Genomic DNA, 55,734 nt, shown 5'->3' with positions numbered 1-55,734 from the left:
CGGTGAGCGTGACGGTGTCGTAGAGGGAGTTCCAGTTCCCCGCCGCGCCGTCGGTCGGGTCCCACGCGGGGAAGCAGTCCGCGGAGTCCTCGACGGTCAGGTTCCGGATGATCACGTTATCGACCCGGTCGACCAGCAGGTTGCCGCCGATGATGCGGGCGTTGCGCAGGCCCACGATCGTCGTGTTGGCGCCGACCTTGAGCTGCACGCGCGCGCTCTGGTTGCGGGCCGAACGCACCCGCGCCTCCTCCAGCGGGCCGGACGGGCGCGTCGCGCGGCCCCACACCGCCGGGTCGTAGGCGGCCAGGTACGCGTCGAGGCTGTACTCCGGATCCGCGTAGTCGGCGCAGGTCAGCGGCTTGTTGGCGGCGTCGACGTTGGCGTTGACGGTGCCGGCGACGAACACGATGCGCGGCACGGTCGAGGTGGCGTCGAGGGCGGCGACGAGTTCGTCGCGGGTGCGCACGACCGAGATCCGGTCGGGTGTGGCGGCGGCGCCACCGGTGGTGCCCGTTCCGGACGAGGCCCAGCCGTCGTTGGCGGGCAGCGTCTGGCGGGCGAGCGCCAGGGCGGCGGCGCTCGGGGTGTCGGCGGCGGCCGAGGCCGGCAGGGCAGGTAAGAGAGCGGCGGCCAATGCGATGGCGAGGGGGATGCGCAGGCGCATGGAAACTCCTGGGCTTAGGAGGGGGTGGAGATGCCGGCCGCGGCCAGCAGGGCGTCGGCCGGCGGGGCGGCGCCGACGTCGCCCGTGGTGCGCAGCGCGACCCCGGCGAGGGCGTGCCCCAGCCGCAGCCGCGCCTCCTGCGGGACGTTCCGCAGGGTGCCGAAGAGATACCCGGCCGCGAACGCGTCGCCGGCGCCGACCGGTTCGACCACGTCGACGGCGTTCGCCGGGACGAACGTGGGGCCCCCGGCGTCGAAGGCCGTCGCGCCGACCGCCCCGTCCTTGACCACCAGGGTCGGCGGCTCGGGCAGCAGTGCGCGCACGTCCTCGGCCGTCGCACAGCCCCACAGCGCCTGCGCCTCGTCCAGGCCCACGAGCACCAGATCGGCGCGGGAGGCCAGGTCGCGCAGCACCGGGGCGGCGGTGTCCGGGGACCAGAGCGCGGGGCGGTAGTTCACGTCGAAGGAGACCGCCGCACCCGGCACCGCACGCCGGTGCAGGGCCGTCTCGACGAGGCTGCGGCACGAGTCCGACAGGGCGGGCGTGATGCCGGTCAGGTGCACCCAGCGGGGTGTGCCCGCGCTGATGACGTTCCACAGTGGAGGGCCGAGGCGGGAGGCGGCCGAACCCCTGCGGTAGTAGTGGACACCGCGGCCGGGGTCCTTGAAGTAGATGCCGGTCGGGGCCTCCGGATCCGTGACCACCCAACGGCAGTCCACACCGGAGGCGGCGATGCTCTCGTGCACGAACGCCCCGAACGGGTCCGCGCCGACCCGGCCCGCCCACGCCACGCGCACGCCGAGCGGGGCGAGGTAACCGGCCACATTGGACTCCGCGCCGCCGAGCCCGCGCCGCAACGTCTCGGCGCCGCGCAGCGAACCGAGCGGCTCGGGCGTCAGCACCACCATGCTCTCGCCCACGCACACCACATCGAGGCCCGGCACGTCAGCCCGCACGAGATTCGCTCCCTACTATCGGCCGCCACCGGTCCAGCACGACCCGGTGCGGAGCGGCCGCCCAGGAGACGTTCAGCTCGCTCGGCAAACGGTGTCGCGTGACAACCTTCCGGACCAGCCGGTCGATCCCCTCGACCGCCGAACCGCCGCCGTCCGGATGCGGCCGCAGGTGCCGCGCCGGGATGCGGGCCGGCTCCGGCGCGGAGACGATCGCCTCCAGCAGCGTGGTGAACACGGCCGTGCGGCTCAGCGGCGCGATCAGCGCCACCGCCGGGTCGGCGCGGTGGTCGAGCAGGTTCTCCAGGAGACCGTCGCGGCCGGGGACGTGCACGGGTTCGTCGTCGCCGGGCAGTTGCAGGCGATCCGTCGGGTACTCCAGCACGGCCGTGCGGCGGTGGCCCGTCACGACGATCTCGCCCGGCAGGAAGACGCTGGAGTCGAGCGTGACCGCGACGACCAGTTCCACGCCGCTGGCGAACGTCACCCGCGCGAACGTCGTGTCGTCGGTCTCGATCGCACGCGAGCGGTAGCGCTCCAGTTCGAGCCTCATCGGGGCGGTCGCCGCCGGCCCGGCGAGCACGAGGGCCTGCATGAGCGCGTGCGCGAACGGGTTCACCAGCGCACCGTCGATCACCGGCCGCCCGTCCAGGAACCGCTTGCCGGCCCAGGGCGCACGGGTGAAGTAGGCGTCCGGCCGCCACCAGGCGCCGACCGCGCCGAGCCGGGACAGGTCGCCGAGTTCGCCGTCGGCGATCGCGGCGGAGAGGCGTTGCAGCGCGTGCGAACCGAGTGCCTGGAAGCCCACCTGAGCGGTGCGGCCGGTGGTGCGCAGTTCGGCGGTCAGCCGGCGGTGCTCCGCCAACGAGGCCAGCGGCGGCTTCTCGAGCAGGAGATCCGCGCCGCTGTGGACGACGTCGAGCGCGATCGGCAGGTGGGTGTGCGGCGGCGTGCAGACGACCACGACGTCCGGCCTGGTGGCGGCGAGCATCCGGCGGTGATCGTCGAAGACGGGCACGTCGCGCAGCGGCGCGTCCTCCGCGTCGGTCAACGGCTGCCGGTCGCAGAACGCCACGGGCTCGACCCGGCCGGCCGCGCGCAGGCGTTCGATGACCCGCCGGTGCCACAGGCCGTGCCCGAGCGCTCCGACCAGCGCTACCCGCTCAGCCATGGCCGGCCTTGACCGTGTCGGCGGCGCCGCCGCTCTCCAGGGCGCCGAGCCAGTGTTCGACCCGCGCGACGTACTCCCGATCCTCCCGCAGCACCGGCGGGAAGACCTCCTCGATCGCGAGCAGTTCGTCCACGGTGGACCCGCCGCGGAGCCGGTCGGCCAGCGGGTCGTTCAGCGGGAGCGGGCTGCCGTCGTCGGCCGTGCCGCGGGTGAAGCGCATCCACGCCGCGAGCACCAGGGCCGCCAGCTCCATCGGTAGGCCCGCCCGGCGACCGTCCACAATGGTCTCCACGAGGCGGTACGGCAGCTTCTGCGTGCCGTCCATCGCCACCTGGAGCGTGCGGTGGCCGAGCGCCGGGTTCGCGAAGCGGTGCAGCGCCTGGGCACCGTACCCGACCACGGTCACCCCCGGCGGCGGGGTCACGGTGGGGGCGATGTCGTCGCGGATGAGGCGTTCCATCAGATCGACCATGCCCGGCAGGGAGAGCGCCCGGTCGATGGTCTCGACCCCGGCGAGCGCCCCGAGGTAGGCGAGTCCACTGTGGACGCCGAGGAGCACGCGCAGCTTCATGCTCTCCCACGGGGCGACGTCGTCGGTGAGGATGGCACCGGCGCGTTCCCACCGCGGCCGCCCGCCCGGGAAGTCGTCCTCGATCACCCACTGCATGAACGGCTCGGCGGTGACCGGGGCGGCGTCCGGGACACCGAGCGCCGTGTGGGCGAGGTCCAGCGTGCGCGACGTGGTGGCGGGCACGATCCGGTCGACCATCGCCGAGGGGAACGAGATGCCCGCCGGCACCCCGCGTCCGGCCACGCCCAGCGCCTGCGTCACCATGCCGCGCAGCCGCGCGCCGTTGCCGCGCATGTTGTCGCTGCAGAGCACGGCGAGCGGCCCGGCACCGGCCGCCTCGCGCGCGAGCAGGCCGCGCACCAGGGCCCCGGGCGTCGACAGCGGTGGCGCGGCGCCGGTCAGCTCGGCGCGCAGCCCCTCGTCGACGGTCAGGTTGCCGGCCGCGTCGAGCCGGTAGCCCTTCTCCGTCACGGTCAGCGTCACCACGCGGGTGCGCGGGTCGGCGATCGCGGCCACCACGGCGTCCGGGTCGGAACCGCCGTGCAGCAGTCCACAGTGGACACCGATCACGTCGGCGCGGGAACCGTCGCCGTCGACGGTGACGACGCTGTACAGCCCGTCCTGGGCGCGCAGCCGGTCCAGCACGTCGCGGGAGCGCGGCGCCACGCCGACGATCCCCCAGCCGCCCGCCGCCTGGGTGTAGACCGCCTGGTGCGCCCGGTGGAAGGCGCCGAGTCCGATGTGGACGATCCCCGGCGTGAGGTCTCCCGGAAGGGCCGGCGGCCGGCTCTCCCGGGGCACGGTGTCCAGTGTGGACAGGCTCAGGCCCATGCCGGCCCGTCCGGGAAGCTGAACTGCTTGATCGACTCCGGCTTCAGCTCGACGCTGTAGCCCGGTCTCGTGGGCAGGAGATATCGGCCGTTCCTGGTGCGCACCGGGTCGGTGAAGTGCTCGTGCAGGTGGTCGACGTACTCCACCATCCGCCCGTCGAGCGAACCGCCGACCCGCAGGAAGTCGAAGATCGCGAGGTGCTGCACGTACTCGCACAGCCCGACCCCGCCGGCGTGCGGGCACACCGGAACGCCGTACTTCGCGGCCAGCAGCAGGATCGACAGCACCTCGTTGACCCCGGCGACCCGGCAGGCGTCGACCTGGCACACGCCGATCGCGTCGGCCTGCAGCAGCTGCTTGAAGATGACCCGGTTGGCGGCGACCTCGCCGGTGGCGACGCGGATCGGCGCTACGTTACGCGCGATGCGGGCGTGGCCCAGCACGTCGTCCGCGTGCGTCGGTTCCTCGATCCAGTACGGGTCGAACGGCCGCAGCCGGGCCATGTTGGCGATCGCCTCGTCGACGTCCCACACCTGGTTGGCATCCATCATGAGAAGGGCGTCCGGCCCGATCTCCGAACGGATGATCTCCGCCCTGCGGACGTCGTCCGCGATCGGCCCGCCCACCTTCATCTTCACCGCCCGCCAGCCCTCGGCGACGGCCGTGCGGGTCAGCTCCCGCACCTTCTCGTCGGGGTAGCCGAGCCAGCCGACGCTCGTGGTGTACGAGGGGAAGCCGTCCTTCTCCAGGAGAGCCAGGCGTTCCTCGTAGCCGGCGGCCTGCTTCTCCAGCAGGGCCAGCGCCTCCTCGGGGGTGATGGCGTCGGTGATGTGGTGGAAGTCGATCGACGCGACGAGTTCCTCGGCGGTCAGCTCGGCGAGGAAGCGCCACATCGGCTTGCCGGCGACCCGGGCGCGCAGGTCCCAGACGGCGTTCACGAGCGCGCCGGCCGCCATCGCGATGACGCCCTTCTCCGGTCCGATCCAGCGCAGCTGCGGGTCGGCGGTGATGCTGCGCCAGAACTCGACCTGGTGGGCGGCCAGGTCGTCGAGGTCACGGCCGACGACGTGGTGGGCGAGGGCGCGCACGGCCGCGCAGGTGATCTCGTTGCCGCGCCCGTTGGTGAACGTCAGCCCCGAACCGGTCGGGCCGGAGTCGGTGCGCACCCGCACGTACGTGGCCGAGTAATCACCCCGGTTGATGGCATCGGACCCGTCCCCCGCGGCGGCGGTGGGGAACCGGACGTCGTGGACGTCGACGGCGACGATCCTCATGAGTTCTTCTCCAAGCGGAAGACTTTCCTGGGTAGGTGGTACGCGAGGTCGGCGATGGTCTCGGCGGCCTCGTCGAGCGGCAGCCGCCCCTCGGCGACCAGCCGGGCGAGGAACCCGGCGTCGATGCGCCGCGCGACGTCGTGGCGCACCGGGATGGAGCAGAACGCCCGGGTGTCGTCGACGAACCCGGAGGTGTTGTAGAAGCCGGCCGTCTCGGTGACCGTCTCGCGGAAGCGCCGCAGCCCCTCGGGGCTGTCCAGGAACCACCACGGCGCACCGAGGAAGACGGCCGGGTAGCCGCCGGCCAGCGGTGCCAGTTCGCGGGTGAACGTCGTCTCGTCCAGCGTGTACAGCACGATCCGGAACCGGGGGTCGGTCCCGAACTCGTCGAGCAGCGGCCGCAGCCCACGCACGTAGTCGGTGGCGGTGGGGATGTCGCCGCCGACGTCGCGCCCGTGCCTGGCGAACAGGGCCTTGTTGTGGTTGCGGTCGGCGCCGGGATGCAGCTGCATCACCAGACCGTCCTCTGTGGACATCCGGGCGAACTCCATGAGCATGTGCCCGCGGAACTCCTCGGCCCGCTCGGTGCTCCCGCCCAGGGCCGCCCGATACAGCGCGTCCACATCGGACACCCACCCGGTGTGCGCGGTCGGGTGCCCGTGGTCCGAGCAGGTGGCCCCGGCGGCGAGGAAGGCCTCGCGGCGCACCCGCAGCGCGTCGAGGAAGCCGGCGTAGGAGGAGACGTCGCGGCCGGTCAGCGAGCCGAGCTGCCGCACCCGGTCGGCCCAGCCCGGCCACTCGACGTCGACCAGGTCGTCGGGGCGGAACGTCGTGATGACCCGGCCGCCCGGCCCGCCCCACCCGTCGGCGGCCAGCTTCGCGTGCGGCGACAGGTCCGACAGCGGCCCCTCGGTCGTGGCCAGCACCTCCAGGTTGAAGCGCCCGAACAGCGCCCGCGGCCGGAACTCCGGCTCCTGGAGCCGGGCGGCGATCGCGTCGTACACGAGATCCGCGGTTGCCGGCCCGAACGGCGTCTCCACCCCGAACACCTCGCGGAAGACCCGTTCGGTCCACAGCCGCGACGGCGTGCCGCGGAACAGGTACCAGTGCTCGGCCAGCCGCCGCCAGATGACCCGCCCGTCGGACTCCACCGGGGTCCCGTCGAGGCTCGGCACCCCCAGGTCGGCCGGCGGCACACCCTGGCTGGCGAGCATCCGGGTGATGTAGTGATCGGGCACCACGATCAGCCGCGCCGGATCCGGGAACGGCAGGTCCTCGGCCAGGATCGCCGGATCGACGTGCCCGTGCGGGCTGATCAACGGCAGGTCCTTGGCGTGGCCGTACAGCTCGCGGGCGATGGCGCGGACGCCGGGCTCGGCGGGGAACAGCTGATCAGCGACCGCTCCGGGGCGCCCGGCACCGCTCGCGGGCCGGAGTGTGTCGTTGGCGGCACGATCGGTCAACGGGACGGCTCCTCGGTCAGGTCCAACAGGTCGGCGACCCGCACGGGGCGGCCGGTGGAGAGGGATTCGTTGGCGGCGAGTCCGACCAGCAGGGCCCGCGCGCCGTCCTTGGCGGTGGCGGCCCGGCCCAACGCGTCGGGGCCGCCGCGTGGCGAGAGCAGGTCGGTGAGCATCCGCGCGTCGGCACCGCCGTGCCCGTGCCGGACGTACCCGTCGACGGGGACCGCACGCGGCGGCGCCCAGAACGGCCGCACCACCAGGCTCGCCCTCCCCCGTTCCGGCGCGGCCTCGACGCCGTGCACCGGTGAACCTTTCACGCCACCGGCCGCTTCGGGAGAAACATGGTCGCTCTCGACGACCTCCAGTTCGAGCCGGCCCTTGCTTCCGTTGAACATCACCCGGTAGCCCTCCCAGGGTGCGTACGCGGTGAGGTGGTACGTCATCGACGCGCCGCTCGTGTAGCGGACCAGCACCGCCAGATCATCCTCGATGCTGACGCCGGGTGCGAAGACGTTCTGGTCGCGGTGGTAGCCGTCGTGCGACTCGGCGTCGAGGTACAGCTCACGCAGCCGGGGGTTGTCCGCCAGGCTCAGCGCGAACGGGTCGCCCACCGCGGCGGCCGCCCCGTGGGCCCGCGCGTAGGTGCGTGCGTAGCCGTGCCGGGCGCCGCCCTCGGGGCCGTAGAAGAACAGCCGGCCGGCGGCGTACACGTCGACCGGGTCGTCGCCGAGCCACCAGTTCACCAGGTCGAAGTGGTGGCTGGCCTTGTGCACCAGCAGCCCGCCGGAGTTGGCCTTGTCGCGGTGCCAGCGGCGGAAGTAGTCGGCGCCGTGGCGCACGTCGAGGAGCCATTCGAAGTGGACCGAGCCCACCTGGCCGATCTCGCCGTCGGCGAGCACCCGCCGCACCGCCTCGTGCAGGGGGTTGTACCGGTAGTTGAACGTGACGCCCACGTGGCGGCCGGTGTCGCGGACGGCGTCGAGGATGCGCCGGCACTTCGGCGCGTCGACGGTCATCGGCTTCTCGGTGATGGCGTCGCAGCCGGCGTTCAGGGCGGCCACCACGTACTCGTCGTGGTAGCGGTCGACCGTGGTGACCACGGCGACGTCGACCCGCTCCTTGTCGAGCATCGTGGCGAACTCCGCCGCCGGGTACACCGGCACCTCGGGTGCGCCCCACTCGGCGAGCCTGGCGCGGTAGAGCGCCAGCCGGGCCGGGTTGGGGTCGGCCATCCCGACGAGTTCGGCGGTGTCGGCGTGCTCGACCGCGAGGGCCCGGACGAACAGCTCGGCACGTGCCCCGGTCCCCACGATCGCGTAACGCCGACGCATCCATGAACCTCTCTGGCTAAGCAAACGTTTGCAGCGAACTATCGCGGAGAGACCAAGGCCCGTCAACGCCTTGTCCGGTTTACCCGAGATTGCTCGGCAGGAAAGCGCAAACCTGGTTTCAGCGCCGTTGACACCACCGCAACCGTTTGCATTAATGGCTCCACTGTCGAGACCCAGGTCACAAGATCACGCAGAGCGGGGGCAAAGGTGCCGGTCACCATCCGGGATGTCGCGAGGGCGTCCGGCGTCCACGTGTCGACGGTGTCGCGCACGTTCTCCGCGCCGCACCTCGTCAACCCGGAGACCCGCACGCGCGTGCTGTCCACCGCCGAGAGCCTGGGCTACCGACCCAACCGGGCGGCCCGGGCACTGATCACCGGCCGCACCCACAATCTCGGCCTGATCGTCGCCGACATCGCCAACCCGTTCTTCCCGCCCCTCATCAAGGCGGCCGAGTCCCAGGCCCGCCAGCGCGACTATCACGTGTTCGTGGCCGACACCAACGAGGACGCCCTGGTCGAGGAGGAACTGGTCCAGGCGCTCGCCAAGCAGGTCGACGGCGTGCTCCTGTGCAGCCCCCGGATGAGCAACGACCACATCGAGCAGTTGCGCCGCGAGGTGCCGCTGGTGGTGGTCAACCGGCTCGTCGAGGGCATCCCGGCGGTCGTCATGGACGTGGCACAGGGCGCCAAGGCGGCGATCGAGCACCTCGTCGGGCTCGGCCACCGCCACGTCGCATACCTCGCCGGCCCGCGCGGCTCGTGGACCAACCGGGAGCTGCGCCGCGCCGCCACCGCCACGGCCCGCGCGCTCGGCGCCAACCTGACCGTGCTCGGCCCGCACCAGCCGACCGAGACGGCCGGCGTCGGCGCCGCCGAGCAGGTGCTGCGCAGCGGGGCCACGGGCGTGCTGACCTACAACGACCTGATGGCGATCGGCCTGCTCGAAGGGCTGCACGACCGCGCCGTCAAGGTTCCCGAGCAGCTCAGCGTCATCGGGATCGACGACATCGCGCTGAGCCGCCTGATCCGCCCCAAGCTGACCACGGTCGCCACTCCCACGGCGGCCGCGGGTCGGGCGGCCGTCGACATGCTGCTGCAACCCGACGACGACCGCCGCACCACCGCGCAGGTAACGCTCCAGACCGAACTGGTCGTTCGTGATTCAACCGGCCCGGCACCGCGCCGTACCGCGGCGTCGCGCCCCCCGTCCGCCACCCCGGTCGGGTCTCTCAAGGAGTGAATTCCCATGCACCCCGCTCTCCACCCCCGTAGGCGGTTTCTCCGTGTCGTGACCGCCGCACTCATCGCCTTACCGCTGGCCCTGGCCGGCTGTGGTGGTGACGACGACTCCTCCTCCGACTCCGACGGGCCCGTCGAGCTGAGCATCTTCTGGTGGGGCGGCGACGCGCGCGCCAAGCTCACCGAGGACGCGCTCGCCCTGTACACGAAGAAGCACCCGAACGTCACCTTCAAGAAGACGTGGCAGGCCAACCAGGGCTACTTCGACAAGCTCGCGACGCTGACGGCCGGCAACGACGCGCCGGACATCTTCCAGATCGACGACAACTTCCTCACCGAGTACGCCTCCCGGGGCGCCACGCTCGACCTGACGAAGTACCGGGAGTCGGGCAAGCTCGACGTCAGCAAGTTCCCGGAGAGCCTGTGGAAGTACGGCGAGGTGGACGGAAAGCTCGCCGGACTCGCGTTCGGTGAGAACACGCAGGGCCTGGTCTACAACAGGACCAAGCTGCAGGCGGCCAACGTGCCCGAGCCGACCACCGGCATGAGCTGGGAGGCCTTCATCAGCTGGGCCGAGCAGGCCGGCACCGCGACGAAGGTCGCCGGCACGCAGGACCCGAGCGCCGACTACAAGGCGTTCTGGGTGTGGCTGCGCCAGCAGGGCAAGGACCTCTACAAGGGCACCGACCTCGGCTTCACCAAGGACGACGTGCAGAAGTGGTTCGAACTGTGGAAGGGCGCGCGCGACCGCAAGGTCACCCCGTCAGCCGACATCATCCACGAGGGCAACGCCACCGACATCACCAAGCAGCTCGTGGTGACCAACAAGGCGCTCACCTCCTGGGTGTGGGTCAACCAGATGCCCGAACTGGCGAAGAACACCAAGGACAGCCTCGGTGTCATCGCCTACCCCGGTGACCCCAGCGCGCAGTGGGCCCGCGCGTCGATGTACTTCTCGGTGTTCCGGGGCAGTAAGCACAAGGACGTCGCGGTCGACGTCATCAACTTCCTCGCGAACGACCCGGAGGCCGGCAAGCTGCTCGGCACCGAACGCGGCCTGCCGTCGAACCTGGACACCCGCAAGTCCGTCGCCGAGGCGGTCACCGACCCGAACATGAAGCTGTCCATCCAGGTGGAGACGGACCTCGGCACCAAGTTCGGCAAGGCGCCCCAGGTGCCGCCGAAGGGCCACAGCACCGTGCGATCCGAGCTGATCAAGGCGGCGGAGAGCGCGCAGTACGGCCGGGCCACCCCGGCGGCGGCGGCCGAGGCGTTCTTCAACGCGGCCAAGGCGGCGATCAAGTAGTAATGGCGTCGACAACCACCACCCGGCCGCGTCCCGGACCGGATCGGCCGAAAGCCGGAGTCTCCGCCCACCGGCGGGGGCTCCGGCCCGACCGGACCCGCGAGGGCCTCGCCGGCTACATCTTCCTCTCGCCGTGGCTGCTCGGGCTGATGGGCATCACGGCGATCCCGATGCTCATGTCGCTGTACCTGAGCTTCACCGACTACGACATCCTCTCCACCTGGTCCGAGATCGAATGGGTCGGGCTGGCGAACTACCGGCGGATGTTCGGCGACGACCCGTCGTACTGGCACGCCGTGCAGGTGACCGCGACGTTCGCGCTGATCGCCGTTCCGCTGAAGCTCGCGGCCGCCCTGGGCGTCGCTCTTCTGCTCAATCGGGAACGGCGCGGCGTGGGGCTCTTCCGCGGACTGTTCTACCTGCCGTCACTGCTCGGCGGCAGTGTGGCCCTCGCGATCGTGTGGCTGAACATCTTCAACCGCGACGGCGCGTTCAACGGCTTCCTCGGCCTGTTCGGCATCGAGGGCGAGCCGTGGGCCAACGATCCCGACTGGGCGCTGGAAACCCTGATGGTGCTCGCCATCTGGCAGTTCGGGGCGCCGATGGTGATCTTCTTGGCCGGCCTCAAGCAGGTCCCGACGGAACTCTACGAGGCGGCCTCGGTCGACGGCGCCGGGCCGGTGCGCAAGTTCCTCAGCATCACGCTGCCGATGCTGTCGCCGGTCATCTTCTTCAACCTGGTGCTGGAGACCATCAACGGCTTCCAGGGCTTCACGTCCGCGTTCGTGCTGAGCGGCGGGACCGGTGGGCCGGTCGACTCGACCCTCATGTACACGCTGAACCTCTACATCAAGGGCTTCACCGACTACGAGATGGGCTACGCCTCCGCGATGGCGTGGGTGTTCCTCGTCTTCATCGGTGTCATCACCGTCGTGCTCTTCAGCACCGGCCGGTTCTGGGTCCACTACTCGGACGGGGACGACAACTCGTGAACGTCAAGTCCGCCGGGCGGCTGGCCGTCCTGCTCGTTCTCCTCGGGATCGTGCTGTATCCGCTGATCTGGATGCTCGGCACGTCGTTCAAGTCGCAGACGGAGATCCTGAGCAACAGCTCCGCCTGGCCGCAGGCGTGGACCCCGGGGAACTACTCCGAGGGCTGGACGCACTTCGACGTCAGCATGGGCCGGTTCTTCTTCAACAGCGCGCTGGTGTCGCTGCTGACCGTCGTCGGCAACGCGCTGTCCTGCCTGCTGGCCGCGTACGCGTTCGCGCGGCTGCGGTTCCGGGCGCGGCGGCTCTGGTTCGCCGTCATGATCGGCACGCTGCTGCTGCCGTCGCACGTGCTGATCGTGCCGCAGTTCATCCTGTTCCGGACGTTCGACTGGGTGGGCGGGCCGTTCCCCTACATGCCGTTGCTCGTGCCGCAGTTCCTCGCGACCGAGGCGTTCTTCGTCTTCCTCATGGTCCAGTTCATGAGGGGCATTCCGCGGGAACTGGACGAGGCCGCGAAGATCGACGGGTGCAGCCCCTACGGGGTGTTCCGCCACGTGATCCTGCCGTTGAGCCGGCCGGCGCTGGTGACCACGGCCATCTTCAGCTTCATCTGGACCTGGAACGACTTCTTCCGCCAACTGGTGTACCTGTCGGACCTCGACAAGTACACCGTGCCGGTGGCGCTCACGCTCTTCATCGACTCCACGGGGCAGAGCGCGGTCGGGCCGATGTTCGCGATGTCGGTGCTGTCGCTGCTGCCGGTGTTCTTGTTCTTCGTTGCCTTCCAGCGCATGCTCGTCGAGGGCATCAACACGTCGGGACTCAAGGGATGAGCATGCGCTGGCCGGAGGAGGCACCGACGCCGGTCCGCAGGGACTGGCGGGACTCCTTCGCGGCAATGGCCGACCTGGCCCTGATCGGCATCCTCGTGACGGTGGCCGCGCTGCCGGTGTTCACGCTGGCGAGCGCCGTGCGCGCCGGCTCGATGGCGGTCCGGCACAGATACACCACCGGCGAACTCCCACCGGTGCGGCCGCTGCTGACGGCGTTCCACCGAGGCTTGTGGAAGGGTGCGGCCGTGACCGCGCTCGCGCTGCTCGCGACGGCGCTCCTCGCGCTCGACCTGGCGGCCCTCGCGGGCGGCGCCGTGCCGGGCGGGACGCCGCTGCTGCTCGTGACGGCGGCGGTGACGCTGTGGCTCGTCGGCGTGGCCGTGGCGACCGTCGTCCACTGTGGACGGCACCCGGACGCCGGCTGGCGAACGGCGGCGGGATGGGCGCTCCGGCTGGCCCCGCACCGGAGCCTGCCGGCGGCGCTCGCCGTGGGGCTCGCGGCATTCCTCTCGCTGGCGATCCCGGCCACGATCCCGCTGCTGCCGGGCTTCGCCCTCTTCGCCGCCCACGTCCTCACGGACCGACTGTCCCCGTAGCACTCCTCAGAAGTCCGCGCAGCTGATCTCCCCGTCGCGCAGCACCATGGGCGAGCGGTCGCCCTCCTCGTAGAAGCGCAGGAAGCCGACCTCCCCCGCCCCGTCCGCGTGCGCGGCCAGCCGGTCGACGAGCGTGCGCAGGTTGTCGAGGCTCTCCGAGTGCACCTCCTGCCGCACGTCCAACGCCCACCCGCCGGCGCGCGGCTCCAGCGTGGCGTGCAACGAGCCGCCGATCCGGTACGCGGCGCCGGACTGCGCCAGCAGTGGCTCGGGCGCGAGCTCCAGCCGCCCGTCGACCTCCGTCACGAAGTGATCGGTGACGATCGCGAAAGGTCGCGGGCTGCGGGCCGGCGCCGACGTGCCAGCGCAGTTCGGCCAGCTCGGCGTCGGTCAGGTCGGCCCGCAGCTCCAGCGCCAGCACGCACTCCCAGAGATCCCCCATGCCGTGGCACCCTACCGGCCGACGCCGGTCAGGGCGGCCGTGGCGGCCCACAGTTCGCGCGCGGCGCCGCCGTCGAGGCCGGCCCTGGAGGCGCTGCGCAGCACCGGGTAGCCGCGGATGCCGCCGAGTCCGTCCGGTGCCACGTAGGCGTTGCCGGGCACGTCCTGCGTCGCCGCGTACAGGATCGGCAGCGCACCGCGTTCGGGGTCGTTGAGCAGGAAGCGGAAGCGGTTGACGACGTTCGCGCGGGAGTGCGCCGCCAGGCGCGTCGGCACGATGCCCGGGTCGGCGAGGATCGACCGCACCGGGTCGGCGAGCCGCCGCTGCAACTCCAGGGAGAAGAGCACCAGGGCGAGCTTCGAGTCGCGGTAGGCGCGCATGCCGTTGTACTTGCGGCTGCGCCAGTCGAGGTCGCCGATGTCCAATGTGGACTGTCGATGCAGGCCGCTCGTCACGTGCACGACGCGGTCGGTCACGTGCGGCAGCAACAGGTTGGTGAGCGCGAACGGTCCGGTGTAGTTCGTCGCGGTCTGCAGGTCGAGTCCGTCGGCGGTGCGCGCGGCCGGGATGTCCATCACGCCGGCGTTGTTGACCAGAACGTCGAGCGGCCCCTCCCACCCGGCCGCGAAGCGGCGCACCGACCCCAGGTCGGCGACGTCGAGTTGCCGCACGGCAAACGATCCCGTCAGCGCCGGCACCCGGGACGGATCCCGCACCGCCAGCACCACGTGCGCCCCCGCCCGCCCGAACGCGCGCGCCGCGACGAGGCCGATCCCCCGCCCCGCCCCGGTGATGAGCACCGTCCTGCCGTGCAGCTCCGGCAGGTTCTCCGCAGTCCATTTCGTCATGCCGAACAGTTCACGCGCCGGCGCGGCACGGATGAAGTGCGCGCCGAACCACTGATCGCCAGTCAGTGGTTACGGCGTTCCGGGGGCTGCGACCATGTGCCCATGCAGGGTGAACTGGGGGCGTTCCTACGGGCCCGGCGCGAGGCGTTGCAACCCGAGGACGTCGGGCTGCGGCGCGGTCCCCGCCGGCGGACCCGCGGGCTGCGCCGCGAGGAGGTGGCCGAGCTGTGCGGCATGTCCGCCGACTATCTCTCCCGGCTGGAACGCGGCGACGGGCCGAGGCTGTCGCAACCGATGGCGGCCGCGCTCGCCCGCGGGCTGCGCCTCACGCCGGACGAGCGGGACCACCTCTTCGTGCTCTGCGGCTACCGGGCGCCGCAGCGGCGGCTGCGCGCCGAGCACGTGAGCCCCGGCCTCATGCGGGTGCTGGACCGGTTGCAGGACACGCCGGCGCAGGTGATGGGGCCGCTCGGCGAGACGTTGCTGCAGACGCCGCCGGCCGTGGCGCTGTTCGGCGCGCAGACGCAGCACACCGGCGCCGCGCGCTGCGCGGCCTACCGGTGGTTCACCGATCCGGCCGAGCGTGCGCGGTACCACCCGGACGAGCACGAGCACAACAGCCGGGTCAATGTCGCGATGCTGCGCGCGGCGTCCGCGGGTGAGGGACCGCGTTCGCCCGCCGCCCGGCTGGTGGGGTCGCTGCGCCGCGCGAGCCCGGAGTTCGCCCTGCTGTGGGAACGCCATGAGGTCGGCCTGCGCTGGAGCGACACGAAACGCTTCGTGCACCCCGAGGTCGGTGCGCTGGAGCTGTTCTGCCAGAACCTGCGCGACCCCGACCAGTCGCAGTCGCTGCTGGTGTTCACCGCGACGCCGGGCAGCGAGAGCCACAGCAAGCTGGCCCTCCTGACCGTTCTCGGCGCCTCCGGCTACCGCTGATCGAAGTCCACCAGCCGCCCCAGGAACCACTTCGGATCGGCCAGGTGCGGGTAGTGCGTGACGACGGGGGTGCTCTCCACGAGCGCGCCGGGGATCCGTTCGCGCAGCCAGGTCGCGTACTCCTCGCTCACCGGCAGGCCGTGCAGGGACAGGTACGGGTAGGGCCCGGGGGCGGCGATCAGGTCGTCCAGCCACGCGGCGAGCCGCTCGGCGTCGAGCGTGAGCAGGGGCGCCCACGCCCCGAGCAGAACGTCCTGACGCAGCGTGCGGCGCTCGCCGAGTTCGGCGGCGATCGCCGGGTCCAGGTCCCCGTACACCCGGCCGAACATCGAGGTCATGAAGTCCTCGAACCCGTCGCCGCGCAGCGCCTCCGCCACGCCCGCGGGCACCGGTGACACGTCGAGCGTCTGGTCGACGTTGACGACCCCGCGCACCGGGAACCGCGCCGCGTAGGCGGTCGCCACCACGCCGCCGAAGGAGTGGCCCACGAGCAGCGGCTTCTCCCGGATCCCGAGCGCGTCGAGGAGCTTGTGCACGTCGGTGGCCAGCGTCGCCGGGTCGAACGGGTCCTCGCGCGGCGACTCGCCGTGCCCACGCAGGTCCACTCGCACGGTGCGGAAGTGCTCCGCGAACGGCACCCGGTCCCAGAAACCGCGGTTCTCGGTGATGCCGTGGATCGCGACGAGCAGGGGTCCGGAGCCCTTGACGTCATGGGCGAGGGAGACGGTGCGCTTCACCCGGCGGACACTACCGTCCGTCCCGAAAGCATGATCAACAGGGGTCTATTCAGCCAGTTTCTGTGCTTCTTCGGTGAGTTCGTCGGCACCCTCGGCAATGTCCTCGGCCTGTGCCGGCTGCGGAACGCACAACCACAGCGACCGCGGCCGCACCGCCACGGTCAGCCGGCGGCCCGGTTCGATGACGTCGCCGTCGAGCTGGCGCGGCTGCGGCCGGTTGCTGACGATGCTGACCCGGCGCGCCCGATGAACCTCCATCCGGGGCACCTTCTCGTGCTTGCGCAGCACCGCCCAGCCGAGCGCGATCCAGTCCCGCAGGTGGCGCGGCGTCAGCAGCCCGATGTCGAGCATGCCGTCGTCCGGTTCGGCGTCGGCGAAGAGCGGGATGCCGCCCTGGAGCCGGCCGACGTTCGCGACGAGCACGGTGCGCACCCGGCGCCGGATCGGCCGCTTGTCGTCGAGGCGCACCAGCACCCGCATCGGCCGGCCGCGCAGGTGCTTCGCCGCCGACACCACGTACGCCGGCCAACCCAGCCAGGCCTTGAGCTGTTCGGGGGCGTCGCGCACGAGCTGGGCGTCGAAGCCCATCCCGGCCATCACCGCGAACGCCCGCTTCTCCAGCATCCCCACGTCGATACGGCGCCGCCCGCCGTCGACGGCGACCGCGACGCCCGCGGCGGGGTCGTCGGGCAGGCCCAGGTTGGCGGCGAGCAGGTTGCCGGTGCCGGCCGGCAGCACGGCCAACGCCACCTCGGTGCCGGCGAGGGCGCCCACGCAAGCCATGACGGTGCCGTCGCCGCCGCAGGCGAAGACCACCTCCGCGCCGGCCTCGATCGCCTGCCGGGCCTGGCCGCCCCCCGGGTCCTCGCGCGTCGTCTCGAACCACATCGGCTCGGGCCACCCGGCCTCCGCCAGGGCGTCACAGATGCGCTTGCGCCGGTCGTCGAGGTCGACCACCTTCGCCGGGTTGATCACGACGGCGGAGCGGGGCCCGTTCCAGTTCACCCCAGAAGTATCACCGGCCCCGGCCGAAAGCGCTCGGGGCCGGTGATCCGCACGGGGGACGCGCCTACGCCTTGAGCCGCGTGGCGAGCGCGTCGGCGAGGTTGTTGATGAACGTCGGGTCGGCGGCCAGCGCCGCCGCCACGGTCGACCCGTCCACGCCGCCGAACGTCGTCTGCTTCTTCAGCTCCGCGACGTCCGCCACCAGCTGCTTGAACTGCTTGGCGAACTTGTTGTCCACCGTGCCGGTGCCGGTCGCCGAGCGGACGTCTACGACCACGTCGTCCAGCTGGGTCAGCCCGCGCCAGAGGTAGTTGTCGGAGTTGTGGATCTTCCGGGCCATCTCATCGGTGAACTCTGCCATGTTGCCTCCGTATTTGCTCTGCCCGTTGTTCCACGTCTCCAGCGACTCACCCCACAGGATCGACAGCATGCCGTTCATGACGGTGATGTCGTTGAGGTACTGCCGCAGGCAGCTGAAGTGGGCGTGCCACAGGTGACTGCTGTCCGGGGTGCGCTCGCTCCAACTGGTGAAGTCGTAGCCCTCCGCGCTCTCGTCCCAGTCCGCCTGGATCAGGACCTCGCGCCAGCCCCGGAGGCGGGGATCCCGCGCCCAGTAGGCGCTGCGGACCCGTTCGCCGTACTGGATGATCGTGCCGTAGCGGCCGCTCTGGGCATCGGGGAACGTCCAGTCGAACGCCGCGCACTTGTCCCCCGGGCCGGCCTTGTCGGCAGCGAGGCGGACGGAGTAGTCGTTGGTCCGACCCTGGTTGTACAGATTGTTCCGGGTGTTGTGGTAACCCGGCTTGTCGGCGAACGTGCCGCCGTATTGCGTACCCGGGTGCATCGCCAGGCAACTCTCGACGAAGTACCAGAGAGCCGCCGTGATCCTGCTCGGATCCGGATTGGACGCCATGCGCCTCCTCAGGAGGTGGCAGCCGCCGTCGGGATATCGACAGCGATCTCGGCACCCAACCTGTAGCCTCCGGACAGTTCCAGCTCGTCGCCGCTCCAGAACCGTCCCGGGTCGTACCAGTTGGGCCGACGCCCGGCGGGCAGCAGACCCATAGCCTCATAGGTCACCGCCACCACCTCTGCGCAGTACGCGGTCTCCAGCCGCGCCTCCCGGGCCCTCCGGGAGAAGGTGTCGGGCACCCGCCCCCGCAGCCAACGCCAGCCGAGCCGCGCCGTCGAGGGAAACGGGGTGCCGTCCAACCGGGCGATAGTACGCAGGATCGCGTCATCCTGCTCGCCGGTGGTCGATGGCTCGATCTGCCGCAGCCAGGCCCGCTGGCCGTATCGTTCGGCCCAGACGCACACCGCCCGACGAAGATCGTGCAGTTGAACGCCACGATGGTGGCCGCCGGTCCACATGTCGGTGAGGGACTTGCCGAGTTCGGCGTGCCACATCAAGGGTGGGAGATCTTCCAGTACGACGGACATGCCGACGTGGTTGACCGGGCTGTTGGTCGTCGTCTGGATGACGCGGTCCGCGACGGAACGGCCACGAAAGAGCCACACGTCGCCGGTACGGGTGAGGTCGACTGCCTCATCGAGAGAGATCGGCTTACCGGACACCCTGGGTAGCCTAGGCCCTCTCCTGCCGGTCATGTCGCGTCTGGGGCCGGCGCAGGCCGACAATGGCCGGCAGGAGAGGGCCTAGCGCCGTTAGGGTGTCCGCATGCGCTGGTGGAAGGTGCTCGGGTTGGCGGGCGTGGTCGGAGTGGCGGCGACCGGGGTGGTGATCGCGCGCGCCGAACGCAAGCGCCGCGCGTACACGCCCGAGGAGATCCGCGAGCGGTTGCAGACCCGTCACGCGGACCTGTCCCCACCGGAGACGCCGGCCTGAGTCGCCTGCCTGACAGTGTGCTTGTGCCACGGTAAGGCGATGCGGGCACGACTCTTCCGACTCCTCCGGTTGGCGCTGTGGTGCGCGTCCGCGCTGGCCATCGGCACGGTCGGCTCGGTCGCCTGGGTGCGCACGGCCGCCCACGGCTACGTGTACGACGAGGCCGACGTTCCGGCCGCGCCCGTCGCGCTGGTGCTGGGCGCCGAGGTCTACGACAACGGGTCTCCGTCGGCGTTCCTCGCGGCGCGGCTGGACATCGCGCGGCGGCTGTACCTGGCCGGAAAGGTGCGCGCGATCCTGGTCTCCGGCGACCACGGCCGCTGGGAGTACGACGAGCCGGGCGCCTCGCTCAACTGGCTCACGGCGCGCGGCGTCCCGATCACCAAGGTGGTGCTCGACTACGCCGGGTTCGACACCTACGACTCGTGCGTGCGGGCCACGAAGATCTTCGGCGTCGACCGGGCGATCGTCGTGACGCAGTCGTACCACATCGCACGGGCCGTCACGGTGTGCCGGCGGGTCGGGGTGGACGCGGTCGGCGTCGGTGACTCGACGGTCAAACACTTCCGCGTGGACTGGGCGCAGAGCGGCAACCGGGAGCACGGGGCCTGCGTCAAGGCCGTCCTCGACGTGGTGAGCGGCCGGGATCCGGTGTTTCTCGGCGACCACGAGACCGGCGTCGAGGAGGCGCTGCGCGCCTAGCTCGGCATCGGGGCGTCGGCGCCGGGTGCGGCCTCATGCCAGGGGCCGCACCCGGCTTCCGATCAGGTCGGGCCGGCCCACCGCACCGGCGTGATGCCGGCGTCGGCGAGCGCCTTGTCCGCCTGGCTGAACGGCTTGGAGCCGAGGAACCCGCGTGGGTTCATCGGGCTGGGGTGGCCGGCCTCGAGGACCACGTGCTCCGCGTTGGTCACCAGCACCGCCTTCTTTCGCGCGTAACTGCCCCACAACATGAACACGACCCGGTGCGACAACCCGTCGACGGCCTTGATGGCGGCGTCGGTGAAGTGCTCCCAGCCCTTGTTGGCGTGCGAACCGGGCTTCGCCTCGCGCACGGTCAGCACCGCGTTGAGCAGCAGCACCCCGTCGGCGGCCCACCGCGTCAGGTCGCCGCCCCAGCCCTTGGTCGACTCGACGCCGAGATCCTCGCGCAGCTCCTTGTAGACGTTGGCCAGCGACGGCGGCACCCGCACACCCGGCTGCACGCTGAACGACAGCCCGTGCGCCTGACCGGCCTTGTGGTAGGGATCCTGACCCAGGATCAGCACCTTCACCTGCTCCGGCGAGCACAGCCGGAACGCCGTGAACAGGTCCGGCAGCGGCGGATACACCGTCTGCTCGGCGTACTCCTGCTCGACGAACGCATTGAGCGTCGCCACGATGTCGGGGTCGAGGTGCGGCCGCATCAGCGCGCGCCACTCTTCGGGCAGGAGGTCGAGGAGGTCGAGTGCCATGCCGGCAATCTATCGGCCGGGTACGACAGTTCCGCACACCCCACTCGCACGGAGGGCGCGGCCGATGCGTTCCCCGTAGGATGCCTGGATGGAGCGTGCGGAGGGCCCCGAGTGGGACTCCGACGCGCTGATGTTCCGCCTCGCCGACCCGGGCCGTGGCTTCGCCGCCGTCCGGCTACTCCAGTGGGCCGGTATGCCCGCCGAGCGCACCTGGTTCACCCACGAGGGCGACGACTGGGTGCTGCGGGTGCCCGCGCCGCCGGCCCACCGGCTGGAGTACCTGCTGGAGGTGCGGCACCCCGACGGCGGCACGCAGAGCGTGTGCGACCCGGGCAACCCGCTGCGCGTGCCGGGCGTGTTCGGGGACAAGTCCGTGCTGCACCGGCCCGACTACGCGCCCCCGCCCTGGCTGTCCACTGTGGAGGATGCGCACACCTGGCGGGAGGCGGCGTTCCGGTCGCACGTGGGGCCGGTGACCGCGCGGATCCGCTCCCCCGAGGCGCCCACGACGCACGTGCTCGTCGCGCACGACGGGCCGGAGTACGACACGTACGCGGCGCTCGGCCGGTACAGCGGCAGCGGTCTCGTGCCGCCGCACCATCTCGTCCTGCTGGCGCCCGGGGATCGCAACGAGTGGTACTCGGCGAGCCCGGTGTACGCCCGCACCCTCGTCGGCGACCTGCTGCCCGCGATCGCCGCCGCGGTCGGCTCCGACGAGCGGCCGGTCGGCATGGGCGCCAGCCTCGGCGCCCTGGCCATGTTGCACGCCCACGCGCGCCGGCCGGGCCGGTTCGCGGCGCTGTTCCTGCAGTCGGGCAGCTTCTTCCTGCCCCGCTACGACCGGCACGAGTCCAACTTCCCGCGCTACCTGCGCATCGTGCGCTTCGCCGGTGCGGTGGTGCGGGACCGCCGCCCGGCCGCCGCGCCGATCCCGATCGCGCTCACCACGGGCACCGCCGAGGAGAACAGGCAGAACAACCGGGACGTCGCCCGGGCGCTCGCCGCGCAGGGGCACGACGCCACGCTGACCGAGGTGGCGGACGCGCACAACTTCGTCGCGTGGCGGGACGCGTTCGACCCGGCGCTGACGGACCTGCTGCGGAAGGTGTGGGCCTGATGGACGGGCTGCGCCGCTACGGGCACTACGGCCGCCCCGTGCTCGTCTTCCCCAGCGAGGGCGGTGGCGCCCGCGACTTCGAGTACCACGGCATGGTCGACGCCGTCGGGCCGCTGCTCGCCGACGGGCGGGTGAAGCTGTACTGCGTGGACTCGTTCGACGCCGAGTCCTGGTCGGCCGCGCACCTGCCGCTGTCCGAGCGCGCGGCCAGGCACACCGAGTTCGAACGATGGATCCTGGAGCACGTCGTGCCGCACATCGGCGCGGACAGCGGCGGGGCCACGGAGATCATGACGGTCGGCTGCTCGATGGGCGCCTTCCACGCGGTCAACTTCGCGCTCAAGCACGCCGACCGCTTTCCCCTCGCGATGGGCATGTCCGGCAACTACGACCCGGCGGCGTGGCGCGGCTGGGGCGACCGCGACGACACGCTCTACTTCAACACCCCCGTCGACTACGTGGCGAACTACCACGGCGACCACCTGGACTGGTTGCGCGAGCGGCTCTCCGTGCTGCTGGTCTGCGGGCAGGGGCGCTGGGAGGACACCACCGGCGCGCTGGAGTCGACGAAGCGGCTCGCGGGGCTCCTCGCGCACAAGGGCCTCCGCCACGAACTGGATCTCTGGGGCCACGACGTGCCGCACGACTGGCCGTCGTGGCGCGCGCAGTTCGCCCACCACCTGCCACGGTTCTGTTAGCTGGGAGGCCGTCATGCCTGACGTCGAGCACATCATCGGGCTGCTGTTGGGGACCGAGGACGACTGGCCGCGGGCGTTCGAGGCGCTGGTGAAACGGCTCGGGCCGGTGAAGGACGGGGCCGGCCGCACGCACGGGATCGAGACGAAGCGGGTCACGATCGAGCCGTTCGACCTGCGGGACAAGCCGCGTCACTCGCTCGTCATCGACCGGCTGGCGCACTGGTACTACCACCCGCGCGAGTGGCTCAAGAAGGTCGCGCTGATGGACGACGTGTACCTGCTCAACAGCCCGTTCACGTTCCAGTCGATGGAGAAGCACGCGGCGTACTGCGCGATGATCCGGCTCGGGCTCAAGGTGCCCGGCACGGTGCTGGTGCCGTACAAGCACCCGGTGGAGAACTCCCGGTGGGCCTACACGGCGGCGCGCTACAACCAGCCGTTCGACCTGGACGAGGTCGCCGAACGCCTCGGGTACCCGCTGTTCATGAAGCCGTACGACGGGGGCGCCTGGGTGGGCGTGTCCAAGATCGACAACGCCGACGAGCTGCACGCGGCGTACGACACCTCCGGCGAACGCCTCATGCACCTGCAGCAGGCGGTCGAGGGCTACGACGTGTTCGCGCGTTCGCTCTCGATCGGGCCCGAGACAATGGTGATGAAGTTCCGCCCGGAACTGCCGATGCACGAGCGGTACGCGGTGTCGCACAACTTCCTCGGGGCCGGCCCCGGGATGGAGGTCGTCACCATCTCCCAACTGGTGAACGCCTTCTTCCGCTGGGAGTTCAACTCCTGCGAGTGCCTGGTGCGCGGCGACGAGGTGTACCCGATCGACTACGCCAACGCCTGTCCCGACGTGTCGCTCACGTCGCTGCACTACTACTTCCCGTGGGCGATGACGGCGTTGCTGCGCTGGAGCGTGTTCTGCGTGGTCACCGGGCGCAAGCCGCGGCTGGACCTGGACACCGCGCGGTACTTCGAGGTGGCCGCCCGCGACGACCTCTCCTACGGCGACAAGCTCGCCCGCTACCAGGCGCTGGCCGACGAGTACTTCGAGACGGAGCGCTACCAGGACTTCTGCGCGAGCCGCCTGGGCATGGTCGACGAAATGGTCCACGACTGGGTGACGTCACCCGACTTCGACGAGCTGCTGGTCGACACCGTCAAGGGCACGTACCCGGAAGCGGAGCACGAGATGTTCGTATCCCACTTCCGGGGCCTCATCGCCGCCTGGATCCACGACCGCACCCACTGACCCCCGCCGCACTCACACGGGTGTGAGCTCACGGCTGTCCCGCTCACACGGGTGTGAGCTCACCGGCGACGTGTGTGAGCTCAGGGAGATCATCCGGCTAGTTGACCTCCCTGAGCTCACACACGTCCGCCGTGAGCTCACACCCGTGCGGCTTCAGGGCGGTTAGGAGGTGGGCGGTTCGTCCTTGCCCTCCTCCTCGAGGCGGTCGGCCTCCTCCTTGGTCTTGTGGACGGCGCCGTCGGCGTGCTCCGGCGGCCCGTAGACGGTGTAGAGGACCAGCGGGTTGGGGCCGGTGTTGATGAAGTTGTGCTTGGTGCCGGCGGGCACCACGACGAGGTCGCCCTGGACGACCTTGCGGGTCTGGCCGCCGACCTTCGCCTCACCGGCGCCGCTCACGAACGTGAGGATCTGGTCCACCTCGTGGACCTCCTCGCCGATCTCACCGTCGACGGGCACCGTCATGATCACGAGCTGCGTGTGCTTGCCGGTCCACAGGACACGCCGGAAATCTGCGCTCTTTTCGGCCTCTGTCGCGATGGAGAAGTGTTCCATGGGTGGCCCCTTACCCTGCGCGGGCGGCGTTCGAAACCCGGAAGAGGCCGGGCGAACGGTCACCCGGGGGACAGCCACACGGCCCGGGGAGGTGGCACGATCAAGGGATCTTGTGTCGACCGCCGGTACCTAATGTAGGTCGCACAAGCCACCGACACGGCCAACCCCTAGCGAAGGAACATCATGAGCGAGGACTACGACCCGAGCGCCGACACCCACGAGACGCCGGACTCCTACGAGCCGGACCCCGGGTACGGGCACGACCCCAACACGATCGTCGCCGAGTACACCGACGGTTCCGCGACGCAGACCACCGACTACGACGGTGACGGCTACGCCGACGACGTGCGCCACGACCTGGACGGCGACGGCCAGGCCGACGTCGAGTACACCAACGAGCACGGCGGCGTCGCGCTCGACACGGCGGCCGTGGACTACAACGGCGACGGCCTCGCCGACCGCGTCTTCTCGGACACCAACGAGGACGGCGACGTCGACCTCGTGGTCGCCGACACCAACCACGACGGCGTCCTCGACACCGCCGTGGCGGACACCAACTTCGACGGCCGCGTCGACGTGGTGGCCCAGGACCCGAACGGCGACGGCGAGGTGGACCGCACGGTCGCCGACACCAACTACGACGGCGTTCCGGACACCGTGGTCTACGACGACCCCGACACCAACCCGTACGCGCGGAACTAGTTGGATCATGGCCTGTCACGAGCCGGTGACCGCCCCCTGACGTGGGGAGGGTCACCGGCTCCGGCGTTTCTCGTTACCTTGTCGCGATCGACCACGCATCGACGGCTGGTTAGCCTATGTCCTCAATAGGATTTCGGGCTGGAGAAAGGCTTCTCGATGCGCAGGTTCGGCACGGCTCTCGCGGTCCTGGCTCTCGCGGCGGCGACCACAGCCGCCTGCGCCAAGGACGACGAGGGCGGCACCACTTCCAGCGGCGTGAAGTTGGTCAAGAGCGGCGTGCTCACCACGTGCACGCACCTCCCCTACGCGCCGTTCCAGTCGAAGGACAGCTCCGGGAAGGTCGTCGGGTTCGACGTCGAGCTGATCGACCTCGTCGCCACGAAGCTCGGCGTGAAGCAGGAGATCGTCGACACGCCGTTCGAGGGCATCAAGTCGGGCGCCGACCTCAACTCGGGCAAGTGCGACGTCGCCGCCGCCGGCATGACGATCACGGACGCCCGCAAGCAGGTGCTCACCTTCTCCGACCCGTACTTCGACGCCACCCAGGCCCTCGCGGTGGTGACCGGGAAGTCCTACAAGTCGCTCGCCGACCTCGCCGGCAAGAAGATCGGCACCCAGGCCAGCACGACCGGTGAGGACTACGTCAAGGCGCAGGTCAAGGAGAAGAACCTGAACGTCGAGGTGGTCTCCTACAAGGACCTCGCGGCGCTGCAGCAGGCCCTGGCGACCGGTCAGGTCGAGGCCGCCGTCAACGACCTTCCGGTGTGGAACGAGTACATCAAGGCCAACCCCGGCAAGGTGACCGTCTCGGCCGGGTTCGACACCGGTGAGAAGTACGGCTTCGCGCTCAAGAAGGACGGCGACCCGAAGCTGCTCGAGGCGGTGAACTCGGCGCTCGCCACGGCGCGCAGCGACGGCACGTACGACAAGATCTACGCGAAGTGGATCGGCGCCAAGCCGGCCGCGTGAAACTCAAGAGACGACAGCGGCAGCGCCTCGGGCGGGTCGCGGGATACGTAGCGTTCGCGGCGATCATTCTGGTCGCCGCGTTCGCGGCCGACTGGGGCCAGCTGCACGACGCGTTCTTCCGGTGGGACATCGCCACGAGCATGTTCCCCGACGCGGTCACCGTCGCCCTTCGCAACACCGTCATCTACACGCTGCTGGCGTTCGTGTTCGGGCTGGTGCTCGGGCTGATCCTGGCGCTGATGCGCCGCTCCTCGGTGGCCCCGTACCGGTGGTTCGCGCGGGCGTACATCGAACTGTTCCGCGGCCTGCCGGCGCTGCTGGTGCTCTTCATGGTCGGCTACGGGATCCCGATCGCGTTCCCCAACCGGGAGATCCCGGGCGGGGTGTACGGGTCGGTGACGATCGGGCTCGGCGTGACCGCCGCGGCGTACATGGCCGAGACGATCCGGGCCGGCATCCAGGCGGTGCCGAAGGGACAGTGGGAGGCGGCCCGCTCGCTGGGCATGTCGCACACCCGGGCGATGGTGTCGATCGTGCTGCCGCAGGCGTTCCGGATCGTGATCCCGCCGTTGACCAACGAGATCATCCTGCTCACGAAGGACACGTCGCTCGCCTATGTCCTGGGCGTCACGGCCGGCACGATCGAGCTGACGAAGTTCGCCGGCGACGCGCTCAACACGAAGGTCAACCCCACCCCGCTCGTGGTGGCGGGGCTGCTGTACCTGGCCATCACCCTGCCGCTGTCACAGTTGGTGCGGTGGTTCGAGCGTCGAGCGGAGCGTGCCGCGTGAGCGCGATTGTGTTGAACGGCGTGCGGAAGTCGTTCGGCGCCAACGAGGTCCTCCGGGGAATCGACCTGACGATCGAGCCGGGCGAGGTGGTCTGCGTCATCGGGCCGTCCGGCTCGGGCAAGTCCACCCTGCTGCGCTGCGTCAACCTGCTGGAGACGCCGACCGCCGGCACCGTGCACGTCGGCGGCGTGGACGTGACCGACCCGGACTGCGACATCGACGCGGTGCGTCGGCGGATCGGCATGGTGTTCCAGCAGTTCAACCTCTTCGGCCATCTCTCCGTGCGGGACAACCTGACCATCGCGCAGCGGCGGGTGCTGGGGCGTTCGAAGGCTTCCGCCGTCGAGGTCGCCCGCGCGAATCTCGCCCGGGTCGGCCTGTCCGAGAAGGCGGGCGCCTACCCGGCGCAGCTCTCCGGCGGGCAGCAGCAGCGGGTCGCGATCGCGCGGGCGCTGTCGATGGATCCCGAGCTGATGCTCTTCGACGAGCCGACCAGCGCCCTCGACCCCGAACTGGTCGGCGAGGTGCTGGCCGTCATGCGCGGGCTCGCCGACGAGGGCATGACGATGCTGGTGGTGACCCACGAGATGGCGTTCGCCCGGGAGGTCTCGTCGAGGGTCGTCTTCCTGGACGGCGGCGTGGTCGCCGAGCAGGGGCCGCCGGCGCAGATCTTCGGGGCGCCGAAGGAGGCCCGGACGGCGGCGTTCCTCAAGCGGGTACTGGAGCCGACGCACGTCGACCTGTAGCACCATGGCGGGATGAGACGGGTCCCCGCGCGGCTGCACGTCCTGCTGGCGCCGAAGGTGCGCCTGGGTGTCGTGCTGCGGCGCGGGCCGTCCCGTCAGGTCGCCAGCATCGGCTGGGACCTGCGCACCGACGAGTTCACGCTCGGCCAGTGGCTGAACGGCCGCATCTACGAACGCCGCTCGGACCTCTCCCCGGACGGCCGCCGATTGATCTACTTCGCGATGAACGGCCGGTGGCAGGACCCGACCGGCGGCTCCTGGACCGCGATCTCCCGGGCGCCCTACCTGAAGGCCGACGTCCTGCTCGGCAAGGGCGACTGCTGGCACGGCGGCGGCCTGTTCACCGGCCCGCGCACCTACTGGCTCAACGACGGCTACGGCCACCGGCCGATGCGGGCCTCCGGCGAGGTGCGCCGCGACGAGGACTACCGCCCGGCGGGTTCCTACGGCGGCGAGTGCCCGCACGTCTACTACAACCGGCTGCAGCGCGACGGCTGGACGTTCCGGGAGCCGGAGACGGTCTTCGACAAGCCGCTGCGGCACGGCTGGACGCTGCGCAAGTACGCGCACGCGGGACCGCCGGGCGTCGGGCACGGCTGCTACTGGGACGAACACCGGCTGATCGCGCCGGACGGCACCGGGACCGCACTTCTTCCGGCGTGCTCCTGGGCGGAGGTCGACGGCGACGACATCGTCTACGCCGCCGAGGGCGCGCTGTACCGGGTCCGCCTGCGCGCCGGCGGGCCGCAGGAGGCGCGGCTGCTGCACGACTTCACGCCGATGCGGTTCAAGGCGGTGGCCGCGCCGTACTGAGCGGCGGGTGACCGGCATTCGCCCGGCACCTTTCCCCGGCGCCCGGCCGGTACCCGGCACCGCGTCTCCCCGGCGTGAGCAGGCGCTTCAAGCACTTTTCGTCCGCGGGACGCGCTGCGGGGTGCGCGACACCGCGTACACCGGCGTCGATCCCGAGGCCTACCTTCTAGGGCATGCAGCCCGCCATCGACTCCGTCACGTTCCGCATGACCGCCCGGCAGTTCCTCGGCCGCGTGCTGTGGCTGTGCGGGTTGTGGCTCGTGCTGCCGGTCGTGCTCGGCATCGCCGTGGCCGTGGTGACCGGTCAGCAATGGCCGATCACCGTCGCGGTCGCACTGTTCTTCTTCGGGATGCTGGTCGTGGTGCTGGCCTCCCTCGCCTCGCCGTGGGCCAGGCTCACGGTCGACGCAGTCGGGCTGCATCCGCGGATCGCGGGCGGGTACACGCAGTCGTTCGCGCCGTGGCGGTCGATCGTCGACATCCGCACCGAGCGGCGCAACACCCGCACCCTCGTCGCGATCTACCTGGCGAACGGCCCGATCTGGCGGCTCCGCACGCCGTACAACGGGGTCGCGCTGGCGCGGGATCCGATGTTCGAGGAGAAGGTGGGGCTGATCCGGCGGCGGTGGGAGGAGAACAGGTACCCGGTTGTCTGGCCGGAGTCCTCGGGCGGCCGGTGACCCGCTACAGCTCCTCCGGCGCCGCCACGCCCAGCAGGGTCAGGCCGGTGCGCAGGGTGTCGGCGGTCAGCCGGCACAGGGCGAGCCGGTTGTCCCGCGCCGCTCCGCCGTTGAGCACCTGGCACTTCTCCCAGAAGACCGCGAACGCCTGCGCCAGCCCGTAGAGGTACGCGCACAGCAGATGCGGCTCGTAGGAGGTCGCCACCTCGGCCAGCACGTCGCCGAAGCCGTCCAGTTGCAGGGCGAGCGCGCGTTCCGCCGGCTCCAACGGCCGGCCGGGGTCCAGCGGCCCGCACGCTCCGGCCTTACCCAGCACCGAGCGGGTCCGGGCGTGGGCGTACTGGAGGTAGACGCCGGTGTTGCCGTTCAGCGCGAGCATCCGGTCGGGGTCGAAGACGGAGTCCCGGGTCCGGTTGTTGGACAGGTCCGCGTACTTGAGCGCGCCGACGCCGACCTGCGCGGCCCGTTCCTCCAGGGCTGCGCCGGTCAGCTCGGGATGCTTCACCCGCACGGTCTCCCGCGCCCGGTCGACCGCCACGTCGAGCAGGTCGGTGAGGCGGCCCGGGGTGCCGTCGCGCGTCTTGAGCGGCCGGCCGGCCGCGTCGAGCATCGTTCCGAAGACCACGTGCACCGCCTCGACGGCCTCCGGCAGCCAGCCGGCCCGCCGCGCCGTGGCCAGGACCGAGCGCACGTGCAGGGTCTGCCGCGCGTCGATCACGTACAGGATCCGGTCGGCGCGCAGCGTGTCGACCCGGTGCCGCACGGCGGCGAGATCCGTCGCGGCGTAGCCGAAGCCGCCGTCCCGCTTGCGCACGATCAGCGGCGCGGGTTCGCCGTCGAGGAAGACGCAGAGCGCGCCGTCGCTGGGCACCGCGACGTCGTGCTCCGCCAGGTCGGCCGCCACCCGTGGCAGCGCGGCGTTGTAGGCGCTCTCCCCCATCGTGTCGGCCGGCGTGAGCAGGACGCCGAGGCGTTCGTAGATCCGGGTGAAGTAGGCCGTCGAGGCGTCGACCAGCGCCCGCCACTCCCGCAGGGTCGCGGGGTCGCCGGCCTGCAGGGCCACCACCCGCGCGCGGGAGCGTTCGGCGAAGTCGGGGTCGCTGTCGAAGCGCGCCCGGGCCCGCCGGTAGAGATCTCCGAGCGCCGCGATCTCCTCGGACGCGTCGCCGTTGTCCATCTTGAACGCGATGAGCATGCCGAACTGCGTGCCCCAGTCGCCGATGTGGTTCTGTCTGAGCACCGTGCCGCCGAGATGGTCGAGCACGCGGGCGAGGGCGTCCCCGATGACCGTCGAACGCAGGTGACCGACGTGCAGTTCCTTGGCGATGTTCGGCTGCGAGTAGTCGATGACGGTGCGCACGCCCGCCTCCGGCACACCCACCCCGAGCCGAACGTCGTCGAGCCGCGCCGCGACCTGCTCCCACAGCGCCCGGTCGGTCAGCGTGACGTTGACGAACCCGGGCCCGCCGACGCTCGCCCCCGGCACGGCGGCCGCGACGGTACCCGCGAACGCCCGCGGGTCGACGCCCCGCGCCCGGGCGAGCCCGAGCGGCCCGTCGGCCTGGAAGTCGGCGACCCGTGAGCGGCGCACGCCCGGCGACCAGCCGGCGGGCGCATCGGGCACCGCGCCGTGGACCTCGGCGGTGAGCAGGCTGAGCAGAGACGGCACGGCCATGGGAAGCCGACCTTTCGTGGCTGGACGCGACAGGACCCGGAGTGATCACGGATCATCGTCGTCGCAGCACGCGGCAAGGCTAACGCAGCCGGAACGCCGGTGCGAACGGTTTACCCCCGGTAGGGCGGCGCCACGCCCCAGCCCCAGCGCGGCACGGGCGCCTGCGGCACCGGCGCGGCACCGGGCCGCGAGTTGGCCAGCGCGAGCCGCGTGCCCCACTCGACGTATCCCACGAACGCCGCCCGGAACTCCGGATCGTCCGGCAGCCCCACCTCGTCGGCCGCGTCCATCATGAGATTCACCCAGCGCCGGCGCTGCCGTTCGGTGATGCCCATGCCGAGGTGGTGGCGCAGCATGGTCGGGTACCCACCGCGCTCGGCGGTGTAGGTCGCCGGCCCGCCGAACACCTCGGCCAGCCACGTCGCGACGTGCTTCGCGTGATCCGGCGCCATGCCCGAGAAGAGCGGCGCCAGCAGTTCGTCGGCGACCACCAGGCGGTAGAACGCCTCGCACAGCCGCACGAACGCGTCACTGCCCCCGGCCCACTCGTACAGCGTGGGCGATGCGTCGGCATCGGTGATGTACTCGTCCCCCATGGGCACAGCGCACCACGCCCGGCCGCGATGATCAAGTACGCACCGTTCGGTGCGTGCCCCGAACGGAGGCGCCGATGCCGGATCGATACCCGTGCCCGGTGGAGCTCACCGTCGACCTGCTCGGCGGCAAGTGGCGAACGGTCATCCTGGCCCATCTCAAGGAGGGCGTGCACCGCTACGGCGAACTGCGCCGCCGCACCCCCGGCCTGAGCGAGAAGATGCTCAGCCAACGCCTGCGCGAACTGGAGGCCGACGGCCTCGTCAGCCGGGAGGACCACGGCACCGTCCCGCCGCACGTCGAGTACCGGCTCACCGCGGAGGGGCGCAGCCTCGCCCCGGTGCTGCAGGCGCTCTACGACTGGGGATCGGCCCGCGCGGAGCGCACCGGCGTCCCCGTCGACTCGATCGCGTCGAGGTCGCGCACCGCGTAGCGGTGGTGCTCCCACTCCTCCTCGAGGATCGTGTGCAGGCAGGAGAGCACGGTCTCCGGGTAGGACGGCTGGTGGGGATTGGCCCGCGGCTCGGCCAGCAGTTCGGGCGTGGCCGTGGCGATGAAGTCGCGGACCATGGCGACCCGGCCGGCCCGCACCTCGAGCACCTCCGCGTAGGAGGCGTCTGCCGTGAAGCGCTTCGCGTCCCCCGCACTGCCGCGGTCCATCCGGCCGATCGGATGGAACGGCTCGGGCTGCCCCAGAATCGCGTTGTTCAGCCACATGTCGGTGGCGAACACCAGGTGCCGCAGCGTCTGCGCGAACGACCACTCGCCGGCCACCGAGACGTCGACCGTGCCGGCCGGCATCGCCGCCACGCGCCCCAGCGTCGCCGCCCAGGTGCGTTCCAGCGCGGCCCAGGCGGAGCGCAGCGTCGCCGGGTCCTCGGCGAGTCGGTCGGCCCGGCCGGGGAAGCGGCGGTTGAGCTCGGCGTCGACGAACGGCAGCACGTCGACGCCGTTCACGATCAGGGTGTTGGCGCGCTCGAAGAGCCACGGGGAGTCGATCTCCACGTGCTGCAGCTCGCTGCCGCGCACCACCGCGCCGGAGAGGTCGACGGCGACGAACCGGGCCTCGCGCAGTTCGTCGTCGGGTCCGAAGGTCTGTGGCATGGGGTCCATCGTTACAGCCCGGCGGCCGCCCGCACGAGCCCGGCGACGGCCCGCGAACGGCTGTGCGCCGGCCAGGCGAGCACGGTCGTCACCTCCGGCGAGTCGGTCAACGGGACGGCGGCGTGCGCGTTCCACAGCCACGTTCGCGAGGAGGCACACAGCACCGCGACGGTCTGGCCGAGCGCGATCAGCTGGGCCAGCTGCGACAGGTCCTTGATCTCCGGTCCCGGACCGGGGTCGTAGGTCCCGTCCTGGCGCGGCCAGCGGGCCAGCGGCAGGTCGGGCAGCCCCCTGACGTCGGCCATGGTGAGCGTCTCGCGCGCGGCGAGCGGATGCGTGGCCGGCAGGATCGCGACCTGCCCCTCGGTCAGCACGTCCTGGGTGTCGAGCCCGGTGAGCGCGTCGAACGGCCGCTGCATGAACGCCACGTCGGCCCGGCCGTCGCGCAGCATCCGCGCCTGTTCGCCCATGGCGCAGGGCAGCACCTCGACCTCGGCCGCGTCGGGTTCGGCGGCGTACACGGCGAGGAGCTTGCGCAGCAGTTCGTGGTTGGCGCCGGCCTTGGTCGCCAGGGTCAGCCGCCGCGGGCCCGACCCGGACGCGGCGCGGCGGGTGCGCCGGGCGGCCGCGGCGGCGCCGTCGAGCAGGACGCGCGCCTCGTGCAGCAGCACCTCGCCGGCGCCGGTGAGCGTGACCCCACGGCGGTCGCGGTCGAACAGGCTGACGCCGAGCCGCCGTTCGAGCTGCTGAATCGCCCGGGACAGCGGCGGCTGCGCGATGCCCAGGCGCTGCGCCGCCCGGCTGAAGTGCAGTTCCTCGGCGACGGTGACGAAGTACCTCAGCTCGCGCAGTTCCAGCGTGTCCACGCCACGACGGTACCGCTGTGATACCCGCCGGGTATGAGAGCGCACCGAAACGGTGTAAGGACCGCCCGGGCCGCCGCGCCAGCATCGGCGCATGAGTGACACACCAATCGCGCTGGTGACCGGCGCCAACAAGGGCCTCGGCTTCGAGATCGCGAGGGGCCTCTCCGCCCTCGGCTACCGCGTGGCGGTGGGTGCCCGGGACCGCGCCCGGGGCGAGGCCGCCGCGAAGGAACTACCCGACGCGTTCGCGCTGCCGCTGGACGTGACCGACGACGCGAGCGTCGCCGCGGCGGCAGCGACGCTCCGCGATGAGATCGGCCGGCTCGACGTGCTCGTCAACAACGCCGGCATCTCGGGACCCCCGACCGGCGACGGCTGGGAGCAGGACCCGACCGCGCTCGACCTCGACGTCGTGCGCACCGTCGTGGACACCAACGTCTACGGCGTGATCCGGGTGACGAACGCGATGCTGCCGCTGCTGCGGCGTTCGGCGGCGCCGCGCATCGTCAACGTGTCGAGCAACGTCGCCTCGCTGACCTTGCAGTCGGACCCGGGCGTGAACGTCGGCCCGGTCATGGCCGCCTACTCACCGACGAAGACGTACCTCAACGCCGTCACCGTGCACTACGCGCGGCAGTTCGCCGGCACGGACATCCTGATCAACGCCGCCTGCCCGGGCCTGGTCGCGACCGACTTCACCGGCTTCGTCGGGCGTCCCCCGCGGGAGGCCGCGGCCACCCCGATCCGGCTCGCCACCCTCCCGAACGGTGGCCCGACCGGCGCGTTCTTCAACGACGAGGGCGTGCTGCCCTGGTGAACGAACGAGGCGGTCGGCGGCGGACCTCCCCGCGCCGACCGCCTCACGCACGACTACGGCAGGCCGATCAGGTCCACCACGAAGATCAGCGTCTCGTTGGGCTTGATCGCGCCACCGGCACCGCGCGCGCCGTAGCCCAGGTGCGGCGGGATGACGAGCTTGCGGCGGCCACCGATCTTCATGCCGACGACGCCCTGGTCCCAGCCGGCGATGACGCGCCCGGCACCGAGCTGGAACTGGAACGGCGCCCCGCGGTTGTACGAGGCGTCGAACTCCTCGCCGGTGGAGTGCGCGACGCCCACGTAGTGCACCGTGGCCGTCTGGCCGGCACGCGCCTCCTCGCCGTCACCGACCTTGATGTCCTCGATCACCAGGTCGGCGGGCGGGTCGCCGATGTACGGCTCGACCTCGGGCTTGCTCATGTGGATTCCTTCCGCGAACGGATCTTTACGGACCCCATCCTCGCCTATGCGACGGGATGCCGCTTCCGGGACCCCGATCGGGTCGCGATCCGTACTTACACGGGAGACCGCCGCCAACCGCGCTAGGAGGAGGCCGCCGCACATGGTGGAAACCCGGACATCCGGCCGGCCGCGCGCCCGCCGGGACTTCGGTGAACCTCCCTCCGGTGGACCGCCCCATCAGTTGCTGGCGTGGCGGAAAAGGGCACTGGAGCAGCAGCTGCCCTCCGCCGGGTTCCCGGCCGGGGCGGGTGCGCCGTCGCTGGTCTACCTGTGGGCGATGACGCTCGTGGCGATCGTGACGGTGGCCGGGTTCGCGTTCCATGACAAGATCGACGTGCCGCAGGCCGTCCAGGAGTCGCAGCTCGACCTGACGACGAAGATGAGCCGGTCGCTCAACGGCAGCACCGGCCGCGCCGTCGAGGACCTCGACCGCACCGTCGCCGGGCTGCGCGCCAAGCCGCCCGCCGACGCCCAGCTGCTCGCCGCCGTGGTCGGCGACCGCACCATCTGGAGCGGTGCCGCGCTGATCACCACCGCCGATCGCAAGCAGATCGCGGCCACCGGCGTCGCGCTCCCGTTCGAGCTGCTGCGAAACGGCGTCCCGCTCGGCGGCACCACCGCGGTGACCACGGGCGACGGGCCGGCGCTGATCCACCACACCCGCCTGGACGACAAGCGCAGCGTGCTGGCGATGCAGCCGTTGCTGCTGCGCAACCAGCGCCTCAACCCGGCCGCGAAGGCCGGCGTCTTCATGATCACTCCGGGCGGCACGACGTCGCTGGTCCAGGGGGTCAGCGCCGTCGACCGGAGTCAGCTGCGGCTGGTCTTCGGCGACACGACGGCCGCGACCCGCCCGACCGTGCGCAGCGTGGCCGTCAAGGGCTGGACCGACCAGCGCCTCGTGCTGTCCGTCGCGCCGGTCGGCGACACCGGCGTGCGCGTCGCGTCGCTGCTGATCGCGCCGGTCGTGCCCGGGCCGTCGGTCGGCGTGGGCCTGCTGCTCGGCGGCAGCCTCCTGGCGATCGCGGCGCTGTGCGTGTGGCTCATGGGCGTGTCGCTCGTGCAGCCGCTGCGCATCGCGTTGCACCAGGCCAAGCGCGACGCGTGCGGGATGCCGTCGCAGGCCCGCCGGCCCGTGCACGTCGCCGAGCCGTACCGGGTGGCGAGCGCGCTGGCGGTCGTCTCCGGTTCGGAACTGCCGCGGCGGCGGTTCCTGCCGAGCGTGTTGCAGGGGCTCGGGCTCGCCGCCGCGTTCGGGCTGCTGTGGCCGATGGCGGCGGTCGGGTTCGTCATGTCGACGCCGCTGCCGCCGGTGCCGGCACAGCTCGGCATCGACGAGGAGAGCCGCGCGGAGAACGCCACCGCGGCCCTCGGCAACGCCGTCGAGAACGGCCTGCGCACCGTGCTGAGCGTGCCGGTCGGCGACCCGGCGGCCGATGCCGACGCGGCGGAGGCGGCCCTGAAGCAGGGGCTCGAGCAGGAGCACCGGCTGCGCAACCTGTACATCGTCGACGGGGCCGGCCGCACGGTGCGGGCCGCCGGCCGTGAACCGCTGCGCGCGCAGGCGCCCGTTCCGGCCCGCAACGGCGTCGACCTCGACCCCGGGCTGCGCCGGCTGCCGCTGCTCTACGCGCACCGCGCGCTCGACAAGGGGTACGCGGTCGTCGGGGAGTTCGACGTCGACAACCTGCTCGCGATCGTGCGCACGGTCGACGGGCGGGCCCGCGTGGTCGACCGGGACTCGCGGGTGATCCTCGACTCCGAGGGTTTCCGGGCGTACCAGCGGCTCGAGGGGGACCTGGCGCGCGAGGTGGCCACCGCGGTCCGGCCCGGCGGCACGCTCGGGCGCACCCGGACCGGCGCCGGCGAGCCGGCCCTGATCGCCGCATCCAAGGTGCAGGACCCGCCCTCGGCCGCCGCGCTGGACTGGGTCGTCGTGGTCGAACGCGACGTCGCCGTGCTGCACCTGCCCGAGGTGCTGGTGCGCCGCTGGACCCTGCTCGTGGGCGGCGCCGCGGCCGGCGTGGTGCTGCTGACGTTCGCGTGGCAGTTCCTCATCTTCGTGCGGCCGCTCAAGCAGCTGGCGGCCGTGGCGGACCAGATCTCGGCGGGCTCGCTCGACGCGCCCGTGCCGCCGCAGCGCCACGACGACATCGGCGCGCTCGCCATGTGCCTGGAGATCTGCCGGCAGGTGCGGCACACCGGCACGGCCCGCTTCGGCGGTGCGGTGCGGCTGCGCGGCTCGGAACACAACTACACGACGGTGCTGTCGCTGGATCTGGTGCAGCGCAAGGACGACGAGGTGCGGGTGTAGTGCTCTATCTCTACACGGTCTTCACGCTCAGCTGCCTCGGCCTGCTCGTCGCCGGGGTGATCGAGCAGCGCAACCACGACCGCAACCTCGACACCATCCCGCATCGCGTGCTGGTGAACGGCATCCGCGGCAAGAGTTCCATCACCCGGCTGTGTGCGGGCGCGCTGCGCGGCGGCGGGCTCTCGGTCGTGGCGAAGACCACCGGGACGGCCGCCCGGTTCGTCTTCCCGGACGGGAGCGAGGAGCCGGTGCACCGCAAGTTCGGCATCGCGAACGTCGTCGAGCAGATCGGCATCGTGCGCCGGGCCTCGGTGTACCGGCCGGACGCGATGGTGATCGAGTGCATGGCCGTCATGCCGGCGCTGCAGGAGATCAACCAGGTGAAGCTGATCCGTTCCACCATCGGCGTGCTGTGCAACGTGCGCGAGGACCACCTCGCCGAGATGGGTCCCACGCTCGACGACGTGGCGCGGTCGCTGTGCCGTTCGATGCCGATCGGGGGCGTGTGCATCACGGCCGAGAAGGAGCGGCTGCACATCCTGGAGGAGGAGGCGCGGCGGCGCGACTGCCGGCTGATCGCCGTCGACCCGGAGACCGTCAGCGACCGGGAGATGGCGGGGTTCGGCTGGATCACGTTCAAGGAGAACGTCGCCATCGCCCTCGCGGTCGCCGAACAGCTCGGCGTCGGCCGCAGGTACGCGCTGGCCGGGATGTGGGCCGCTCCCCCGGACCCGGGCGTGCTGTCGGTGAGCCGGAAGGTGCACCGCGGCAAGAAGATCCGCTTCGCCAACGTCTTCGCCGCCAACGACCCCGAGTCCACCCTGATGAACATCCGCCAGCTGGAGAAGCAGGGGCTGATCGGCCGGCCGCTCACCGTTCTGATCAACTGCCGCCCGGACCGCGTGGAGCGCAACGGGCAGATGGGAGCGCTGTGCAAGGACATCGATCCGGAGAACATCGTCCTGATCGGCGAGCCCACGCGCAGCGCCCGCGCCACGATCCCGGCCGGGCTGCAGGACCGGGTGACCGACCTCGGCGGCAAGCTGCCTCCCGAACAGCTCCTCGACGGGGTGGTCTCGGCGACCGATGCCGACTCGTCGATCGTCGCCGTCGGCAACATCCACGGCCAGGGCGAGATCCTCATCCACCAGCTCGACGAGTGCCCCGGTTGGGACCAGGAAGAGAGGAGCGGGCGCCGTGAGCCTCAGCTTCGGGGGTGAACTCAGCGCCCAGCTCGCCACGGCGTGCCTGGGCATCGGGCTGGTCTTCGCCCTCATGTGCTACCTGACGACCAACCTGTCGCCCGGCGGGATGATCACGCCGGGGTGGATCGCACTCGCGTTGATCGAGGACCCGTTGCAGGCCGCGATCATCGTGATCATGACTGTGGTGACGTATCTGCTCACCGAACTGATGCAGAAGTTCGTCATCCTGTACGGCAAGCGGCTCTTCGCCGCGGTCGTGCTGCTGAGCGTGTTCCTTCAGCTCACTCTGTTCATCGCCGTCCAGCGGGACCTGCCGCTGCTGTTCGCGCACCAGACCCTGGGCTTTGTCGCCCCGGGGCTGATCGCGTACCAGCTCGTGCGGCAGCCGCCGAAGGCGACCATCCTGGCCACGGTGATGGTGACCGCGGTGACCTTCGGGGTCGCGTTCAGCGGAGTCGTGGCCGGCCTAGTTCCTGCGACGTGATCACATGAATGACCGTTCTCCCCTGCTCATGGCCGCCGCCGTCCTGACCCTGGTCGCCGGTGGTGCCGTCGCGTTCACGATGACGCGTTCCGACGCGCAGCCGCCCGCCGCCGTCGGCGCCGGTCCCGATGCCCCGGCGGGCGACGCACCGGTGTCGGCCGACCCGTCGGGCCTCACCTACCGCCGGGCCTCCGGACCCGACCGCACCGAGGCCGTCCGCGCGGACGGCACCCGCATCGCCGTCATGACCGACGGCGCGCGCACCGTGCACCTCACCGGCGCCCAGCGGACCTTCGCCGAGCCGCGCTTCACCAAGGCCAAGCTGACGAACGACATCTACGTGCGCCTCGCCCCGCAGGAGTGGAAGGCCGGTGCGGAGAAGGAGCAGTGGTTCACCGACTGGTTCCCGAAGGCGTTGGCGGACAAGAGCCCGGACGCGATCGGCATCGCGATGGAGTACATCGACGGGGCTCCCGCGAAGAAGAACGCCCAGGGGCAGCAGATCGGCGGCGACGCCGAGTTCGGCCCCCTGTCGGACATCGACCCCGACGGCCGCGCCGAGAACTCCGACTTCTACGACTACCTCGGCGTCGGGTGGAACTTCTCCGACAAGCAGGAACAGCCGTCGCAGACGCATTTCCGCAGCCTCGACTGCTCGGGCTTCCTGCGCATGGTCTACGGGTACCGGATGGGCTACCCGGTGCGTGGCACCAACGCCGGCGGGCCGGGCCTGCCGCGTCAGGCGTTCGCGATCGCCGGGGTGGGGCCGGGTGTGCAGCTGATGCAGAACACCGGCAAGCGCGCCACCGACATGGACCGGCTGATGCCCGGGGACATGCTCTTCTTCAACGCGGGACCGGTGCAGGGGGCGAACATCGAGCACTCGGGCATGTATCTCGGCGTGGACGACCGGGGCCACCACCGCTTCATCTCCAGCCGCAGCCAGGCGAACGGCCCCACCATGGGCGACCTGGCCGGGGAGTCCATCCTGGACGGCACCGGCTACTGGGCCATCCGCTGGCGCACGGCGAGACGCGTCTAGGCGGCGGCTTCCGGGTCGATGATGCCCCACGCGTCGTAGAACTCGGCGACGGTCAGCTCGTCGAGCTGGCGCTGCACGTGGGTCTTCAGCTCGAGGTCGGCGATGTGCGCGGGGGTGCGCCACACCTCTTCGCCGGTGTCCAGGCGGGTGACGATCAGGTTGGCCGCCTGGATGACCGGCTGCGGCCGGGAGCCGCCCATGTCCAGCAGGGCGCAGATCAGGCTCGAAGCGAAGAGCCGCACGACGGCCCAGCGCTGCTGCGCCTTCGTGGCCACGATGTCGGCGGTGAGGACGTCACCGGCGCGCGCGTCGAGGTCGATGTCCACAGTGGACAGGTTAGCCGAGGGCATCGACGACGGCTTTTGCGACCAGGTCGCGGCGGGAGGGGTTGCTGCGCACCGCGTAGCCCAGTTCGACGTGGAGGAACGCCGCCCCGGCCGCGGCCGCCGCGATCCCCTGCTCGTTGCGGGTGCCCTCGAGCCGGCCGCACGGTTCGGCCCAGGCCCGGCAGGTGTTGAACCCGGCCCGGCCGAACGCGGCGGCGACGCCCTCGGCGAGCGCGCTCGTCGGGCCGCTGCCCGTGGAGACGACCGCTTCGCGCTCGGGCAGGTTGCGGTCGGCGAAGCCGTGCAGCTGGATCTGCGGGATGCCGCGCCCGGCGAACTCCGTGGCCAGGATGTGGAACATCGACCGGTCGTTGTGCGCCACGTCGCCCTTGCCGCCGGCCGCGTCCCGGTGGGCGCCGGCGACCAGCAGCACGGAGCCCGGCAGGAGGCGGTGCAGCGCCGTTCCGATGACCTCGGTGTGCAGGTCGGCGGCCGGGTGCGGCACCTCGACGACCGCGCGCACCGGCCTCGTGCGGTCGATGAGCACGGTGCCCCAGGCCGGTTCGGCGTCGGTGGGCATCGTGTACATGGCGTAGGGCCGCCCGGTGGCGGGGTCGGTGCCGTGCTTCGGGGTGTAGCCGAGGCCGCCGAAGGCCCTGTCCAGGCCGGCCGTGTCGGCGGGCGCGTCGAGGATCAGACGCGCGACGGCGCGGCCCTGTTCGGCCTCGGCCGTCGACGGGTCGCGGTACGGGCCGAACTTGTCGAGGCTCGCGACGGCGTGTGCGATCACGCTCGCCGGGTCGTCGTCGTTCACCGGGAGGGAGCGTGCCACACCCGAGGCGCCGCACGCGGTGAGCACCAGCAGCAGCACGCCGACCATCGCGGAAACCGACCGGAAAACACCGGTACAGGCGGCTTTCACCCGACCCACCCTATCCGTTGCCTCCGATCGACAACGGTGGGTACGCACGCCCCGGCGCCGGGGTTCCGCGGGCCTTCCCGGGCGAATCGTCGCGAAGATCGCGCTCTCCCGGAAACTGAGTCTAAGGTGCAGGTGAGACGTGCCTTTCGGGGCGTGCCGTCGTCCCCGAAGGTGGGGTAGCTTGGCGGCCGTGAGGTCGGCATGACCAGGGGATCGGACGGGCGCGTGGAGGCGCTGCGTCACGATGACCCACGGTCGATCGGCCGTTACCGGCTGGTGGGGCGGCTCGGTTCCGGCGGGATGGGCACCGTGTACCTGGGCCTCGACCGCAACGAGCAGCCGGTCGCCGTGAAGGTGATCCGACCGCACCTCGCCGCCGACGAGGTCTTCCGGGCGCGGTTCCGGGCCGAGGTGCGCCGGGTGCGGCAGGTGCCGCCGTTCTGCACGGCGGCGGTGCTCGACGCCGACCCGGACCACGAGCGGCCGTACCTCGTCGTCGAGTACGTCGACGCGCCCAGCCTGGAGGCGGAGGTCGAACGGCGCGGCCCGCTGCGCCACGGCAACCTGCACGGCCTCGCGATCGGGGTGGCCTCCGCGCTGTCCGCGATCCACGGCGCGGGCGTCGTGCACCGCGACCTGAAACCGGCGAACGTGCTGCTCGCCCCGGGCAGCCCCAAGGTGATCGACTTCGGCATCGCGCAGGCGCTCGACGCCTCCGACGGGCTGACCCGCACCGACCTGATCCTCGGCACGGTCTCCTACACCGCTCCCGAGCGGATCCAGAGCGCCGCGGGCGTGCCGGCCGGTCCCGCGTCGGACATCTTCTCGTGGGCCGGCGTCGTGACGTTCGCGGGAACGGGTCAGCCGCCCTACGGGGCGGACTCCACGACCGCCACCGCGTTCCAGATCATCTCGGAGCCGCCGCGCCTCTACGACCTCGCGCCGCCGCTGCGCGAGCTGGTGCAGGTGTGCCTCGACAAGGACCCGCGCAACCGCCCCACCGCCCGGGAGCTGCTGGACCTGCTGCTCAGCTCCGGTTCCAGCGGTGGGTACGTGCCGCCCGTGACGCAGTCGACCGGATCCGCACGGGTGCCCGCGGCAGCACGGCCGGCCCCGGCCGCCTGGACGACCCCGGCCCCCCGCCGGAACTGGGCGAAGCGCGGCCTCGCCGTCACCGGCGCACTCGCCGCCGCCGCCGTCGCGACGGCCGTCGCCCTGGTGCTCACCGACCGGCCCCCGGCGGCCGACGCCGGCACGGGTCCCACCACGACCGCGCAGTCCGTGCGGCAGCCCGGAAACGGCGCCGGTTCCGGGGCACCCGCCGCGCCGGCGCGTCGGCCGGTCACGATCTCCGACCCGCTCACCGCACCCGGGCGGTGGTCGCCGGGCGCGGCCGACGGCGGTAGCTGCTCGTTCACCAAGGGCGTGTTGTACGTGCAGCAGGAGGTCGAGGGGGCGCTGCGCTGCCCCGGGCCGGCCGACCGGATCACCGGCGACCAGTCCGTCGAGGTCGACATCGTGCTGCTGCGGGCCGGTTCGTGCGCCGCGATCTGGTTCCTCGCCCGCGAGGACTCCGGTTACGAGTACCGGGTGTGCGAGGGGACGGCCCAGGTCCACCTGCACCGCCCCGACGTCGCACCCACGGTGGTCGGCTCCACCAACCTCGCCGAGGCGGTGGAGCGCGGTGTGCCCACGCGTATCGGCTTCCGGCTCACCGGCTCCGACGTCGAACTGCGTCGCGACAACCGGTCGCAGGGGAAGTTCCGGCTGCCGGACGCGAGCACGCCGAGGCCGGGCGAGACGGTGACGCTGGGGATCGCCATGCAGCCCGGGGGCGAGGCGCCGTACGCGGTGGCGTTCCGGCAGGTGGAGATCCGCACCTACTGACCGCGCGTACACCCCGCAAACGGGGGTAGGCGGAGCGTCATGAACCGAGCCGTCACCATCAGCGCAGGCGCCGCCGCCGGAGTCGCGACCACCGTGTGGGCGGTGCGTCGGCGAGCCGCGCGACGCGCGCCGCTGCACGTCCGCGCCGCCATCACCGTCAACAAGCCCGTCGGGCAGGTGTACTCGTTCTGGCGCGATCTCGAACTGCTCCCGCTCTTCATGAACCATCTGGAGTCCGTGCGCACCACGGGTGATCGCACGTCCCACTGGGTCGCGAAGGCACCCGCCGGACGGGCCGTCGAATGGGACGCCCGGATCGTGGACGACCGGCCGGACGAGCTCATCGCATGGCGTTCCGTCGAGGGAGGCGACGTGCCCAACGACGGCACCGTCCGGTTCGCGCCGGCGCCCGGCGGACGCGGCACCGAGGTCCGGGTGGAACTGCGCTACGACCTGCCGGGCGGGAAGGCCGCCGCGCTCGTGGCCAAACTCTTCGGCGAGAGCCCCGACCAGCAGGTGCGCGACGACCTGCGCCGGTTCAAGCAGGTGCTGGAGACCGGCGAGGTGGTGCGCTCGGAGGGCAGCCCGGAGGGGACCCGCGCGTTCCGCCAGTTCGCCCAGAGGCCCGCGCAGCCGGTGGAGGTAGGTGCCCGATGAAGGCCAACCAGTGGATGGGCAAGCAGAAGGTGAAGGTCGCCGAGGTCCCGGACCCGCGGATCCTCAACTCCCGCGACGCCATCATCAAGATCACCTCTACCGCGATCTGCGGCTCCGACTTGCACCTGTACAACGGCTACATCCCGACCCTGCGCAAGGGCGACATCATCGGCCACGAGTTCATGGGCGAGGTCGTCGAGGTCGGCAAGGGCGTGGGCAACCTGCGCGTCGGCGACCGGGTCGTGGTGCCGTTCCCGATCTCGTGCGGCGCCTGTGACGCATGCGAACGGGAGCAGTACTCGCTCTGCGAGAACTCCAACCCGAACGCGGGCATGGCCGAGAAGCTCATGGGCTACTCGCCGGCCGGCCTGTTCGGCTACTCGCACATGCTCGGCGGCTACCCCGGTGGACAGGCCGAGTACGCGCGGGTGCCGTTCGCGGACGTCGGACCGGTGAAGATCGAGGACGACCTGACCGACGAGCAGGTGCTCTTCCTGTCCGACATCTTCCCCACCGGGTTCATGGGCGCGGAGATGTGCGACATCAAGCCGGGCCAGATCGTGGCCGTGTGGGGCGCGGGGCCGGTGGGGCAGTTCGCCATCGCGAGCGCGTACCTGCTCGGGGCGTCGAAGGTGATCGCGATCGACCGGTTCCCGTACCGGCTGCGCATGGCGCGGGAGAAGGCCGGCGCGGAGACCATCGACTACTCGCGGCACGACGTCGGCGAGGCGCTGCGCGAGATGACCGCCGGCCGCGGCCCGGACGCCGTCATCGACGCGGTCGGCATGGAGGCGCACCACTCGTCGCCGGCCATCGACGCGTACGACAAGGCGAAGCAGGCCGGCAAGCTGGAGACCGACCGGGCGCACGCGCTCCGACAGGCGATCATGAACGTCCGCAACGGCGGCATTGTCTCCGTCATCGGCGTGTACGGCGGCTGGATCGACAAGTTCCCCATGGGAACGGTGGTGAACCGCGGCCTGACCATCCGAAGTGGACAGTGCCACGTGCAGCGCTACACGAAGCCGCTGCTGGAACGCATCCGCAAGCGGGAGATCGACCCGAGCTTCGTCATCAGCCACCGGCTGCGGCTCAAGGACGCGCCGAAGGCGTTCGAGACGTTCCTGAACAAGCAGGACGAGTGCACGAAGGTCGTGCTCACACCGTAGCGATGCGGGCCACCCGGTCCAGACCGGCGATCGACACCGTCGGGGCGAGCAGTTCGTTGACGAGCAGCTCCGCGCGGACGGTCGACACGAAGGCGAACAACACGGAAAGGCCGGCGCTGCCGAGATAGGTCACCGCGGTCAGGTCGACGACCACGCTGTCGCCCTGTGCCGCGGTGACCAGCGCCGCGCGGAGATCCTCGGCGTTGGTCATGTCGATCTCGCCCGCCACGGCGATCCCCGGCCGCCCGTCCGGCAGCGGCCGGATGCGCAGCTTCGTACCGTCAGTCATCGTCGATCCGCACCCGCAACCGCACCGTCGTCCCCGCCTGCGTGCTGTCGATCGTCGAACCGGGCACCAGCCCACGGATCAGCCGCAGGCCGTGTCCCCGGTCGGGATCGGGGTTGCTGCCGGACGGCCGCCACCGCCCGCTGTCGGTGATCACCACGTGCACGTCGTCGCCGTCGCACCAGCCGCTCAACAGCGAACGCCGGGCGTCGAACCGGTGCGCGTGCTCGATGGCGTTGGCGCACGCCTCCCCGACGGCGATGAGCAGGTTGGACGAGACCTGCCGGCCGAGACCGAGGCGTTCGGTCCAGGACCGCAGCGCCTGCCGCACCGGGGCCAGCTCCGCCGGCGTACTCCCGAACGAGTGCGCCAGCCGCGTCGCGTCCTGGCCCAGCCGCCGGTAGGCGAGCACGGCCACGTCGTCGAAATAGCCCTGCGCCGGACGGAACTCCTCCATGATGGCGTCGACGAGCGGGTCGATCGGGGCGAGCCGGTGCCCGACCAGCGCCGCGCTGACCGCCGCGATCCCCTGCGACATCGCCTCGCCGCGGCGTTCGGCCAGCCCGTCGGTGTACAGCAGCAGCAGTGCGCCCGGCGTGAGCGTGACGGTCGCCTCGGGGCGTTCGATCCCGGGCGCGGCCGCCAGCGGCACCGAACGCGCCCCGTCCATCGGCGCCGCGGTGCCGTCCTGGTGCACCACGATGCCCGGCGGATGGCCGGCGCTGCTGTAGCGCAGGGTGCCGTCGCGCGGGTCCAACACTCCACAGAGGAGGGTCGAACAGAACGCGTCAGGCACCAGCGCCGCGAACCGGTCCAGCGCGGTGAGCGTCTGCGCGGGACCCGCCGACTGCAGCAGCAGCGCACGGCAGGCGCTGCGCAGCTGACCCATGGCCGTGGCGGCCGGCAGCCCGGAGCCCACGCAGTCGCCGACCACCAGCGCGATCCGGCCGTCCGGCAGTGCCACGACGTCGTACCAGTCGCCGCCGACCTCGAGCGGGCGCACCGCCGGTTCGTAGCGCACGGCGAAGCCGTCCGGCAGGTCGGTCGGGCCGAGGAAGGACCGTTGCAGGGTCAACGCCACGGCGCGCTGCTGGTCGGCGCGGTGCGCCCGGTTGATCGCCTGTCCCAGGTAGCCGCCGAGCAGCGCCAGCAGCGCACGGTCCTCGGCGCCGAACGTGCGTTCCGGCGCGCACTCCAGCCAGAACGCGACCCGGCCGTCGGCGTACTCCAGGCTGATCCCGATGCCGGCTCCGGCGGCGGTCGGTTCGGGCGTCACCACCTGCAGCGAACGGCCGAGCCGCAGGCCGGCGAGCACCCCGCGGGAGGCCTGGTCGAGCCCGTCCCACGTGGTGCGCGGTGCGGTGCCGACGACCGTGGGCTCGTCGTTGCCGTGCCAGGTGGCGGCCACGGCACGGCGGGCCCGCCAGGCGGCGCGCAGTTCGACCAGGCCGCCGGCCACGACGTCGGCGACGGTGTCCGCCTCGGAGAGCTTGGCCGTCAGCCGGGCCAGTGCGGCCTCGCGCTCGCCGGCGAGGCGTTCCCCCGTGATGTCCCGGAGAGTGCCCACCATGACCCGCTGCTGGCGGTCGGGGTCGAAGACCCAGGTGCTCGTGACGTCGACCCAGACGCGGCGGCCGTCGGCGTGCCGCAACGGCACCGGGATGCGCCCGCGCGACTCGGTCATGACGTGCCGCACCGCGTCGTCGACGTCCGGCCGGTCCTCGGAGTCCGGCTCCGGCCACCAGGGGTGCGGCATAGGATACGGCGCGCCGTCGACCGGGTAGCCGAGCATCCGTCCGAACGCGTCGTTCGCCTCCACCAGGGTGCCGTCGGTGTCGAGCACGAAGAACGCGTCCTGCAACGAGTTGACCAGCGCGTCCCGCCAGTCGGCGTGATGGTTGCGCAGCCGGGCCAGCATCAGGTTGGCGCGCACCCGGTCCAGCAGGTCCCGCGCCGAGAACGGCTTCACCAGGTAGTCGTCCGCGCCGGCCGCGAGCCCTTCGCCGGAGTCCTCGGCACGGGCGCGGGCGGACAGCAGCACCACCGGCACCCGGGCGGTGCGCGGGTCGGCCCGCAGCTCGGCCACCAGGGCCAGCCCGTCCAGCAACGGCATCATGACGTCGCTGACGATCAGGTCGGGCGTCGCGGTGCGGGCCAGGTCGAGGGCGGCCTTCCCGTCGCCGGCCAGGAGCACGTTGTAGTGCGGGCTGAGCAGCCGTTGCAGATAGTCCCGCATGTCGGCGTTGTCGTCGGCGACGAGCACGCGCGCGTGGCCGGCCACCTGCGGCGGGTTCGCCTCGGGCGGCTGCCACTCGGTGATGTACGGCAGCGCGCTCTCCGCCCGCACGCCCTGCACCGGCGGCGGCGCCTCCGGCCGCGCGCGGCGGGTCTTCTCCTCGGGCAGGTGACCCGCCCCGAACGGCAGCCGCACCGTGAACGTCGTCCCGACGTCGACCCGGCTGTCCACCTCGACGGTGCCGCCGTGCAGTGCGACGAGTTCCTGCACCAGAGCGAGCCCGATGCCGCTGCCCTCGTACGAACGCGACCGCGTCCCCTGCACCCGGTGGAAGCGTTCGAACAGGCGCGGCACCTCGTCGGCGGGGATGCCGGTGCCGGTGTCGGTGACCCGCACGACGGCGCGGTCGTCCTGCTCCGCCACGGCGACGGTGATGCCCCCGTCGAAGGTGAACTTGAGGGCGTTGCTCAGCAGGTTGAGCACCACCTTCTCCCACATCTCCCGGTCGACGTGCACCGGCCGGGACAGCGCCGCGCAGTCGACCGTGAACGTCAGACCCGCCGACTCGACCGCCGAACGGAACACGCTCGCCAGGTCGGCCGTCACCGCGCCGAGGTCGACCGGCTCGTAGTCGGCCTCGATCCGGCCGGCCTGCAGCCGGGAGAAGTCGAGCAGCGTGTTGACCAGCTTCCCGAGGCGCAAACCGTTGCGGTGCATGGCGTCCAGCGACTCGCGAAGGGCGTCGTCGGTCGCGGGCGGCAGCGCCGCGCGCACCTCCTCCAGCGGCCCCATGATGAGCGTCAGCGGGGTGCGGAACTCGTGACTGATGTTGGAGAAGAACGCCGTCTTCGCCCGGTCCAGCTCCGCCAGCTCGGTGACCCGGCGGGCCTGCGACTCGTACGCGGCGGCGGCGTTGAGCGCGGCCGCGACCTGGTCGGCGACCAGCGCGAGGAAGGTGCGGTAGGGCTGGTCCAGCGCCCGCCCGGAGCTGGCGGCGAGCACGATCGCCCCGAGCGGGGCCGCGCCGGTCTCGCCGCGCAGCGGCAGCACCATCGCCTCGGTCGGCGGCCGTTCCCAGGTGCCGCCGGGCAGCGGCCCTCCGAACCGCTCCGGCAGGTCGCCGAGCACCAGCGGCTCGCCGGTGCGCAACACCGCCTCCACCGGCCAGCCGGCGATGCCGGTCGGCTGCCCGCCCATGCCCGCCGTCGACGCCGCGGGAAAGACGTGTTCGCCGCGGAGGTACACCACCGCGCCGGCGACGTCGGCAGCCGCCCGGGCGATGGCGGCCACGGCCAGGTCGCAGGCCTCCGCGATGGACGAGGCGGCGCCGACCTGCGCGCCGAGGTCGCGCAGTGCGGCGAGGCGGCGTTCGCCGACGACGCGCTGCGTGGTCTCGGTGACCGCGGTGAAGACCCCGCCGATCCGGTCGCCGGCGCGCAGCGGGCTGTAGGAGTAGGTCCAGTAGGTCTCCTCCCGGTACCCGTGGCGGGCAATCGGCAGGAGCATGTCGTCGGACCAGGTGGCCTCGCCCGTCTCCAGCACGCCTTCGAGCATCGGCCCGATGATGTGCCAGATCTCTCCCCACACCTCGCTGCCGGGCTTGCCGAGCGCGGGGTGCTTGCTCCCCAGCAGCGACCGGTAGGCGTCGTTGTAGAAGAAGCGCAGCTCCGGGCCCCACCAGACGATCATCGGGAACCGGGAGGTCAGGCAGATCTCCACGGCGCTTCGCAGCCCCGGGTCCCAGGTGTCCGGTGCGCCCAGCGGCGAAGCCGGCCAGTCGAACGCCCGCATCCGCGCGGCCATCTCGCCGTCGCCCGGGAACGCCTCGACGGGGCTGTGCACCGGTTACCTCGCATCCGTCTCGGCAACCACCGCAGCGTAACGCCCAGGTCGGGGACCGGCACGGCGGTACACCCCGAAACCGGTGATTCGACGCAGGCCCGGGTCCGGATGGGTCGATGAGACCGATCCAACACAGGCCCGTCATCCGGGGCCGCTCCTCCGAATGGTGAGTGCGGCCGCAAAGCGCGGATCGCGTGGACTTCGGGAGGGAAGTTCATGAGGAACAAGACGCGGTTGGCAGCCGCTGTCGCAGCCGCGGGAATCGCCGTGACCGCCGCACTGGGTCCGGGCCTTTCCGTCGCTTCGAGCCACCGGGAGGCGCCGCTGATCGCGGCCGACCCCGCCGCCGACAACACCGACCTGTACGCGTTCGTCAGCCCGGAACGGCCGGACTACGTCACGTTCATCGCGAACTGGGCGCCGTTCTCCGAGCCCAACGGCGGGCCGAACTTCTTCCCGTTCGCCACGGACGCCGTGTACAACATCAACGTCGACAGTGACGGCGATGCCAAGCCGAACGCCGTCTTCCGCTGGACGTTCAAGAACATCGACAAGCGCGGCGGGAACACGTTCCTGTACAACAACGGCCCGGTGACGTCGCTCGACGACGAGAACCTGCTGTTCCGCCAGACCTACACGCTGGAGTCGTCGTTCAACGGCGAGCCGTTCAAGACGCGCATCGCCGACGCCCCGGTCGCCCCGTCGCGGGTCGGCGCCAAGTCGATGCCGGACTACGGGACCCTGCGCAACCAGGCCAACAAGCAGCTGCCCGGCGGCTGGAACGTCTTCGCCGGCCAGGCCGACGACCCGTTCTTCCTGGACCTGCGCGTCTTCGACCTGCTCTACGGCGGCGACCTGAGCGAGACCGGTCAGGACACCCTCGCCGGGTACAACGTCAACACGATCGCGCTGCAGGTGCCGTTCTCCGACGTGGCGTTGAAGGGCAACGCCAAGCGCAACCCGGTCATCGGCGTGTGGACGACCACGGAACGCGCGAAGGTGCGCGTCACCGGCAAGGAGACGCCGGTGACGGGCGACCGGGTGCAGGTGTCCCGCCTGGGCAACCCGCTGGTCAACGAGGTCGTGGTGCCGGCGAACCTGAAGGACGCGTTCAACGCGACCGCGCCGGACGGCGACGCGAAGATCCCCGAGCTGGTCAAGCGGGTCACCGAGCCCGAACTGCCCCAGCTGCTCCAGGCGATCTACAACATCCCGGCGCCGGCCACACCCCGCAACGACCTGGTGGAGATCTACCTGACCGGCATCACCACCAAGGCGCAGGGCCCGATCCAGGCGGATCTCAACTCGCAGCTGAACAACATGGACGTCAACGCACAGCGGTTCGTCCCGTCGGAGCAGCTGCGGCTGAACCTCGGGGTGCCCGTGGCGGCCCAGCCCAACCGGCTCGGGGTGCTCGCCCAGGATCTGCAGGGCTTCCCGAACGGCCGCCGGCTCACCGACGACGTCGTGGACATCTCGCTGCAGGCGGTCGCCGGTGCGGCCCAGGCGGGCAAGCTCGTGGACGCGCTGGCCGCCGGTGACAAGGTGGACGCCAACGACAACGGCTTCGACGGCAAGTTCCCCTACGTGGCCCTGCCGAACGTCGGCGCGGTCAACAAGGGCGGCGGCACGGCCGGCGGAGCGGCGGCGAACAACGGCGGCGGCGGGGGCGGCAACGGCGCTCCCACGCCCAACCCGTCGACGACGCCGGCGAGTGCCAACTCCAGCGCCATGACCTCCACCGGTGCGGTGGTCGTCGGTGGGATCGGCGTCATGGCGATCCTCGCGTCGCTCGGCTTCTGGTTCTGGTGGCGCCGCCGCGGCGTGCGCATGGCCGGCAGCGCGCATCGCGCCGACGAGTCGATCAGTATCTAGCCCGCTCGGGGTGGGGCGTCCGCGCCCCACCCCGCTTCTTCGTGAAGGACGTCCCATGCGTCGACTCGTGATCGCCGCCGCGCTGGCCGGCGCCGGCCTCGCGCTCGCCTTCCCCGCCGCGCCCGCGTCGGCCCACCCGCTCGGCAACTTCTCCGTGAACCAGCTCGCCGCCCTGTCGCTGACGCCGGACGCGGTGCGGGTGCGCGCGGTGGTCGACAGCGCCGAGATCCCGACCGTTCAGGAGAAGTCCACTGTGGACACCTCCGGGGACGGGGTCGCCGACGACGCCGAACGCGCGGCGTTCGCGGCGGCGACCTGCTCGGCTCTGGCGAGCCGCTTCGAGGTCGCGGTCGACGGGAGCCGCCTGTCCCTCACGGTCACGTCCGCGTCCTTCTCCTATTCCGAGGGAACGGCCGCACTGCCCACGAGTCGCACTGAGTGCGCGCTTGCGGCAGCGGCCCGGCTGGACTCCCCCGCGACGGTCACGGTGGCCAACAACTACCTGGCCGACCGCATCGGCTGGCGGGAACTGACCGCCACGGGCACCGGCGTGCGGCTGCTCGACTCGCCGTTGCCGACGGTCAGCCGCGCCGGCGACCTCCGCGACTACCCCGCCGAACTGATCACGAACCCGCCGGACGTGCGCACGGCCACGCTGCGCACCGAACCCGGCGACGGCGGGGCAGCGACGGTCGCCGCACCGCTGCCCGAACGTTCGTCGTACCCGGGCGCCGGGCTGGTGGCGGCCGCCGACGCGAAGCTGCGCGACCTGCTCTCGGGCCCGGACCGCACGGTGCCGATCGGCCTGCTCGCCGTGCTGCTGGCGTTGGTGCTGGGCGCCGCGCACGCGGTGCTGCCGGGGCACGGCAAGACGGTGATGGCCGCGTACCTGGCCGGCAAGCAGGGCCGCCCGCGCGACGCGGTGGCGGTCGGCGCGGTGGTGACGGCCACGCACACCGGTGGCGTCCTGGTGGTCGGCCTGCTGCTGACGACGGTGGTGGGCCTGGCGGGCCAGGTGGTGCTCGGCTGGCTCGGCGTGGCCAGCGGCGCGCTGATCCTGGTGGTCGGCGCCGGCATGCTGTGGGGCCTGGCCCGCGGCCGCTCGCTCGGCCACGGCCACGGTCATCACCACCACGATGATCACCATGCGCACGGACATGATCACGCCCACTCGCACGGCGAACACACCCACTCGCACTCGCACGGCGGGCATTCGCACTCGCACGGCCCGGGTCGGTGGAGCATCGCCGGCATCGGCATCGCGGGCGGCCTGGTCCCCAGCCCGTCCGCCCTGATCATCCTGCTGGCGGCGATCGGCCTGGGCCGCACCTGGTTCGGGGTGCTGCTGGTGATCTCCTACGGCCTCGGCATGGCGGCCACGCTCACCGGCGCCGGCCTCCTGCTCGTCGGCCTGCAACGCCGCTGGGAGGCGCGCCGCGCCCGCCTCGGCCCGGTCGCCGGCCGCCTCCGGACCGCCTGGGCGAAACTGTCGTCGGCGGCGCCGGCGGCCACCGGTTCGCTCATCCTGCTGGTGGGCCTCGGGGTACTGGGCCGCGCGGCGGCGACCCTCCTGTAGGCAAGGGGTGTCCCCCATTTACGGGCGCCCATGGTGGACACTGCCGACATGGGCGCTTGGGGCATCGGGGTCTTCGAGAACGACGGCGCGGGAGACTTCCTGGCGCAGTTGCGGCACACCGCCGCGGCCGACCGCGGCGCACTCGTGCGGGAGACGCTTGCGGAGGCGGCCGACGAGGAGGACTACGTGGACCGCGACGTCGCCCAGGCCGCGGTCGCGGCGGCCGCCGTGGTGGCGGCGGCACACGCCGGCACCGCGCTCGACGACCCCACCGGAGCCGTCCCGGCCACCGACCTGCCGCCCACCGACCCGACCCTGGTGAGCCTCGCGCTGCGGGCACTCGACCGCGTGGAGGCCGAGGACTCCGAGTGGCGCGAACTGTGGGAGGAGGCCGACTCGTTCGACGACGCGGCCGCCACCCTCGACGAACTCCGCGCCACCCTCAGCCCGTGACGGCCGCGTCCAGGGCGAGCGCCAGCGCGCCCCGCAGCGGCGCGTCGTGGACGAACCGGGCGGCCCGGATCTCCGGTGGGAACGGGACGGCGCGTGCGGCCAGCGCCGCGATCCGGGGCAGGAGGTGCCGCGCCGCCGCCATCATGCCGCCGCCGATGACCACGCGCTGCGGGTCGACGGCGATGCACAGGTTGGCCACGGCCGCCGCGAGCGCGTCGACGGCGGGGTCCAGCAGGGCGGCGATGTCCGGGTCGTCGGCGAGGTCGAACAGCTGGGACGCGGTGACGTCACGCCGCAACAGGCGTGCGCTCCGGGCGGTGAGCGCGCCTCCCGACGCCAGCTCCTCCAGCGGCGCGTGCCCGGTCGCGAAGCACCGGGTCGGATCCGGGCCGAGCAGGTAGCCGATCTCGCCGGCGGCACCGTGCGCCCCGGTCAGCACCCGCCCGCCCACGATCAGCGCGCCGCCGATGCCGGTGCCCAGGTTCAGGTAGACGCCCAGGTCCACGCCGCGCAGTGCGCCCCAGCGCAGTTCGGCGGTCGCGGCGGCGTTGACGTCGTTGTGGACCACGACTGGCGCCTGCCCGAACTCCTCGCGCAACAGCCGCGGCAGTTCCAGACCGTCCCATCCGGGCACGTTCGGCGCCAACCGGATCCGGCCCTGCGACACGACGCCGAACGTCGACACGCCGACGGCGGTCGGCCGGCCGGTCAGGGTCCTGGCCGCGGCGAGCGCCCGCTCGACCAGCTGTGCGGCACCGGCCGCGGCAAGGGTCGGCAGGCGCACGGTGTCGCGCAGCGCGGACCCACCGTCCACTGTGGAGGATTCGGTGGCGGGCGCGGTGGCGAGCGCCACCTTGGTGCCACCGAAGTCGATACCGAGAACCGTCACCGTTTCTGGCCACGCCTGGCGAGCGAGTCGATGGCGACGGCGACCGCGAGCACCGCGGCGGTCACCATGTAACGCACCGACGAGTCCACGTTGAGCAGCAGCATGCCGTTGGTGATGGACTGGATGACGAGGATGCCCAGGAGCGCGGCGTACGCCCGTCCCCGGCCGCCGAACAGGGAGACGCCGCCGATGACCGCGGCGGCGATCGCCATCAGCAGCGTGTCGCTGCTGCCGGAACTCTGGTTGACCGCGGCCAGCCGGCCGGCGGCGAGGATCCCGCCGAAGGCCGCCAGTACCGAGCCGCCGACGAAGGCGAGGATCCGGATCCGGGTCACGTGGATGCCGGCCCGCCGGGCAGCCTCCGCGTTGCCGCCGACCGCGAACACGTGCCGCCCGAAGGTGGTGTGCCGCAGCACGAGGTCGGCGGCCACCACGAGCGCGGCGAAGATGAGCAGCAGCAACGGCACGCCCCGGTCGGCCGAGAGAACGGCGGCCACGGCGGCCAGCGCGACCGCGAGGCCGACCAGCCGCAGCGCCGACCATCGCCCGGACGGCACCGGCAGCCCGGCGGCACGCCGCATCCGGCGCCCGTTCAGGACGCTGCCGGTCCGGATCCCGACGATCAGCGCGGCGAGGAGAAACCCCGCCCACGGCGGCAGCCAGGTGTCGCTCAGCTTCGCCACCGCCCCGTCGAACGGCAGGTTGATCGTTCCGCCCCGGCCGAGAAGGTAGAGCATGAGTCCCTGCCAGCCGATGAGGCCGGCGAGCGTCACCACGAACGACGGGATCCCCAACCGGGTAAACATGAAGCCGTGCAGCGCGCCGATGAGTGCCGCCACGGCGAGGGCGACGGCGACGGCCGCGGCCGGGTTCCACCCGTGGCGCACGTACAGGATGGTCATCACCACCGCGCACAGCCCGCTGACCGAACCGGCGGACAGGTCGATCTCCCCCAGCAGGATCACCAGGACGAGACCGAGGGAGATGGTGCCCGTCGCGGCCATCTGCAGCGCCAGGTTGGTGAGGTTCTCGGCCGAGAGGAAGTGTTCGTTGAGGACGCCGAAGACGACCGCGATCGCGGCCAGCCCGCCGACCACGGGCCACGATCCGAGATCCCTGTCGCGCAGGTTCACAGCGATCCACCCCCGGTGATGGCGGCGACGACGGCTTCCGGCGCGGTGCCTTCGGTCGGGAACTCGCCGGCGTTGCGGCCGAGCCGCAGCACGACGATCCGGTCGCTGACCGCCCGGACGTCGGCGAGGTTGTGCGAGATGAGCAGCACCGCGAGTCCGCGCTCGCGCAGCCGCCGGATCAGCGCGAGCACCTGCGCGGTCTGTTCGACGCCGAGGGCGGCCGTGGGCTCGTCCAGGATGACCACCCGCGGCTCCCCGATCAGGGCCCGCGCGATCGCGACCGACTGCCGCTGCCCGCCCGACAGCATGGCGACCGGCACACCGATGTCCCGGATCCGTACGTCCAATGAGGACAGCAGGTCGCGGGCGGTGCGTTCCATCCGGATGTGCCGCAGCACCGACCACCGGTGCCGCTCGGCGCCCAGGAACAGGTTGGCGATGACGTCGAGGTTCTCGCACAGCGCCAGGTCCTGGTGAACGGTGGACACCCCGATCCGCTGGGCGTCCAGCGGATCGTTGACGCGCACCGGGTGCCCGTCCTGTTCGATCCGGCCCTCGTCCGGGGTGACGACGCCGGAGATGACCTTGACCAGCGTGGACTTGCCCGCGCCGTTGTCGCCGACCAGCGCGACGACCTCGCCGGCGCGCAGGTCCAGGCTCACCCCGTCGAGAGCCTGGACCGCGTTGTAGCGCTTGGAGACACCGATCGCCGAGAGCACTACTGGATGCCCGCCTTGGCGCACGCCGCCGCGACGGCGCCGGTGCAGATCTCGGACGCCTTGTAGAAGCCGTCCTTGACGATCGTGTCCTTGACCCGGTCGGCGGTGACCGCGATCGGGTCGAGGAGGAACGACGGGATGGCCTTGGTGCCGTTGTCGACCGTCGTCGGCGCCGCGGGCTTCTGCCCCCGGCCCAACGCGACGGCCAGCTCCGCCGCCTTCTCCGCCTCGGCGCGGATGTCGAGGTAGATGGTCATGTACTGCTCGCCGGTCAGGATCCGCTGCACGGCGGCGAGTTCGGCGTCCTGGCCGGTGATCGGTGGCATGGTGGGGAAGCCGGCCCGCTTCATCGCCGCGATCGCGCCGCCGGCCATGCCGTCGTTGG

Annotated in this window: 57 protein-coding genes (2 of these 57 only partly in view); 29 read left to right on the top strand and 28 right to left on the bottom strand. The window is 71.8% G+C overall.

Translation table 11 applies throughout. From position 1 onward, the window contains the following. The 7 genes from Val02_RS17085 to Val02_RS17055 form a co-directional block, all read right to left on the bottom strand. On the bottom strand, positions 1–664 hold the 5' portion of the coding sequence (locus Val02_RS17085) for a pectate lyase family protein (RefSeq protein ID WP_203900046.1). Its footprint begins 662 nt before the window's first position; only the first 664 of its 1,326 coding nucleotides appear in the window; it begins with the start codon at positions 662–664; its stop codon lies beyond the left edge, outside the window. Between the two features lie 14 nt (positions 665–678). Continuing rightward, a complete protein-coding gene (locus Val02_RS17080) occupies positions 679–1,620 on the bottom strand; it encodes a sugar kinase (RefSeq protein ID WP_239153051.1) in 942 nt (313 codons plus the stop codon). Continuing rightward, complete coding sequence (locus Val02_RS17075; protein ID WP_203900045.1) at positions 1,610–2,788, bottom strand: Gfo/Idh/MocA family protein; 1,179 nt, start codon at positions 2,786–2,788, stop codon at positions 1,610–1,612. The genes Val02_RS17080 and Val02_RS17075 overlap by 11 nt, the downstream gene beginning before the upstream one ends. Then, positions 2,781–4,190: a mannitol dehydrogenase family protein gene (locus Val02_RS17070; RefSeq protein WP_203900044.1), complete on the bottom strand. Its 1,410-nt coding sequence runs from the start codon at positions 4,188–4,190 to the stop codon at positions 2,781–2,783. The genes Val02_RS17075 and Val02_RS17070 overlap by 8 nt, the downstream gene beginning before the upstream one ends. Beyond that, positions 4,181–5,464 carry an enolase C-terminal domain-like protein gene (locus Val02_RS17065; protein ID WP_203900043.1) on the bottom strand — a complete coding sequence of 428 codons (1,284 nt, stop codon included), beginning with the start codon at positions 5,462–5,464 and terminating at the stop codon, positions 4,181–4,183. Before Val02_RS17065 ends, Val02_RS17070 begins: the two co-directional genes overlap by 10 nt. Then, positions 5,461–6,852 (bottom strand): glucuronate isomerase, encoded by a 1,392-nt coding sequence (gene uxaC / locus Val02_RS17060; RefSeq protein WP_239153072.1) that lies wholly within the window; start codon positions 6,850–6,852, stop codon positions 5,461–5,463. The genes Val02_RS17065 and uxaC overlap by 4 nt, the downstream gene beginning before the upstream one ends. A 71-nt stretch (positions 6,853–6,923) precedes the next feature. Then, on the bottom strand, positions 6,924–8,258 hold the full coding sequence (locus Val02_RS17055; protein WP_203900041.1) for a Gfo/Idh/MocA family protein: 1,335 nt from the start codon (positions 8,256–8,258) through the stop codon (positions 6,924–6,926). A 207-nt stretch (positions 8,259–8,465) separates the two neighbouring features. Here Val02_RS17055 and Val02_RS17050 point away from each other — a divergent pair, with 207 nt between their 5' ends. The 5 genes from Val02_RS17050 (at position 8,466) to Val02_RS17030 (ending at position 13,226) form a co-directional block, all read left to right on the top strand. Continuing rightward, positions 8,466–9,500, top strand: a complete 1,035-nt coding sequence (locus tag Val02_RS17050; protein ID WP_203900040.1) for a LacI family DNA-binding transcriptional regulator — start codon at positions 8,466–8,468, stop codon at positions 9,498–9,500. Between the two features lie 6 nt (positions 9,501–9,506). Next, positions 9,507–10,805: an ABC transporter substrate-binding protein gene (locus Val02_RS17045; RefSeq protein ID WP_203900039.1), complete on the top strand. Its 1,299-nt coding sequence runs from the start codon at positions 9,507–9,509 to the stop codon at positions 10,803–10,805. 2 nt (positions 10,806–10,807) lie between these two features. Then, positions 10,808–11,797, top strand: coding sequence for a carbohydrate ABC transporter permease (locus tag Val02_RS17040; protein ID WP_203900038.1), 990 nt, complete (start codon positions 10,808–10,810; stop codon positions 11,795–11,797). 71 nt (positions 11,798–11,868) lie between these two features. Next, a complete protein-coding gene (locus Val02_RS17035) occupies positions 11,869–12,630 on the top strand; it encodes a carbohydrate ABC transporter permease (RefSeq protein WP_203900109.1) in 762 nt (253 codons plus the stop codon). Then, the gene (locus Val02_RS17030) at positions 12,627–13,226 is read left to right on the top strand and encodes a hypothetical protein (RefSeq protein WP_239153048.1); all 600 of its coding nucleotides are present in this window, start codon (positions 12,627–12,629) and stop codon (positions 13,224–13,226) included. The genes Val02_RS17035 and Val02_RS17030 overlap by 4 nt, the downstream gene beginning before the upstream one ends. A 6-nt stretch (positions 13,227–13,232) precedes the next feature. Here Val02_RS17030 and Val02_RS17025 read toward each other — a convergent pair whose 3' ends face one another. Next, positions 13,233–13,532, bottom strand: coding sequence for a hypothetical protein (locus Val02_RS17025; protein WP_203900037.1), 300 nt, complete (start codon positions 13,530–13,532; stop codon positions 13,233–13,235). Positions 13,533–13,679: 147 nt separating this feature from the next. Further along, complete coding sequence (locus tag Val02_RS17020; protein ID WP_239153046.1) at positions 13,680–14,516, bottom strand: SDR family NAD(P)-dependent oxidoreductase; 837 nt, start codon at positions 14,514–14,516, stop codon at positions 13,680–13,682. A 102-nt stretch (positions 14,517–14,618) separates the two neighbouring features. On the opposite strand from Val02_RS17020, the gene Val02_RS17015 reads away from it, so the two are divergent. Continuing rightward, positions 14,619–15,452, top strand: coding sequence for a helix-turn-helix transcriptional regulator (locus Val02_RS17015; RefSeq protein WP_203900036.1), 834 nt, complete (start codon positions 14,619–14,621; stop codon positions 15,450–15,452). On the opposite strand, the gene Val02_RS17010 is transcribed toward Val02_RS17015, so the two are convergent. The 4 genes from Val02_RS17010 to Val02_RS16995 form a co-directional block, all read right to left on the bottom strand. Then, positions 15,443–16,189, bottom strand: coding sequence for an alpha/beta fold hydrolase (locus tag Val02_RS17010; RefSeq protein ID WP_203900035.1), 747 nt, complete (start codon positions 16,187–16,189; stop codon positions 15,443–15,445). The genes Val02_RS17015 and Val02_RS17010 overlap by 10 nt on opposite strands. Positions 16,190–16,234: 45 nt before the next feature. Continuing rightward, complete coding sequence (locus Val02_RS17005) at positions 16,235–17,194, bottom strand: diacylglycerol/lipid kinase family protein (RefSeq protein ID WP_239153045.1); 960 nt, start codon at positions 17,192–17,194, stop codon at positions 16,235–16,237. 64 nt (positions 17,195–17,258) lie between these two features. Next, on the bottom strand, positions 17,259–18,107 hold the full coding sequence (locus Val02_RS17000; RefSeq protein WP_203900034.1) for a hypothetical protein: 849 nt from the start codon (positions 18,105–18,107) through the stop codon (positions 17,259–17,261). An 8-nt stretch (positions 18,108–18,115) separates the two neighbouring features. Beyond that, positions 18,116–18,769 carry a hypothetical protein gene (locus tag Val02_RS16995; RefSeq protein ID WP_239153043.1) on the bottom strand — a complete coding sequence of 218 codons (654 nt, stop codon included), beginning with the start codon at positions 18,767–18,769 and terminating at the stop codon, positions 18,116–18,118. A gap of 103 nt (positions 18,770–18,872) precedes the next feature. On the opposite strand from Val02_RS16995, the gene Val02_RS16990 reads away from it, so the two are divergent. Both Val02_RS16990 and Val02_RS16985 read left to right on the top strand, forming a co-directional pair. Further along, positions 18,873–19,040, top strand: coding sequence for a hypothetical protein (locus tag Val02_RS16990; RefSeq protein WP_203900032.1), 168 nt, complete (start codon positions 18,873–18,875; stop codon positions 19,038–19,040). 39 nt (positions 19,041–19,079) lie between these two features. Further along, positions 19,080–19,742: a SanA/YdcF family protein gene (locus Val02_RS16985; protein WP_203900031.1), complete on the top strand. Its 663-nt coding sequence runs from the start codon at positions 19,080–19,082 to the stop codon at positions 19,740–19,742. A 62-nt stretch (positions 19,743–19,804) separates the two neighbouring features. Here the strand turns inward: Val02_RS16985 and Val02_RS16980 are convergent, their stop codons facing one another. After that, a complete protein-coding gene (locus Val02_RS16980) occupies positions 19,805–20,494 on the bottom strand; it encodes a uracil-DNA glycosylase (protein WP_203900030.1) in 690 nt (229 codons plus the stop codon). 88 nt (positions 20,495–20,582) lie between these two features. Here Val02_RS16980 and Val02_RS16975 point away from each other — a divergent pair, with 88 nt between their 5' ends. The 3 genes from Val02_RS16975 to Val02_RS16965 are packed head-to-tail and all read left to right on the top strand — an operon-like array spanning position 20,583 to position 23,561. Next, the gene (locus Val02_RS16975) at positions 20,583–21,611 is read left to right on the top strand and encodes an alpha/beta hydrolase (protein WP_239153041.1); all 1,029 of its coding nucleotides are present in this window, start codon (positions 20,583–20,585) and stop codon (positions 21,609–21,611) included. Continuing rightward, the gene (locus Val02_RS16970; RefSeq protein ID WP_203900029.1) at positions 21,611–22,309 is read left to right on the top strand and encodes an esterase family protein; all 699 of its coding nucleotides are present in this window, start codon (positions 21,611–21,613) and stop codon (positions 22,307–22,309) included. Before Val02_RS16975 ends, Val02_RS16970 begins: the two co-directional genes overlap by 1 nt. A 13-nt stretch (positions 22,310–22,322) precedes the next feature. Further along, the gene (locus Val02_RS16965; protein WP_203900028.1) at positions 22,323–23,561 is read left to right on the top strand and encodes an ATP-grasp domain-containing protein; all 1,239 of its coding nucleotides are present in this window, start codon (positions 22,323–22,325) and stop codon (positions 23,559–23,561) included. A 162-nt stretch (positions 23,562–23,723) separates the two neighbouring features. Here the strand turns inward: Val02_RS16965 and Val02_RS16960 are convergent, their stop codons facing one another. Continuing rightward, positions 23,724–24,113: a cupin domain-containing protein gene (locus Val02_RS16960; protein WP_203900027.1), complete on the bottom strand. Its 390-nt coding sequence runs from the start codon at positions 24,111–24,113 to the stop codon at positions 23,724–23,726. A 183-nt stretch (positions 24,114–24,296) separates the two neighbouring features. Between Val02_RS16960 and Val02_RS47400 the strand changes: the two genes are divergently transcribed. The 6 genes from Val02_RS47400 (at position 24,297) to Val02_RS16930 (ending at position 28,814) form a co-directional block, all read left to right on the top strand. Then, the gene (locus tag Val02_RS47400; protein WP_239153039.1) at positions 24,297–24,815 is read left to right on the top strand and encodes a hypothetical protein; all 519 of its coding nucleotides are present in this window, start codon (positions 24,297–24,299) and stop codon (positions 24,813–24,815) included. 156 nt (positions 24,816–24,971) lie between these two features. After that, entirely contained in the window at positions 24,972–25,784 is an 813-nt protein-coding gene (locus Val02_RS16950) for an ABC transporter substrate-binding protein (RefSeq protein WP_203900026.1), read from the top strand. Continuing rightward, positions 25,781–26,575: an amino acid ABC transporter permease gene (locus tag Val02_RS16945; protein WP_203900025.1), complete on the top strand. Its 795-nt coding sequence runs from the start codon at positions 25,781–25,783 to the stop codon at positions 26,573–26,575. The genes Val02_RS16950 and Val02_RS16945 overlap by 4 nt, the downstream gene beginning before the upstream one ends. Further along, positions 26,572–27,321: an amino acid ABC transporter ATP-binding protein gene (locus tag Val02_RS16940; RefSeq protein WP_203900024.1), complete on the top strand. Its 750-nt coding sequence runs from the start codon at positions 26,572–26,574 to the stop codon at positions 27,319–27,321. The genes Val02_RS16945 and Val02_RS16940 overlap by 4 nt, the downstream gene beginning before the upstream one ends. Before the next feature lie 12 nt (positions 27,322–27,333). Continuing rightward, positions 27,334–28,134 (top strand): hypothetical protein, encoded by an 801-nt coding sequence (locus tag Val02_RS16935; RefSeq protein WP_203900023.1) that lies wholly within the window; start codon positions 27,334–27,336, stop codon positions 28,132–28,134. Positions 28,135–28,307: 173 nt separating this feature from the next. Further along, a complete protein-coding gene (locus Val02_RS16930) occupies positions 28,308–28,814 on the top strand; it encodes a hypothetical protein (protein ID WP_203900022.1) in 507 nt (168 codons plus the stop codon). Between the two features lie 4 nt (positions 28,815–28,818). On the opposite strand, the gene argS is transcribed toward Val02_RS16930, so the two are convergent. Then, on the bottom strand, positions 28,819–30,489 hold the full coding sequence (gene argS / locus Val02_RS16925) for an arginine--tRNA ligase (RefSeq protein ID WP_203900021.1): 1,671 nt from the start codon (positions 30,487–30,489) through the stop codon (positions 28,819–28,821). Positions 30,490–30,599: 110 nt separating this feature from the next. After that, on the bottom strand, positions 30,600–31,085 hold the full coding sequence (locus Val02_RS16920; protein ID WP_203900020.1) for a group II truncated hemoglobin: 486 nt from the start codon (positions 31,083–31,085) through the stop codon (positions 30,600–30,602). 74 nt (positions 31,086–31,159) lie between these two features. Here Val02_RS16920 and Val02_RS16915 point away from each other — a divergent pair, with 74 nt between their 5' ends. After that, positions 31,160–31,516: a winged helix-turn-helix transcriptional regulator gene (locus Val02_RS16915; protein WP_203900019.1), complete on the top strand. Its 357-nt coding sequence runs from the start codon at positions 31,160–31,162 to the stop codon at positions 31,514–31,516. Here Val02_RS16915 and Val02_RS16910 read toward each other — a convergent pair. Together Val02_RS16910 and Val02_RS16905 are read right to left on the bottom strand one after the other, a co-directional pair. Next, the gene (locus Val02_RS16910) at positions 31,438–32,187 is read right to left on the bottom strand and encodes a DinB family protein (protein ID WP_203900018.1); all 750 of its coding nucleotides are present in this window, start codon (positions 32,185–32,187) and stop codon (positions 31,438–31,440) included. The two genes, Val02_RS16915 and Val02_RS16910, sit on opposite strands and share 79 nt — an antisense overlap. 11 nt (positions 32,188–32,198) lie before the next feature. Then, positions 32,199–33,044 (bottom strand): LysR family transcriptional regulator, encoded by an 846-nt coding sequence (locus Val02_RS16905; protein ID WP_203900103.1) that lies wholly within the window; start codon positions 33,042–33,044, stop codon positions 32,199–32,201. A gap of 100 nt (positions 33,045–33,144) precedes the next feature. On the opposite strand from Val02_RS16905, the gene Val02_RS16900 reads away from it, so the two are divergent. Next, positions 33,145–33,870 carry an SDR family oxidoreductase gene (locus Val02_RS16900; protein WP_203900017.1) on the top strand — a complete coding sequence of 242 codons (726 nt, stop codon included), beginning with the start codon at positions 33,145–33,147 and terminating at the stop codon, positions 33,868–33,870. A gap of 53 nt (positions 33,871–33,923) precedes the next feature. Here the strand turns inward: Val02_RS16900 and Val02_RS16895 are convergent, their stop codons facing one another. Then, positions 33,924–34,292, bottom strand: coding sequence for an FKBP-type peptidyl-prolyl cis-trans isomerase (locus tag Val02_RS16895; protein ID WP_203900016.1), 369 nt, complete (start codon positions 34,290–34,292; stop codon positions 33,924–33,926). Between the two features lie 142 nt (positions 34,293–34,434). Between Val02_RS16895 and Val02_RS16890 the strand changes: the two genes are divergently transcribed. Genes Val02_RS16890 through Val02_RS16875 form a run of 4 tightly spaced genes read left to right on the top strand, consistent with a single transcriptional unit; the run spans position 34,435 to position 39,379 of the window. Then, complete coding sequence (locus Val02_RS16890; RefSeq protein ID WP_203900015.1) at positions 34,435–36,648, top strand: HAMP domain-containing protein; 2,214 nt, start codon at positions 34,435–34,437, stop codon at positions 36,646–36,648. Continuing rightward, positions 36,648–37,868 (top strand): poly-gamma-glutamate synthase PgsB, encoded by a 1,221-nt coding sequence (gene pgsB / locus Val02_RS16885; RefSeq protein WP_239153037.1) that lies wholly within the window; start codon positions 36,648–36,650, stop codon positions 37,866–37,868. Before Val02_RS16890 ends, pgsB begins: the two co-directional genes overlap by 1 nt. Next, a complete protein-coding gene (locus Val02_RS16880) occupies positions 37,846–38,337 on the top strand; it encodes a poly-gamma-glutamate biosynthesis protein PgsC/CapC (protein WP_239153035.1) in 492 nt (163 codons plus the stop codon). Before pgsB ends, Val02_RS16880 begins: the two co-directional genes overlap by 23 nt. A 4-nt stretch (positions 38,338–38,341) precedes the next feature. Continuing rightward, positions 38,342–39,379: an NlpC/P60 family protein gene (locus tag Val02_RS16875; protein WP_203900013.1), complete on the top strand. Its 1,038-nt coding sequence runs from the start codon at positions 38,342–38,344 to the stop codon at positions 39,377–39,379. On the opposite strand, the gene Val02_RS16870 is transcribed toward Val02_RS16875, so the two are convergent. Both Val02_RS16870 and Val02_RS16865 read right to left on the bottom strand, forming a co-directional pair. After that, positions 39,376–39,729, bottom strand: coding sequence for a hypothetical protein (locus tag Val02_RS16870; protein WP_203900012.1), 354 nt, complete (start codon positions 39,727–39,729; stop codon positions 39,376–39,378). The genes Val02_RS16875 and Val02_RS16870 overlap by 4 nt on opposite strands. Beyond that, positions 39,716–40,585, bottom strand: a complete 870-nt coding sequence (locus Val02_RS16865) for a hypothetical protein (protein ID WP_203900011.1) — start codon at positions 40,583–40,585, stop codon at positions 39,716–39,718. The genes Val02_RS16870 and Val02_RS16865 overlap by 14 nt, the downstream gene beginning before the upstream one ends. 243 nt (positions 40,586–40,828) lie before the next feature. Between Val02_RS16865 and Val02_RS47395 the strand changes: the two genes are divergently transcribed. The 3 genes from Val02_RS47395 to Val02_RS16850 are packed head-to-tail and all read left to right on the top strand — an operon-like array spanning position 40,829 to position 44,340. Beyond that, positions 40,829–42,514 (top strand): serine/threonine-protein kinase, encoded by a 1,686-nt coding sequence (locus tag Val02_RS47395; RefSeq protein ID WP_239153033.1) that lies wholly within the window; start codon positions 40,829–40,831, stop codon positions 42,512–42,514. Positions 42,515–42,553: 39 nt separating this feature from the next. Next, the gene (locus tag Val02_RS16855; RefSeq protein WP_203900010.1) at positions 42,554–43,171 is read left to right on the top strand and encodes an SRPBCC family protein; all 618 of its coding nucleotides are present in this window, start codon (positions 42,554–42,556) and stop codon (positions 43,169–43,171) included. Beyond that, the gene (locus Val02_RS16850) at positions 43,168–44,340 is read left to right on the top strand and encodes a zinc-dependent alcohol dehydrogenase (protein ID WP_203900009.1); all 1,173 of its coding nucleotides are present in this window, start codon (positions 43,168–43,170) and stop codon (positions 44,338–44,340) included. The genes Val02_RS16855 and Val02_RS16850 overlap by 4 nt, the downstream gene beginning before the upstream one ends. On the opposite strand, the gene Val02_RS16845 is transcribed toward Val02_RS16850, so the two are convergent. Next, positions 44,330–44,629: an STAS domain-containing protein gene (locus Val02_RS16845; protein ID WP_203900008.1), complete on the bottom strand. Its 300-nt coding sequence runs from the start codon at positions 44,627–44,629 to the stop codon at positions 44,330–44,332. The two genes, Val02_RS16850 and Val02_RS16845, sit on opposite strands and share 11 nt — an antisense overlap. Beyond that, complete coding sequence (locus tag Val02_RS16840; RefSeq protein WP_239153032.1) at positions 44,622–48,704, bottom strand: SpoIIE family protein phosphatase; 4,083 nt, start codon at positions 48,702–48,704, stop codon at positions 44,622–44,624. The genes Val02_RS16845 and Val02_RS16840 overlap by 8 nt, the downstream gene beginning before the upstream one ends. 267 nt (positions 48,705–48,971) lie before the next feature. Here Val02_RS16840 and Val02_RS16835 point away from each other — a divergent pair, with 267 nt between their 5' ends. Genes Val02_RS16835 through Val02_RS16825 form a run of 3 tightly spaced genes read left to right on the top strand, consistent with a single transcriptional unit; the run spans position 48,972 to position 52,608 of the window. Then, positions 48,972–50,579, top strand: a complete 1,608-nt coding sequence (locus Val02_RS16835) for a DUF4331 domain-containing protein (protein ID WP_239153031.1) — start codon at positions 48,972–48,974, stop codon at positions 50,577–50,579. A gap of 55 nt (positions 50,580–50,634) precedes the next feature. Then, positions 50,635–52,155: a hypothetical protein gene (locus Val02_RS16830; RefSeq protein ID WP_203900006.1), complete on the top strand. Its 1,521-nt coding sequence runs from the start codon at positions 50,635–50,637 to the stop codon at positions 52,153–52,155. 48 nt (positions 52,156–52,203) lie between these two features. After that, positions 52,204–52,608 carry a DUF4259 domain-containing protein gene (locus Val02_RS16825; RefSeq protein WP_203900005.1) on the top strand — a complete coding sequence of 135 codons (405 nt, stop codon included), beginning with the start codon at positions 52,204–52,206 and terminating at the stop codon, positions 52,606–52,608. On the opposite strand, the gene Val02_RS16820 is transcribed toward Val02_RS16825, so the two are convergent. The 4 genes in view from Val02_RS16820 to Val02_RS16805 are tightly spaced (each overlapping or abutting the next) and all read right to left on the bottom strand, a layout consistent with a single transcriptional unit that may run on beyond the window. Beyond that, entirely contained in the window at positions 52,598–53,497 is a 900-nt protein-coding gene (locus tag Val02_RS16820; protein WP_203900004.1) for an ROK family protein, read from the bottom strand. The genes Val02_RS16825 and Val02_RS16820 overlap by 11 nt on opposite strands. After that, positions 53,494–54,630, bottom strand: a complete 1,137-nt coding sequence (locus Val02_RS16815; RefSeq protein WP_239153029.1) for a sugar ABC transporter permease — start codon at positions 54,628–54,630, stop codon at positions 53,494–53,496. Before Val02_RS16815 ends, Val02_RS16820 begins: the two co-directional genes overlap by 4 nt. Beyond that, positions 54,627–55,349, bottom strand: a complete 723-nt coding sequence (locus Val02_RS16810; protein ID WP_239153027.1) for an ATP-binding cassette domain-containing protein — start codon at positions 55,347–55,349, stop codon at positions 54,627–54,629. Before Val02_RS16810 ends, Val02_RS16815 begins: the two co-directional genes overlap by 4 nt. Then, positions 55,349–55,734, bottom strand: partial view of a sugar ABC transporter substrate-binding protein gene (locus Val02_RS16805; protein ID WP_203900002.1) — the 3' portion only. It continues 691 nt past the right edge of the window; the window shows 386 of its 1,077 coding nt (coding positions 692–1,077); its start codon lies off the right edge, out of view; it ends in the stop codon at positions 55,349–55,351. The genes Val02_RS16810 and Val02_RS16805 overlap by 1 nt, the downstream gene beginning before the upstream one ends.

Origin of the sequence: Virgisporangium aliadipatigenens, from assembly GCF_016863615.1 — a bacterium.
Taxonomy (GTDB): domain Bacteria; phylum Actinomycetota; class Actinomycetes; order Mycobacteriales; family Micromonosporaceae; genus Virgisporangium; species Virgisporangium aliadipatigenens.
Note: the sequence above shows the minus strand (reverse complement) of the source record. Positions and strands in the feature narration are given on the sequence as shown.

Bases quoted from the DNA above. Each gene is read 5' to 3' on its own strand.
- Val02_RS17075 (WP_203900045.1), bottom strand. From the start codon at position 2,788: ATGGCTGAGCGGGTAGCGCTGGTCGGAGCGCTCGGGCACGGCCTGTGG.
- Val02_RS17070 (WP_203900044.1), bottom strand. From the start codon at position 4,190: ATGGGCCTGAGCCTGTCCACACTGGACACCGTGCCCCGGGAGAGCCGG.
- Val02_RS17065 (WP_203900043.1), bottom strand. From the start codon at position 5,464: ATGAGGATCGTCGCCGTCGACGTCCACGACGTCCGGTTCCCCACCGCC.
- Val02_RS17055 (WP_203900041.1), bottom strand. From the start codon at position 8,258: ATGCGTCGGCGTTACGCGATCGTGGGGACCGGGGCACGTGCCGAGCTG.
- Val02_RS17045 (WP_203900039.1), top strand. From the start codon at position 9,507: ATGCACCCCGCTCTCCACCCCCGTAGGCGGTTTCTCCGTGTCGTGACC.
- Val02_RS17040 (WP_203900038.1), top strand. From the start codon at position 10,808: ATGGCGTCGACAACCACCACCCGGCCGCGTCCCGGACCGGATCGGCCG.
- Val02_RS17035 (WP_203900109.1), top strand. From the start codon at position 11,869: ATGCTCGGCACGTCGTTCAAGTCGCAGACGGAGATCCTGAGCAACAGC.
- Val02_RS17030 (WP_239153048.1), top strand. From the start codon at position 12,627: ATGAGCATGCGCTGGCCGGAGGAGGCACCGACGCCGGTCCGCAGGGAC.
- Val02_RS17020 (WP_239153046.1), bottom strand. From the start codon at position 14,516: ATGACGAAATGGACTGCGGAGAACCTGCCGGAGCTGCACGGCAGGACG.
- Val02_RS17015 (WP_203900036.1), top strand. From the start codon at position 14,619: ATGCAGGGTGAACTGGGGGCGTTCCTACGGGCCCGGCGCGAGGCGTTG.
- Val02_RS17000 (WP_203900034.1), bottom strand. From the start codon at position 18,107: ATGGCGTCCAATCCGGATCCGAGCAGGATCACGGCGGCTCTCTGGTAC.
- Val02_RS16990 (WP_203900032.1), top strand. From the start codon at position 18,873: ATGCGCTGGTGGAAGGTGCTCGGGTTGGCGGGCGTGGTCGGAGTGGCG.
- Val02_RS16985 (WP_203900031.1), top strand. From the start codon at position 19,080: ATGCGGGCACGACTCTTCCGACTCCTCCGGTTGGCGCTGTGGTGCGCG.
- Val02_RS16980 (WP_203900030.1), bottom strand. From the start codon at position 20,494: ATGGCACTCGACCTCCTCGACCTCCTGCCCGAAGAGTGGCGCGCGCTG.
- Val02_RS16975 (WP_239153041.1), top strand. From the start codon at position 20,583: ATGGAGCGTGCGGAGGGCCCCGAGTGGGACTCCGACGCGCTGATGTTC.
- Val02_RS16970 (WP_203900029.1), top strand. From the start codon at position 21,611: ATGGACGGGCTGCGCCGCTACGGGCACTACGGCCGCCCCGTGCTCGTC.
- Val02_RS16965 (WP_203900028.1), top strand. From the start codon at position 22,323: ATGCCTGACGTCGAGCACATCATCGGGCTGCTGTTGGGGACCGAGGAC.
- Val02_RS16960 (WP_203900027.1), bottom strand. From the start codon at position 24,113: ATGGAACACTTCTCCATCGCGACAGAGGCCGAAAAGAGCGCAGATTTC.
- Val02_RS47400 (WP_239153039.1), top strand. From the start codon at position 24,297: ATGAGCGAGGACTACGACCCGAGCGCCGACACCCACGAGACGCCGGAC.
- Val02_RS16950 (WP_203900026.1), top strand. From the start codon at position 24,972: ATGCGCAGGTTCGGCACGGCTCTCGCGGTCCTGGCTCTCGCGGCGGCG.
- Val02_RS16935 (WP_203900023.1), top strand. From the start codon at position 27,334: ATGAGACGGGTCCCCGCGCGGCTGCACGTCCTGCTGGCGCCGAAGGTG.
- Val02_RS16930 (WP_203900022.1), top strand. From the start codon at position 28,308: ATGCAGCCCGCCATCGACTCCGTCACGTTCCGCATGACCGCCCGGCAG.
- argS (WP_203900021.1), bottom strand. From the start codon at position 30,489: ATGGCCGTGCCGTCTCTGCTCAGCCTGCTCACCGCCGAGGTCCACGGC.
- Val02_RS16920 (WP_203900020.1), bottom strand. From the start codon at position 31,085: ATGGGGGACGAGTACATCACCGATGCCGACGCATCGCCCACGCTGTAC.
- Val02_RS16915 (WP_203900019.1), top strand. From the start codon at position 31,160: ATGCCGGATCGATACCCGTGCCCGGTGGAGCTCACCGTCGACCTGCTC.
- Val02_RS16910 (WP_203900018.1), bottom strand. From the start codon at position 32,187: ATGCCACAGACCTTCGGACCCGACGACGAACTGCGCGAGGCCCGGTTC.
- Val02_RS16900 (WP_203900017.1), top strand. From the start codon at position 33,145: ATGAGTGACACACCAATCGCGCTGGTGACCGGCGCCAACAAGGGCCTC.
- Val02_RS16895 (WP_203900016.1), bottom strand. From the start codon at position 34,292: ATGAGCAAGCCCGAGGTCGAGCCGTACATCGGCGACCCGCCCGCCGAC.
- Val02_RS16890 (WP_203900015.1), top strand. From the start codon at position 34,435: ATGGTGGAAACCCGGACATCCGGCCGGCCGCGCGCCCGCCGGGACTTC.
- Val02_RS16875 (WP_203900013.1), top strand. From the start codon at position 38,342: ATGAATGACCGTTCTCCCCTGCTCATGGCCGCCGCCGTCCTGACCCTG.
- Val02_RS16870 (WP_203900012.1), bottom strand. From the start codon at position 39,729: ATGCCCTCGGCTAACCTGTCCACTGTGGACATCGACCTCGACGCGCGC.
- Val02_RS16865 (WP_203900011.1), bottom strand. From the start codon at position 40,585: ATGGTCGGCGTGCTGCTGCTGGTGCTCACCGCGTGCGGCGCCTCGGGT.
- Val02_RS47395 (WP_239153033.1), top strand. From the start codon at position 40,829: ATGACCAGGGGATCGGACGGGCGCGTGGAGGCGCTGCGTCACGATGAC.
- Val02_RS16855 (WP_203900010.1), top strand. From the start codon at position 42,554: ATGAACCGAGCCGTCACCATCAGCGCAGGCGCCGCCGCCGGAGTCGCG.
- Val02_RS16850 (WP_203900009.1), top strand. From the start codon at position 43,168: ATGAAGGCCAACCAGTGGATGGGCAAGCAGAAGGTGAAGGTCGCCGAG.
- Val02_RS16845 (WP_203900008.1), bottom strand. From the start codon at position 44,629: ATGACTGACGGTACGAAGCTGCGCATCCGGCCGCTGCCGGACGGGCGG.
- Val02_RS16830 (WP_203900006.1), top strand. From the start codon at position 50,635: ATGCGTCGACTCGTGATCGCCGCCGCGCTGGCCGGCGCCGGCCTCGCG.
- Val02_RS16825 (WP_203900005.1), top strand. From the start codon at position 52,204: ATGGGCGCTTGGGGCATCGGGGTCTTCGAGAACGACGGCGCGGGAGAC.